At 61.7% G+C, this 54,070-nt stretch carries 54 protein-coding genes; 24 read left to right on the top strand and 30 right to left on the bottom strand.

Going from position 1 to position 54,070, the window contains the following annotated elements:
* Positions 1-161: 161 nt before the first annotated feature.
* Entirely contained in the window at positions 162-743 is a 582-nt protein-coding gene (locus AAGW23_RS20290) for a cyclodeaminase/cyclohydrolase family protein (RefSeq protein ID WP_342408077.1), read from the bottom strand.
* 10 nt (positions 744-753) lie between these two features.
* Positions 754-1,770, bottom strand: coding sequence for a type I glyceraldehyde-3-phosphate dehydrogenase (gap, locus tag AAGW23_RS20285; RefSeq protein WP_342408076.1), 1,017 nt, complete (start codon positions 1,768-1,770; stop codon positions 754-756).
* Between the two features lie 176 nt (positions 1,771-1,946).
* Between gap and AAGW23_RS20280 the strand changes: the two genes are divergently transcribed.
* The gene (locus AAGW23_RS20280) at positions 1,947-3,482 is read left to right on the top strand and encodes an alpha-amylase family glycosyl hydrolase (protein WP_342408075.1); all 1,536 of its coding nucleotides are present in this window, start codon (positions 1,947-1,949) and stop codon (positions 3,480-3,482) included.
* A gap of 323 nt (positions 3,483-3,805) precedes the next feature.
* Positions 3,806-4,378 (top strand): xanthine phosphoribosyltransferase, encoded by a 573-nt coding sequence (locus AAGW23_RS20275; protein ID WP_045431064.1) that lies wholly within the window; start codon positions 3,806-3,808, stop codon positions 4,376-4,378.
* 28 nt (positions 4,379-4,406) lie between these two features.
* Here the strand turns inward: AAGW23_RS20275 and AAGW23_RS20270 are convergent, their stop codons facing one another.
* From AAGW23_RS20270 to dadA, 5 genes are all read right to left on the bottom strand, one after another.
* On the bottom strand, positions 4,407-4,925 hold the full coding sequence (locus AAGW23_RS20270) for a cupin domain-containing protein (RefSeq protein ID WP_342408074.1): 519 nt from the start codon (positions 4,923-4,925) through the stop codon (positions 4,407-4,409).
* Positions 4,926-5,068: 143 nt separating this feature from the next.
* Entirely contained in the window at positions 5,069-5,491 is a 423-nt protein-coding gene (locus AAGW23_RS20265) for a c-type cytochrome (protein ID WP_342408073.1), read from the bottom strand.
* 165 nt (positions 5,492-5,656) lie between these two features.
* Positions 5,657-6,205 (bottom strand): cupin domain-containing protein, encoded by a 549-nt coding sequence (locus AAGW23_RS20260; protein WP_342408072.1) that lies wholly within the window; start codon positions 6,203-6,205, stop codon positions 5,657-5,659.
* A 110-nt stretch (positions 6,206-6,315) separates the two neighbouring features.
* Positions 6,316-6,672 (bottom strand): RidA family protein, encoded by a 357-nt coding sequence (locus AAGW23_RS20255; protein WP_342408071.1) that lies wholly within the window; start codon positions 6,670-6,672, stop codon positions 6,316-6,318.
* Complete coding sequence (dadA, locus tag AAGW23_RS20250) at positions 6,647-7,945, bottom strand: D-amino acid dehydrogenase (RefSeq protein ID WP_342408070.1); 1,299 nt, start codon at positions 7,943-7,945, stop codon at positions 6,647-6,649. Before dadA ends, AAGW23_RS20255 begins: the two co-directional genes overlap by 26 nt.
* A gap of 147 nt (positions 7,946-8,092) precedes the next feature.
* On the opposite strand from dadA, the gene AAGW23_RS20245 reads away from it, so the two are divergent.
* The 4 genes from AAGW23_RS20245 (at position 8,093) to AAGW23_RS20230 (ending at position 12,513) form a co-directional block, all read left to right on the top strand.
* Positions 8,093-8,581 (top strand): Lrp/AsnC ligand binding domain-containing protein, encoded by a 489-nt coding sequence (locus tag AAGW23_RS20245; RefSeq protein WP_342408069.1) that lies wholly within the window; start codon positions 8,093-8,095, stop codon positions 8,579-8,581.
* A 77-nt stretch (positions 8,582-8,658) separates the two neighbouring features.
* On the top strand, positions 8,659-9,969 hold the full coding sequence (locus tag AAGW23_RS20240) for an FAD-binding oxidoreductase (RefSeq protein ID WP_342408068.1): 1,311 nt from the start codon (positions 8,659-8,661) through the stop codon (positions 9,967-9,969).
* 60 nt (positions 9,970-10,029) lie between these two features.
* Complete coding sequence (locus tag AAGW23_RS20235; RefSeq protein ID WP_342408067.1) at positions 10,030-11,577, top strand: phospholipase D family protein; 1,548 nt, start codon at positions 10,030-10,032, stop codon at positions 11,575-11,577.
* A 186-nt stretch (positions 11,578-11,763) separates the two neighbouring features.
* The gene (locus tag AAGW23_RS20230) at positions 11,764-12,513 is read left to right on the top strand and encodes a hypothetical protein (RefSeq protein WP_425540844.1); all 750 of its coding nucleotides are present in this window, start codon (positions 11,764-11,766) and stop codon (positions 12,511-12,513) included.
* Between the two features lie 11 nt (positions 12,514-12,524).
* Here AAGW23_RS20230 and AAGW23_RS20225 read toward each other — a convergent pair whose 3' ends face one another.
* The 3 genes from AAGW23_RS20225 to AAGW23_RS20215 form a co-directional block, all read right to left on the bottom strand.
* Positions 12,525-13,049 carry a DUF962 domain-containing protein gene (locus tag AAGW23_RS20225; protein WP_342408066.1) on the bottom strand — a complete coding sequence of 175 codons (525 nt, stop codon included), beginning with the start codon at positions 13,047-13,049 and terminating at the stop codon, positions 12,525-12,527.
* A 119-nt stretch (positions 13,050-13,168) separates the two neighbouring features.
* The gene (locus AAGW23_RS20220; RefSeq protein ID WP_342408065.1) at positions 13,169-14,737 is read right to left on the bottom strand and encodes a methyl-accepting chemotaxis protein; all 1,569 of its coding nucleotides are present in this window, start codon (positions 14,735-14,737) and stop codon (positions 13,169-13,171) included.
* 212 nt (positions 14,738-14,949) lie between these two features.
* Complete coding sequence (locus AAGW23_RS20215; protein WP_342408064.1) at positions 14,950-16,467, bottom strand: 3-hydroxyacyl-CoA dehydrogenase; 1,518 nt, start codon at positions 16,465-16,467, stop codon at positions 14,950-14,952.
* A gap of 143 nt (positions 16,468-16,610) precedes the next feature.
* On the opposite strand from AAGW23_RS20215, the gene AAGW23_RS20210 reads away from it, so the two are divergent.
* A complete protein-coding gene (locus AAGW23_RS20210) occupies positions 16,611-17,057 on the top strand; it encodes a PaaI family thioesterase (protein WP_342408063.1) in 447 nt (148 codons plus the stop codon).
* Positions 17,058-18,401, top strand: a complete 1,344-nt coding sequence (locus AAGW23_RS20205) for a hypothetical protein (protein ID WP_342408062.1) — start codon at positions 17,058-17,060, stop codon at positions 18,399-18,401. It abuts the gene before it with no gap.
* A 12-nt stretch (positions 18,402-18,413) separates the two neighbouring features.
* Here the strand turns inward: AAGW23_RS20205 and radC are convergent, their stop codons facing one another.
* Positions 18,414-19,088, bottom strand: coding sequence for a RadC family protein (gene radC, locus AAGW23_RS20200; RefSeq protein ID WP_342408061.1), 675 nt, complete (start codon positions 19,086-19,088; stop codon positions 18,414-18,416).
* A gap of 121 nt (positions 19,089-19,209) precedes the next feature.
* Between radC and coaBC the strand changes: the two genes are divergently transcribed.
* From coaBC to argB, 4 genes are all read left to right on the top strand, one after another.
* Positions 19,210-20,418 carry a bifunctional phosphopantothenoylcysteine decarboxylase/phosphopantothenate--cysteine ligase CoaBC gene (gene coaBC / locus AAGW23_RS20195; RefSeq protein ID WP_342408060.1) on the top strand — a complete coding sequence of 403 codons (1,209 nt, stop codon included), beginning with the start codon at positions 19,210-19,212 and terminating at the stop codon, positions 20,416-20,418.
* Between the two features lie 2 nt (positions 20,419-20,420).
* Complete coding sequence (dut, locus tag AAGW23_RS20190) at positions 20,421-20,876, top strand: dUTP diphosphatase (protein WP_102837737.1); 456 nt, start codon at positions 20,421-20,423, stop codon at positions 20,874-20,876.
* A gap of 1,234 nt (positions 20,877-22,110) precedes the next feature.
* A complete protein-coding gene (gene algC, locus AAGW23_RS20185) occupies positions 22,111-23,502 on the top strand; it encodes a phosphomannomutase/phosphoglucomutase (protein WP_342408078.1) in 1,392 nt (463 codons plus the stop codon).
* A gap of 15 nt (positions 23,503-23,517) precedes the next feature.
* Entirely contained in the window at positions 23,518-24,432 is a 915-nt protein-coding gene (gene argB / locus AAGW23_RS20180) for an acetylglutamate kinase (protein WP_342408059.1), read from the top strand.
* A gap of 69 nt (positions 24,433-24,501) precedes the next feature.
* On the opposite strand, the gene AAGW23_RS20175 is transcribed toward argB, so the two are convergent.
* A complete protein-coding gene (locus AAGW23_RS20175; protein ID WP_342408058.1) occupies positions 24,502-25,086 on the bottom strand; it encodes a DUF4124 domain-containing protein in 585 nt (194 codons plus the stop codon).
* Between the two features lie 380 nt (positions 25,087-25,466).
* A complete protein-coding gene (pyrE, locus tag AAGW23_RS20170; protein ID WP_342408057.1) occupies positions 25,467-26,108 on the bottom strand; it encodes an orotate phosphoribosyltransferase in 642 nt (213 codons plus the stop codon).
* 84 nt (positions 26,109-26,192) lie between these two features.
* Here pyrE and AAGW23_RS20165 point away from each other — a divergent pair, with 84 nt between their 5' ends.
* Entirely contained in the window at positions 26,193-26,972 is a 780-nt protein-coding gene (locus AAGW23_RS20165) for an exodeoxyribonuclease III (protein ID WP_102837741.1), read from the top strand.
* Between the two features lie 60 nt (positions 26,973-27,032).
* Here AAGW23_RS20165 and AAGW23_RS20160 read toward each other — a convergent pair whose 3' ends face one another.
* The gene (locus AAGW23_RS20160) at positions 27,033-27,401 is read right to left on the bottom strand and encodes a DUF4870 domain-containing protein (protein ID WP_342408056.1); all 369 of its coding nucleotides are present in this window, start codon (positions 27,399-27,401) and stop codon (positions 27,033-27,035) included.
* Between the two features lie 16 nt (positions 27,402-27,417).
* A complete protein-coding gene (gene rph / locus AAGW23_RS20155) occupies positions 27,418-28,140 on the bottom strand; it encodes a ribonuclease PH (protein WP_102837743.1) in 723 nt (240 codons plus the stop codon).
* 214 nt (positions 28,141-28,354) lie between these two features.
* Between rph and AAGW23_RS20150 the strand changes: the two genes are divergently transcribed.
* The 6 genes from AAGW23_RS20150 (at position 28,355) to AAGW23_RS20125 (ending at position 35,153) form a co-directional block, all read left to right on the top strand.
* Complete coding sequence (locus tag AAGW23_RS20150) at positions 28,355-29,218, top strand: YicC/YloC family endoribonuclease (protein ID WP_342408055.1); 864 nt, start codon at positions 28,355-28,357, stop codon at positions 29,216-29,218.
* Between the two features lie 70 nt (positions 29,219-29,288).
* Entirely contained in the window at positions 29,289-29,909 is a 621-nt protein-coding gene (gene gmk / locus AAGW23_RS20145) for a guanylate kinase (RefSeq protein WP_342408054.1), read from the top strand.
* 196 nt (positions 29,910-30,105) lie between these two features.
* Entirely contained in the window at positions 30,106-30,369 is a 264-nt protein-coding gene (rpoZ, locus tag AAGW23_RS20140) for a DNA-directed RNA polymerase subunit omega (protein WP_021207191.1), read from the top strand.
* A gap of 60 nt (positions 30,370-30,429) precedes the next feature.
* The gene (gene spoT / locus AAGW23_RS20135; RefSeq protein WP_342408053.1) at positions 30,430-32,538 is read left to right on the top strand and encodes a bifunctional GTP diphosphokinase/guanosine-3',5'-bis pyrophosphate 3'-pyrophosphohydrolase; all 2,109 of its coding nucleotides are present in this window, start codon (positions 30,430-30,432) and stop codon (positions 32,536-32,538) included.
* Between the two features lie 92 nt (positions 32,539-32,630).
* Complete coding sequence (locus tag AAGW23_RS20130; RefSeq protein WP_342408052.1) at positions 32,631-33,011, top strand: RidA family protein; 381 nt, start codon at positions 32,631-32,633, stop codon at positions 33,009-33,011.
* A gap of 39 nt (positions 33,012-33,050) precedes the next feature.
* Positions 33,051-35,153, top strand: coding sequence for an adenylate/guanylate cyclase domain-containing protein (locus AAGW23_RS20125; RefSeq protein ID WP_342408051.1), 2,103 nt, complete (start codon positions 33,051-33,053; stop codon positions 35,151-35,153).
* Positions 35,154-35,158: 5 nt separating this feature from the next.
* Here AAGW23_RS20125 and AAGW23_RS20120 read toward each other — a convergent pair whose 3' ends face one another.
* Together AAGW23_RS20120 and AAGW23_RS20115 are read right to left on the bottom strand one after the other, a co-directional pair.
* Positions 35,159-35,752: an OmpA family protein gene (locus tag AAGW23_RS20120; protein ID WP_342408050.1), complete on the bottom strand. Its 594-nt coding sequence runs from the start codon at positions 35,750-35,752 to the stop codon at positions 35,159-35,161.
* Between the two features lie 5 nt (positions 35,753-35,757).
* Complete coding sequence (locus AAGW23_RS20115; protein WP_342408049.1) at positions 35,758-36,231, bottom strand: FecR family protein; 474 nt, start codon at positions 36,229-36,231, stop codon at positions 35,758-35,760.
* A 116-nt stretch (positions 36,232-36,347) separates the two neighbouring features.
* On the opposite strand from AAGW23_RS20115, the gene AAGW23_RS20110 reads away from it, so the two are divergent.
* Both AAGW23_RS20110 and AAGW23_RS20105 read left to right on the top strand, forming a co-directional pair.
* Entirely contained in the window at positions 36,348-37,880 is a 1,533-nt protein-coding gene (locus tag AAGW23_RS20110) for a GAF domain-containing protein (protein ID WP_342408048.1), read from the top strand.
* Positions 37,780-38,442 carry an HD-GYP domain-containing protein gene (locus AAGW23_RS20105; RefSeq protein ID WP_342408047.1) on the top strand — a complete coding sequence of 221 codons (663 nt, stop codon included), beginning with the start codon at positions 37,780-37,782 and terminating at the stop codon, positions 38,440-38,442. Before AAGW23_RS20110 ends, AAGW23_RS20105 begins: the two co-directional genes overlap by 101 nt.
* Positions 38,443-38,459: 17 nt before the next feature.
* Here the strand turns inward: AAGW23_RS20105 and AAGW23_RS20100 are convergent, their stop codons facing one another.
* Positions 38,460-38,657: a hypothetical protein gene (locus AAGW23_RS20100; protein WP_102837752.1), complete on the bottom strand. Its 198-nt coding sequence runs from the start codon at positions 38,655-38,657 to the stop codon at positions 38,460-38,462.
* Between the two features lie 399 nt (positions 38,658-39,056).
* Positions 39,057-39,191, bottom strand: coding sequence for a hypothetical protein (locus AAGW23_RS20095; RefSeq protein ID WP_267908305.1), 135 nt, complete (start codon positions 39,189-39,191; stop codon positions 39,057-39,059).
* 24 nt (positions 39,192-39,215) lie between these two features.
* Between AAGW23_RS20095 and AAGW23_RS20090 the strand changes: the two genes are divergently transcribed.
* Positions 39,216-41,183, top strand: a complete 1,968-nt coding sequence (locus AAGW23_RS20090; protein ID WP_342408046.1) for an AAA family ATPase — start codon at positions 39,216-39,218, stop codon at positions 41,181-41,183.
* A gap of 70 nt (positions 41,184-41,253) precedes the next feature.
* On the opposite strand, the gene AAGW23_RS20085 is transcribed toward AAGW23_RS20090, so the two are convergent.
* Positions 41,254-42,297 (bottom strand): GlxA family transcriptional regulator, encoded by a 1,044-nt coding sequence (locus AAGW23_RS20085; protein ID WP_256061656.1) that lies wholly within the window; start codon positions 42,295-42,297, stop codon positions 41,254-41,256.
* A 148-nt stretch (positions 42,298-42,445) separates the two neighbouring features.
* Here AAGW23_RS20085 and AAGW23_RS20080 point away from each other — a divergent pair, with 148 nt between their 5' ends.
* Positions 42,446-43,723, top strand: coding sequence for a tetratricopeptide repeat protein (locus tag AAGW23_RS20080; protein ID WP_342408045.1), 1,278 nt, complete (start codon positions 42,446-42,448; stop codon positions 43,721-43,723).
* Between the two features lie 37 nt (positions 43,724-43,760).
* Here the strand turns inward: AAGW23_RS20080 and AAGW23_RS20075 are convergent, their stop codons facing one another.
* The 5 genes from AAGW23_RS20075 to AAGW23_RS20055 form a co-directional block, all read right to left on the bottom strand.
* On the bottom strand, positions 43,761-44,378 hold the full coding sequence (locus AAGW23_RS20075; protein WP_342408044.1) for a TPM domain-containing protein: 618 nt from the start codon (positions 44,376-44,378) through the stop codon (positions 43,761-43,763).
* Between the two features lie 86 nt (positions 44,379-44,464).
* Positions 44,465-45,223, bottom strand: a complete 759-nt coding sequence (locus AAGW23_RS20070; protein ID WP_342408043.1) for a TPM domain-containing protein — start codon at positions 45,221-45,223, stop codon at positions 44,465-44,467.
* The gene (locus tag AAGW23_RS20065) at positions 45,220-45,828 is read right to left on the bottom strand and encodes a LemA family protein (protein ID WP_342408042.1); all 609 of its coding nucleotides are present in this window, start codon (positions 45,826-45,828) and stop codon (positions 45,220-45,222) included. Before AAGW23_RS20065 ends, AAGW23_RS20070 begins: the two co-directional genes overlap by 4 nt.
* A gap of 78 nt (positions 45,829-45,906) precedes the next feature.
* Entirely contained in the window at positions 45,907-47,130 is a 1,224-nt protein-coding gene (locus AAGW23_RS20060) for a CaiB/BaiF CoA-transferase family protein (RefSeq protein WP_342408041.1), read from the bottom strand.
* Between the two features lie 158 nt (positions 47,131-47,288).
* Entirely contained in the window at positions 47,289-48,470 is a 1,182-nt protein-coding gene (locus tag AAGW23_RS20055; protein WP_102837758.1) for an acyl-CoA dehydrogenase, read from the bottom strand.
* 183 nt (positions 48,471-48,653) lie between these two features.
* Between AAGW23_RS20055 and AAGW23_RS20050 the strand changes: the two genes are divergently transcribed.
* Positions 48,654-49,559, top strand: a complete 906-nt coding sequence (locus AAGW23_RS20050; protein ID WP_342408040.1) for a LysR substrate-binding domain-containing protein — start codon at positions 48,654-48,656, stop codon at positions 49,557-49,559.
* Positions 49,560-49,645: 86 nt separating this feature from the next.
* Here AAGW23_RS20050 and AAGW23_RS20045 read toward each other — a convergent pair whose 3' ends face one another.
* The 5 genes from AAGW23_RS20045 to AAGW23_RS20025 form a co-directional block, all read right to left on the bottom strand.
* Positions 49,646-50,032 (bottom strand): helicase, encoded by a 387-nt coding sequence (locus AAGW23_RS20045; RefSeq protein WP_342408039.1) that lies wholly within the window; start codon positions 50,030-50,032, stop codon positions 49,646-49,648.
* A gap of 137 nt (positions 50,033-50,169) precedes the next feature.
* Entirely contained in the window at positions 50,170-50,442 is a 273-nt protein-coding gene (locus tag AAGW23_RS20040; RefSeq protein ID WP_045431184.1) for an HU family DNA-binding protein, read from the bottom strand.
* A gap of 152 nt (positions 50,443-50,594) precedes the next feature.
* A complete protein-coding gene (locus AAGW23_RS20035; RefSeq protein ID WP_342408038.1) occupies positions 50,595-51,797 on the bottom strand; it encodes an NAD(P)/FAD-dependent oxidoreductase in 1,203 nt (400 codons plus the stop codon).
* Between the two features lies 1 nt (position 51,798).
* A complete protein-coding gene (locus tag AAGW23_RS20030; RefSeq protein ID WP_102837762.1) occupies positions 51,799-51,966 on the bottom strand; it encodes a rubredoxin in 168 nt (55 codons plus the stop codon).
* 156 nt (positions 51,967-52,122) lie between these two features.
* Positions 52,123-53,832 carry an L-lactate permease gene (locus AAGW23_RS20025; RefSeq protein WP_200636225.1) on the bottom strand — a complete coding sequence of 570 codons (1,710 nt, stop codon included), beginning with the start codon at positions 53,830-53,832 and terminating at the stop codon, positions 52,123-52,125.
* Between the last annotated feature and the right edge of the window lie 238 nt (positions 53,833-54,070).

Below are 54,070 nucleotides of genomic sequence, written 5' to 3'. Positions count from 1 at the left end.
TCCCCCGATGATCAGTCGGGGACTATTGCCCACAATGAGGCAGCAGTCGAGATACAAGGAGCGAGCTTGCTCGCGAACATCAGGCAAACTCCAAACTCCGAGCGCGACGGACGAGCACAAGCCGCTGAGCGTCAAAGACAGCTTGCCAAAACCGCTACCTGTCAGGTTCGACCAAGCCGCAGCAGGGCGTCGCCTTCGCGCTGCAAGCGCCAGCGTGTCTGCCCGGCCTGTTCACGTGTCGCTTCTTCGTCAAGACTCGACATATCAGCGTCGACATTGATCAGCGCCGCACTGAGCCCTGCATGAATGAGCACAGCACCTGCCTGAACATCGCTTTGCACGTTTGGGTCGGTAAGCGGCCAGGCATCGACGGCGAGTTCGAGCGCTTCCAGACAGCAATGCGCCAGGGCCAGCGGCACTGCACAGGCCTGACGCGCCGCCGCCTGCTTGTCCTCGACCTCGCCATCACGGGCAGCGCTCAGGTAGTCACTGAAGGCCTGCATGTCGTCGTCGGCAAAGGCCCCAGGTCGGCCCAGCAGTGCCTCAGCGGTCCGCAGCAATTTCAGGCGCGCCGGGTTGGCACCATGCGCCTCACTGATGCGCAGCCCCTTCACCACCAGCGCCAGACCGATGTCGGCGGTGACGGCGGCGGCCGCACCGCAACCGGGCGTCGGCTTGTCAGCCGCCGCTGCGGCGCGAAAGTCTGCCAACGGTTGCGCCCAGATGCCCTCGCCTTCGCTCATGCGTTTACCTTCAGCTGGCCTGCGCCTTGCCGTCGCCCCAGTGCAGCAGCACATCGAGCATGCGGTTGGAGAACGCCCACTCGTTGTCGTACCAGGCCAGCACCTTGACCAGATCACCCTGTACACGGGTATGGCTGAGATCGGCCACGCACGACGTCGGATGGCCAAAGAAGTCGCGGGAGACCAGCGGCAGGTCGTTACACTCCATCACCCCGAGCGGCATCTTCTGCGCACCGTCGCGCAGGATCTGGTTGATCGCCTCAACGCTGCCCGGCGCACGTTCGGCCGTGAAGGTCAGGTCGACCAGCGACACATTGGGCGTTGGCACCCGCACCGCCAGACCATCCAGTCGTCCGGCCAGTTCGGGCAGCACCAGGCCAATGGCCTTCGCCGCGCCGGTGGTCGAGGGGATCATCGACTCCGCAGCCGCACGGGCGCGGTAGAGATCCTTGTGCGCCTTGTCCAGCAGGCTCTGGTCGTTGGTGTAGGAATGCACGGTGTTGAGCAGGCCCTGGCGGATGCCTACCGCGTCATTCAGCACTTTGGCCAGCGGCGCCAGGCAGTTGGTGGTGCAGGACGCATTGGAAATCACCTTTTGATCGCCCAGCAGCTCGTGATTGACGCCGTAGACCACCGTGAGGTCTGCGCCATCGAGCGGGTGCGAGGCAAACACCCGCTGTGCACCCGCCTGCAAATGCTGGTCGATCAGGTCGCGCTTCTTGAACTTGCCGGTGCATTCCAGCACAACGTCGACGCCCAGCTGCTTCCAGGGTAGCTGCGTAGGGTCACGCTCCTGCAGCAGGCGGATCGACTGGCCGCGGATCTGCATCACGTCATCACGCAGATCAACCTGGCCGTGGAACCGGCCAAAGGTGGTATCGAAGCGCGTCAGGTGGGCCATCGCCGACCGCTCGCTGAGGTCATTGATCGCTTCGATGTGGATCTGATTTTCCAGATTTCGCTCGAACAGGGCTCGCAGTACAGCTCGGCCGATACGGCCATAACCGTTGATAGCAATACGCAACATGGCGGTCTCCTGGTGTCGTTGAGGCTGGTGAAGGTTAGTCGGAGTATCCCGGGTCGCGTTCAGTACCGTCCGACGGAGATCAACGAATCGGGGAAACCGGAGCACCGCTCGTCAGTCGTAGCTCTCACAGGTCCGTTGCGCCGGGCTTGCCGCACTCCGGAAAAGGGTTACGAGCAATGAGCGAGTCATCCCAGACACCCTGGTGGAAAGGCGCCACTATCTACCAGATCTACCCGCGTTCCTTCGCCGACAGCAACGGCGACGGCATCGGTGACCTCAACGGCGTGCTGAGCCATCTCGATCACCTGCAACAGCTGGGTGTCGACGCTCTGTGGCTGTCACCGATCTTTCGCTCGCCAATGGCTGATGCCGGTTACGACATCAGTGACTACTGCGATATCGACCCGCTGTTCGGCTCGCTGGCTGATATCGACCGGTTGATCGCCGAAGCGCATGCCCGCGACATCCGCGTGCTGCTGGACTTCGTGCCCAATCACACCTCCGACGAGCACCCCTGGTTTGTCGAGTCACGCCGCTCGCGGGACAACCCCAAGCGCGATTGGTACATCTGGCGCGATCAGCCTAACAACTGGCGTGCCGCGCTGGGTGCCGGCAGCGCCTGGAGCTGGGACGAGCACACCCAGCAGTACTACCTGCACCTGTTTCTGGCCAAGCAACCGGACCTCAACTGGCGCAACCCCGAAGTGGTCGAAGCGATGCACGACGTGCTGCGCTTCTGGCTCGAGCGCGGCGTCGACGGCTTTCGCATCGATGTCATTCACTGCACGGGCAAGGATCCGAGCTTCGCCGACGATCCCCGCTGTCAGGCCGGTCAGCCTCTGTCGGATTTCAATGACCAGCCCTACAGTCATGAAGTCCTGCGTGGCCTGCGAAGACTGGTCGACAGCTATCCCGGCGATCGCATGCTGGTGGGCGAGGTGAATATTCGCTCCACCGAGCGCGTGCTGCAGTATTACGGCGCCGGCGACGAGCTGCATCTGGCCTTCAACTTCAACCCGCTCGACGCGCCCTGGGACCCGGTGCTGTTTCGCACCTGCATCCGCGATGTTCAGCACTGGCTGCAACCGTCCGGGGCCTGGCCGACCTGGGTACTGTCCAACCACGACAACGTACGCCAGCGCAGCCGCTACAAGGGTTCCGAGCAGGCCGCCCGCGCCGCGGCGGTGCTGTTGTTGACCCTGCGCGGCACACCATTCATCTATCAGGGCGAGGAACTGGGGCTGGAGGATGCGCTGATCACCGCCGATACCCGTGTCGATCCGGGCGGCCGGGATGGCTGCCGTGCGCCCATCCCCTGGCAAGCGGAGCCACCGCACGACTGGAGCGGCGCCGAGCCATGGCTACCGTTCCCACCCGAAGCCGACGAGCTCGCTGCAGAACGTCAGACCGGTGCTGCCAATTCGGTGTTCGCGCTCTACCAACGCCTGCTGGCGGCACGCAAGGCGAGCCCGGCGCTGCATCACGGCAGTTTCGAGGAGCTGCCGTCACATCCCGAAGTGCTGGTCTATCGCAGACAGCTCGGCAATGACTGTCGGCTGGTCTGCATCAATTTCGCCGAACACTCCCACGCTTACCCGCACGCCGGTGACTGGCAAGTAGAAGTTGCCAGCGATGGGGTCGGCGAAGGCGAGCCCTATAGCGGAACCTTGAACCCACTGCAGGCGGTCATCCTGCGCCCAACGGAGGGTTGAGCATGCGCCGCTCAGGTTTCCCGATGACGGCGGGTGCTTTGCAGGCGATCAACGCCATGCCAAGCCATCGCCGGCGCGCGGCCACGGCAAAAAAGCGGGCTTTCGCCACTTGTCGATCAAGAAAGCAGACTGAACGGTCCACTTGGACCCGCGCACCGAAATGAGCGAGAATGCGCGGCTTTCCAGGCTGCGGTAAGCCGTGATGAACGGACGCTGGATCGAAACGAGCTGGGCGCTCGCCTCCATGGCGCAGCGCCCAACTGGTTTTCGGCGCCCCCATTCATCAGGCAAACCCGGCCGCTCACGCTTGAGGTAGCGCGTTCGTGGAACAGCTGAAACAGAAGATCCGCAATGAAGGCATCGTACTTTCCGACCGCGTACTCAAGGTCGATGCTTTCCTGAACCATCAGATCGACCCCGTGCTGATGCAGCAGATCGGCCAGGAATTTGCGCGCCGGTTCCGCGATGAGAAGATCACCAAGATCGTCACGATCGAAGCTTCGGGCATCGCGCCGGCGATCATGGCAGGCCTGGAGCTGGGCGTACCGGTCATCTTTGCCCGCAAACATCAGTCCCTGACTCTGACCGATCACCTGCTGACCGCCTCGGTGTACTCCTTCACCAAGCAGGTCGAGAGCACCATCGCGATTTCCACCAATCACCTGTCGCCCAACGACCGGGTGCTGGTCATCGACGACTTTCTCGCCAACGGCAAAGCGGCCAAGGGTTTGATTTCGATCATTCAGCAGGCGGGCGCGAGTATCGCCGGGCTTGGCATCGTCATCGAGAAGTCGTTCCAAGCGGGCCGTCAGGAACTGGAAGAAGCGGGCTTCCGCGTTGAGTCCCTGGCCCGCGTGGCCGCCCTCAGTGACGGTCAGGTGGTATTCGTCGAGTAAGCGCCCCGCGCGCGCCGCTCCCTGCGGCTTACTCCTTACGCCACAGATGAACCAGCGCGCCCTGCGTGCCAGCCACCGGATCGCTTACCGGTACGCTGACCCGCTGAGCGCGCACTTGCGCCTCGTCATGACTGCCTTCATCCGGCCGCAGCAGATCGTATTGCTGCTCCAGCGGGTAGCCGCCGACCACTTCGAAGTCATCACTGGCACTGAGCTGGCAATGGCCGGTCCCGGCTGGCAGCACCAGCGCATCGCCAGCACGCACTTCGACTTCCTGCCCCTGTTCGCCGCCTAGCATCAACCGCGCCGAACCACACGAAACGCCAAGCACCTCGTGCGCGGTGGAATGGTAGTGGTGGTAGTCATACACCCCGGCACGCCATTGCGCCGGCCACAGATGGCTGTTGAACAGATTTTCGAACGCGCCGGCGTAGTCGTTTCCGGCCAGCGGCAACTGCCGGTACACCAGCACCGGATGCGAGCTGTTCGGCGTACGACCGTCGCTGGAAAAGTGCAGCTGCTCGGGTTGCGGGGCGGAGCTGGGCATGGGCACCTCATCTGCTTGCCTGGACCAGCAATCGCCTTGGCCCAGGGAACGGGTTTCAAGTTTCGACCCGCTGCGGCGCAGCTTTTCTCCCTCCCAGACACGACAAAGCCGCCCGGAGGCGGCTCGATCTGACCGGCTGAAGCTTAGAGGCCGGACATCTGCTTGATTGCGGCCATCAGCTCGTCATCCGAGCAGCTGGCGCAAGTGCCTTTCGGCGGCATGGCGTTGATGCCAGTGATGGCATGCTGCAGCAGAACGTCAAGTCCGCCCTTCTCATCAGCACGCGCTTGCCAGGCAGCCGTATCGCCGACCTTTGGCGAGTTCAGCAGACCGGTGCCGTGGCAGGCATTGCAGAACTTGCCGACCACTTCTTCACCACTAAGCGCGCCGCCGCCAGCGGCAGCAGCAGCCGGACCGGCCGCAGCGCACTCTTCACCTTGAATACAAACCTCGCCCACCGGCTTCAGGCGCTCGGCGATGTCGTCGTTGGTCGCAGCCTGAGCGCTCACTGCCCAAAGGGCCACTACGGCAGCCTGCGCTACCAGGATCTTCTTAATCAGGTTCACCTTATACCCTCATGTGGCTAGACACGCCCGCGGCCACGGTATCGCGAGCGGCGGTCAGTATAACGGCAAGCCATGCCCGCCGAAACAATACGAAAGGCCCTGTCATCCCCAGCGACGCTTTGTCGCACAGGGCATCCAATTTCCGATCTGGGTCAGTCTCTACAGCTAAAAGTTAGCCGGCGTGGTCGCACTGATCAGCTTTGCCGGTGCGTCAAACGGGTTATGGAAGCGATGCGGCTTGCTGCTCTCGAAGTAATAGCTATCGCCTGTTTCCAATAGATAGGTCTGGCCGCTCACCGTCAGCTCCAGGCGACCCTCGACCAATATGCCGGCCTCCTCGCCTTGGTGCGCCAACATGTCCGTGCCAGTATCGGCGCCAGGCGGGTAGGTTTCGGCAAGAAAGGCGATCGCACGCCCCGGATGTGCCTTGCCCACAAGCCTCATGCTGATAGCGCCGTCAGATATATCGATCAGCTCGCCAGCTTTGTAGACCACCTGGGTATCGCTGTCCTGCTCGAAATCAGGGGAGAAAAACTCGACCAGCGACATCGGGATGCCGCTCAGCACCTTCTTCAGCGAACTGATGGACGGGCTGACACTGTTTTTCTCGATCATGGAAATCGTGCTGTTGGTAACACCCGCGCGTTTGGCGAGTTCACGCTGGGACAAACCCTTGAGCTTGCGGATGGTTTGCAGTCGAACACCGACGTCCAATACGGGAGCCCCCAATAAGAGCGATTGCTGAGGGCGCTATGATGGCGAGGGCGTTCAGTATTTTCAACACAACGGGACGAAATGACAGCTCGTCCCGCGTGACGATCAGCTCATGCTGGCAGTGCAGCAACAACCGACAACTCAACCAGTATCTCCGGCTCGCACAGCTTGGCTTCGACCGTGGCCCTGGCCGGGGCGACACCCTCTGGCAACCACTGATCCCAGACGGCGTTCATGCCGACAAAATCGGCATCGATGTCTTTCAGGTAAATGGTCACCGAAAGGATGTGCTGCTTATCAGTACCCGCCTGCCGCAAAAGGCGTTCGATGTTGTCGAGCGTCTCGCGGGTCTGCTGCTCGATTCCCGCGCTCATGTCCTCACCCACTTGACCGGCCAGATAGACCGTGTTGCCGTGAATGACGATCTGACTCATGCGAGCGTTAGTGTGCAGGCGCTGTATGGGCATGCTTGCGCGATTCCTTGTGGTTGCCGTAGCGAGAAATATCGAGGCCGTCGGTACTGATCTGTGTGCGCTTGCTCGCCAGCATGTCGGCCAGCAAGCGGCCAGAACCACAGGCCATGGTCCAGCCAAGAGTACCGTGTCCGGTGTTCAGATACAGGTTGCGGTAGCGTGTACCACCGATGATTGGCGTGCCGTCCGGGGTGGCCGGGCGCAGGCCGGTCCAGAGTTCGGCCCTACTCGGATCACCACCCTGCGGAAACAGGTCGCCGACGACCATTTCCAGGGTCTCGCGACGCCGCGGGTTAAGTGAAAGATCATGGCCAGCAATTTCGGCCATGCCGCCGACCCGGATGCGCTGATCGAAGCGGGTGATGGCGACTTTGTAGGTCTCGTCGAGCACGGTGGAAACCGGCGCCATCGCAGGGTCGCTGATCGGCACGGTCAACGAGTAACCCTTGAGCGGATACACCGGCGCACGAATGCCGAGCGGCTTGAGCATCTGCGGGCTGTAGCTGCCTAGCGCCAACACGTAGCGATCAGCCGTTTCCAGCTTGCCATCGATCCAGACACCTTCGAGTCGGTCACCTGCGAACTGCAGGCGCTGGATGTCCTGATTGAAGCGGAACTCGACGCCCATCTCACGCGCCATATCGGCGAGTTTGGTGGTAAACATCTGGCAATCGCCGGTCTGATCGTTAGGCAGGCGAAGCGCGCCACTGAGCTTGTCCGAAACCCTGGCCAGCGCCGGTTCGGCCCGCGCAATGCCGGCGCGATCAAGCAGTTCATAGGGCACGCCGGACGCTTTCAGCACGGCGATGTCCTTGGCGGCGTTGTCCAGCTGGGCCTGGGTACGGAACAGCTGGGTCGTGCCGCATTGCCGGCCTTCGTAATCGATACCGGTTTCTGCACGCAGCTCGTCGAGGCAATCGCGGCTGTATTCGGACAGTCGCACCATGCGCTCCTTGTTCACCGCATAACGCGCCGCCGTGCAATTGCGCAGCATCTGCGCCATCCACAGATATTGCTGGATGTCGCCGGTGAGCTTGATGGCGAGCGGCGCATGGCGCTGCATCAGCCACTTCATGGCTTTCAGGGGTACACCGGGCGCGGCCCAGGGTGATGCGTAGCCAGGGGAGACCTGGCCGGCATTGGCGAAGCTCGTTTCCATCGCCACGGCTGGCTGACGATCAACCACCACGACGTCGAAGCCGGCCCGGGCCAGATAGTAGGCACTGGTCGTACCGATCACGCCGCTACCCATCACCAGAACACGCATCGCCGCCTCCCACCCGTGCTACCGGGTTTTCTCTAATCACTGTTAATGCGGAGTATAGAAAGCAGACTGCAGTGGATTTCGCTATATAAATAGCTATATTTGCGATTTATTCACGCCTTAAACGGCAACAACAGAGGCGATAAGCCTATGCGCACCAAGCACCAGATCCGCCGTGAACTGGACAAGATCGACCGACAAATACTTCGACTGCTGCAGGCCGAAGGACGCATGCCATTCACCGAACTGGGTGAGCGCATCGGTTTGTCTACCACGCCATGCACGGAGCGCGTCAGGCGCCTGGAGCGTGAAGGCATCATCATGGGCTACACCGCGAGGCTGAACCCTCAGCATCTGAAGGGGGGGTTGCTGGTATTCGTGGAGATCAGCCTGGCCTACAAGTCAGGCGACATCTTCGAGGAGTTCCGCCGTGCCGTGCTGAAACTGCCGCATGTGCTGGAGTGCCACCTGGTGTCAGGCGATTTCGACTACCTGATCAAGGCCCGTATCTCGGAAATGGCGTCGTATCGCAAACTGCTCGGTGACATCCTGCTCAAACTGCCGCATGTGCGTGAATCCAAGAGTTACATCGTCATGGAGGAGGTGAAGGAGTCCCTGGAACTGCCCGTTCCGGATTGACCCGAAGCGCTGCGCTTTTGCCCAGCGGCACCAGTCCGGTCTACCCTTCGGCCTGGCAAACCGTTCAAGGCTCATCCATGACTAACCGCCACCCGGCCTCCAATTCCCACGATCACGCCGCGTCCTACTACGCCGCCACTGCCAATCAGCCGCTTGAGTTCGCGCCCTTACTAGGCGAACAGCGGGCCGACGTCTGTATCGTCGGCGGTGGTTTCAGCGGCCTCAACACGGCCATCGAACTGGCAGAACGCGGGTTTTCCGTGGTGTTACTGGAAGCCCATCGCATCGGCTGGGGCGCCAGCGGCCGCAACGGCGGGCAGCTGATTCGGGGCGTAGGGCACGACGTTGAGCAGTTTCAGTCGGTCCTTGGTGACAGAGGCGTGGACGACCTCAAGCGCATGGGTTTTGAAGCGGTAGACATCGTGCGCGAGCGCATCGAGCGTTACGCCATTCAATGCGATCTGACCTGGGGCTACTGCGATCTTGCAACGAAACAGCGTCACCTTGACGGCTTCGAAGCGGACTACGCCGATCTTCAGCGCCTGGGCTACCCACATCCGTTGAGACGGGTCCCGAAAGAGGCCATGCGCGACGTCATCGGCTCCGATCGCTATGTGGGCGGCCTGATCGATATGGGCTCGGGCCATCTTCACCCACTCAACCTGGCGCTGGGCGAAGCGGCTACGGCACAGGCGCTTGGGGTCCGGCTCTACGAGCGATCCGCGGTTGAACGGATCGACTATGGCACCGAGGTCCGAGTGCACACAGCGCAGGGCAGCGTGCGCGCCGATCAGCTCGTGCTGGCGGGCAATGCGTACCTGGGTTCGCTGAACAAATCGCTGGCCGGCAAGGTGCTACCCGCCGGCAGTTACATCATCGCCACCGAGCCGCTGCCTGAGGCGGTCAGGCAGGAATTGCTGCCACAGAACATGGCTGTCTGCGATCAACGCGTGGCGCTGGACTACTTCCGGCTGTCTGCCGACGGTCGACTGCTATTTGGCGGCGCCTGCCACTACTCCGGACGCGACCCGAAGGACATCGCCGCCTACATGCAGCCAAAGATGCTTGAGGTGTTCCCCAACCTGCGTAATACCCGCATCGACTTCCAGTGGGGCGGCATGATCGGGATCGGCGCCAACCGCCTTCCTCAGATCGGACGACTGCCCGAACAACCAAACGTGTACTACGCCCAGGCCTATGCCGGGCATGGCCTGAACGCCACGCATCTGGCCGGGCGCCTGCTGGCCGAAGCCATCAGCGGACAACTCGAGGGGCGCTTCGACCTGTTCTCCCGCGTGCCACACCCGACCTTCCCTGGTGGTCAGCGGCTGCGCTCGCCGCTCCTGGCCCTGGGCATGCTCTGGCACAGGCTTAAAGACGAGTTCTGAATTTCGCCGTTGCGCTGGCGTCCAATCTGTCGGGAAACATAACAATCGACAGGAGTGAACTTGCGCATGCGCCTGCTACTTGTGGCGGTGCTGTTACTGGCTGGTTGCGCCGGCCAGATTCCGCCCGCCCCTATGTCTTATGCGCTGCCCGCTCAGGATTCCGCACTGACCCAGCGAGTCGAGGCGCTGGCGGCAGCGCAGCCTGCGGGCACCTCCGGATTTCGCCTGCTGTCCGACAGCGCCGAAGCTTTTGCAGCGCGCATGCAGATGATTCGTCAGGCCAAAACGAGCCTCGATGTGCAGTATTACATCGTCCACGATGGGCTCAGCACACGCGCGCTTATAGAAGAAGTCCTGCGCGCCGCCGACCGGGGCGTCAGGGTACGCCTGCTGCTCGATGACACCACAAGCGACGGCAGCGATTACCAGATCGCCACTCTGGCAGCACACCCGAATATCCTGATTCGCGTGTTCAATCCGCTGCATATCGGCCGCAGCACCTTGATTACCCGCTCGCTGGGTCGGCTGCTCCACCTCTCCCAGCAACATCGACGCATGCACAACAAGCTGATGCTTGCTGATGGCAGCCTGGCCATTGTCGGCGGTCGCAACCTGGGCGACGAATACTTCGATGCCGACCAGAGTTTCAACTTCACCGATATCGACCTGCTCGCCGCCGGCCCGGTCGCCGAGCAGCTGGTGGTCAGCTTCGACCAGTACTGGAACCATTCGCTGAGCGTGCCGATCCAGCAGTTTTTGCGCCATCCCCCCAGCAAAGAGGACCTTGAGCTGGCCCGCGGCGATATCACGGATTATCTGCAGGCTGAACGACGTAAGAACGAGCGCCGCTATCAGCACCTGATGAGCGATCTGCACCCACCTCCGAGCCACTGGCTGAGCGATCTCATCTGGGCGCCAGGCGAAGCGCTATGGGATCACCCTGACAAGATCGAAGCGCCCGGCATCCCTGATGAAAGTCTGCTGCTGACCACTCAGCTTCAGCCCAGCATGGATGGGGTGCGACGATCCCTGACGTTGATCTCGGCTTACTTCGTCCCCACCAAGCAAGGCGCTGACTACCTGGCAGAACACGCCAGCAACGGCGTTGCGGTACGGATTCTGACAAATTCCCTCGAAGCCACCGACGTGCCCGCCGTGCATGGTGGTTATGCGCCCTACCGCGCCGAGCTGCTGAAAGCGGGGGTAAGGCTGTACGAACTGCGCCGGCAACCGGACCAGGAGACCCGCTTCAGCATCACTGGCGATTCCGAATCGAGCCTGCACAGCAAAGCTGCTGTGTTCGATAAGGAGAAGGTCTTCCTCGGCTCGCTGAACTTTGATCCCCGCTCAGTCCTGTGGAACACCGAGGTGGGTATCCTTATCGACAGCACCGAACTGGCCAGCGAGGTGCACAAGCTCACCCAGGAGGGTACTTCGCCCGCCGTCAGCTATGAAGTGCGACTGATCGAGCGCAACGGCGAGGCGCAGTTGATCTGGATCGCTGAGGATGACGGGCAACGCAAGGTGTTGCTGCACGAACCGGGCGGCGCGTGGCGACGGTTCAATGCCTGGTTCAGCCGAGTGATCGGACTGGAGCGGATGCTCTGATACTGCAATAAGCGCAACGGGTTTCGTGTCACTTCCGCCAATCTTGCCGCGCAAATGGCCGTCCCGGCAGAATTAATTCCTTTGTGTGATACCAGAGCGCCACCCCTTAGCTAGGCTACCGAGCCTATGCCGTACTGGTTCTACAACCCGGCACCTGCTTCTATAAAAATAAAAAGGGAGCGCAACATGACTCATCGCAAGTGGCTATGGATGGTGGTATTGCTGGCATGCTGGTTTCCAGCGCTGCTCAATCCTGCTCACGCTCAGACCTTCACCGCGCTGGAAAGCATGCAGATCCACGCCAACCGCGCCACCAGCAGCCTGTTGCTCTATCGAGGCGAAGGCTTTCAGAAAGCGCACCTGGCCCGAATGGAGAACGATCTCAAGTCGCTAGCTGACACCGTCGACAGTTTTCCCGGCGCCCGCAATGACCTGCACCAGTTGCACCAGATCCTACAAACAACGCTGCGTGAGGGCGCAAGCTTCGGCCGTGAAGAGGACGACATGCCCTGGGGCTGGCCGCTGCAGATGAGCAAGGCGCTACGCGATTTCCTCACGGCGGTGCGCAGCCAGCAAGGCGCCGACGTGCGTGCCGAGCTTCCGGCCAAGGTTGAATATCTTACCGTTCAGTACCTGAGCCGCGCCTATGTCGGCTCATTCGAAACCGCGCGCGAACAGCCTGACACTTACCTCGGCCAGGACGAGCGCCGCCTCGTACCATCGATCGACGAGCAACTGGCGGCGCTGGACGGCAAATCGAATGCGGCCATCGCCAAGTTGAAGACGCGTTGGGAATTTCTCAAGGTCGCGCTCGAAGACATGAACAGCGGTAACAACAGCTTCAACACCGCATCAGGCCGCGCCTTCGCCCCGATCATGGTTGATCGCCACGCTCGCAGCCTCAGCAATCAATGGATGGCGCTCGCGCCCGACTGAGCGCTCGCCGTTCATGCATCCGCCGGCTGCTGTCGCAGCTGAACAGGGCCAACCCGCGCCTCGATAGCGTGGCGCAGGGGCTCGCGCAGACCCAACATGAAGCCCAGTTCAGCCGCAACGAACAGCGGCCCGATGATCAGCCCGGTCAGGTCGTCGACAAATGCGGGCTTGCGCCCTTCGAAGTAGTGACCGATGAACTGAATGATCCAGCCGACCACGAACAAACCGGCCCCGGCGGTCAGCCACAGCGTTGTCGACTGCTGGGCAAGCGCTGCGCCGACCCAGACGCAGAGGAGCAGCACCGCCCCCATCAGCACGCCGAAACGCAGGTCCAACCGCAGATAGAACAGTGTCGAGATGAATGCGACCAGCGCCACCGGGCTTAGCCACAGTCCAAACGCCTCCAGACCTGGCCGCGATAGCAGCACGGCGACAGCCAGTACGATCATCGGAATGCCTATGAAATGGCTGAGCAGGTTGCGCGGGTCCCGGTGATAGGCCGCGTACTGGGCAAGATGGTCAGTGAGCGTTTTCATGGGCGGACTCCAGATAGGCTGACTGGCAAGCTTAGTCAGCCTGGCGGGAAGCCGCGCGGCATCCTCCGGTCATTGAGTGCCAAAGGCCACGGCGCTTGCGCCAAACGCGCCGCGTTCCGCTAGGGCTCCGGACGGTAGCCCAATCGCAGACCGCCCCAATGGCGCCCGCCAACCATGATCGGCACCGAGAGGTCATGCATCAGCTCACCGGTATCACGGCTGTAGGTCTGCAACAGCACCTTGCGCTCGTGACTGCCGCAGCGCGCACCGGTGCGGTCATTGAACAGGCGCTTGCTGCGGCTCTTGACCTTGTCGATCTCAGGATCGCCCACTGGCGGCTGGCTGAACGCGCGGTTGTGGGTCGGAACGTAGCCGTCCGGCGTGGTCGCGATGGCGTAAACCAACGCCTCGCTGCGCGCGAGCAGGGGTTCCTGAATCGCCGGCAGCACCTCGTCGGCATAACGATCGAAGCGAGTGTTGTAACGAATCGGGTTGGTTCCCGGCTGTGCCCGGTAATTGCGGTCGAACAGGTCATCGAGACTCAAGCGCCCGGCTTGCAGGTCCGCCTCGAAGCGCGCCCCGATGGCCGTAGCGCCTTCGCGCGCCAGGTCGAAAACGTCCTGATGGTAGGCATCCAGCTGGACCTCGGCGAGCTGCTCGCTGACGGTTTCCGCCTGATCGACCAGCTTCTCTGCCGCCTGTTCGAGCTGGCGCGTCTGACCCTCGCTCTCCAGTGCGTCGCCACGCAGCTGCTCTAGCGCGACGAACAACTGCGCCAGCCGTTCATGATTGCTTGCCGTGCCGGCGGCGATCTCCGCCACCTGGGTTTCGACATTGCCAGCCAGGTCAGCGATTCCACTCAACTGGGTACCCGTGCCTGCGATCTGTGCGGCGGCCTCGTCCAATTCACTGGCCTGCTTCTGAATATGGCTGACTACCGCGCCACTTTGCTCACGGATATCGCTGACCATCCGACCGACCTCTTCGGTGGCACTACTGGTGCGTCCGGCCAGGTTGCGCACCTCATCAGCGACCACCGCAAAGCCACGCCCGGCTTCACCGGCGCGCGCGGCTTCGATCGCGGCATTGAGCGCAAGCAGATTGGTCTGGCTGGCGATGGATTGAATCACCTCGGTGATCTGACGGATCTCTTCGGTACGGGCCGAGAGCCCATCAAGCAGTTCGCGGCTGGCCTCGGTCTGTGCGCTGAGCTGCTGCATGCGTTCTATGGCGTGTTGGAGCTCGACACGCCCACTATCACTGCTACGCCGCACGGCTTCGGCCGCTTCCAACGCCTGCCGCGCTCGGGCAGCGCTGTCCTGTTCCGTCGCTGTCATTGCCTCGGCGCCATTGGCAATCTCGCTGACCGCGACCAGCTGCGACTGTAGCCGTGCCGCCAGTTGCTCTGCACTGAAGGACACCTGGGCAGCCGACAACGCGTTATGGCAGGTGTGCCGGGAGAGACTCTTGCTCAGCGCAGCGGAGCTCAGCTCGCTGGCGTCCTCAGCGACCGGGGCTTTTGCCGCTGTGCGCCACGGACCCAGCCACGGCCAAAGGGCCAGTAGCAGAACTGAAATCGCAGTGAGATAGAACGGCAGTTCCATCCAGCCATGAAACAGCAGCAATGCCAACAAGGCCGCCGCGTGCAACAGGCAGGCCTTGGGATGTAGGCGGAAGGTTGGGCGCATCGGTGGCCTCTTGTTTTCATCCGGTAAAAAGGCGTTTTACCACCTCTGCCAACAAAGAACATTGTCCCTTGGTGGCACATGGCCTTGCCGAGCCCGGTACGACTGCGTAATCGCGGCAAATCGTTCGGCGCGGCAGACTTACCGGTTTTAGCGGCTGGATACGGCCAACCTTAAGCGGCGTTCAAGCCTGAACTTGCGCGCACGCGTCCGACTTAGCGGGCTTGTTCCGGCGCTGTCAGCGGCAGGCCGAGCTGCACCCGGCGGCGTAGCCACGGGCTTGGGCGATAGCGTGGTTCGTGGCCGTAACAGCGCTGCATGCCCTCGAGAATGGTCAGGATTCGGGCCGGGTTATAGTGCGCGGCAAACGCCAGCGGTCCCTTTGGGTAGCCGAGGGCCACCGTTACAGCGCGGTCGAGCGTTTCCGGTGAAGCAATGCCTTTCTGGGCGATCTCGCACCCCAGATTGACGATACTGGCCACGATGCGCTGACTGACGAAGCCCGGCGAGTCGTTGATGACCTCTACCGGCACGCCGTCGCCCCCCAACGCCTGACGAGCCTGCGCCTCCAGCGCCGGGTCTAGCGCAGGCTGACGCATCAGCACGCGGCGTTTGTCGAGGTCGCTGAACGAATCCACCGCTATGGTACGCACCGCAGGCAGCGCCAGCCTCTCGATGCAACTGCTGGCATCCTCACCCAGCGGCGTGATCAGGCAGATCGCTTGGTCCGAAGGCTCGGCACCGTCCTCCAGGACCGCGCCGGCCTGCTGCAGGACTGAGCCGATCTGGCTGCGCAGCTCGGGCTCGATGCTGTCGAGCCAGAACGGTCGATCAATGTTCACCGGCTCGTAGCGGGGTTCCGGCGTGCGAATCTGCTGCCCTTCTTCGTAGCGATAAAAGCCCTGCCCGGTCTTGCGTCCGAGCAACCCGGCCGCCACCCGCTGGGCAGCGAGATAGGACGGGGTGTAGCGCGGGTCGTAGTAAAACTGGTCATGCACCGATTCCATCACCGCATGGGAGATGTCCAAGCCGGTCAGATCGAACAGCTCGAACGGCCCCATTCGAAACCCTGGGCCGTCACGCAGGATGCGGTCGATCTGCTCCGGCGTGGCGATACCCTCGCTGAGAATCCGCTGGGCCTCGGTGCCATAAGCGCGACCGGCGTGATTGACCAGAAAACCGGGAGTGTCCGGGGTGATCGCGGGAAAGTGCCCGGCGTGCTCGGCCAGTTGCACCAGCCGCTCGATCACGGACGGATCGGTCCGCTCGCCGCGAACCACCTCGACCAGCTTCATCAGCGTCACCGGATTGAAGAAGTGGTAGCCCGCCACCCGCTCCGGCCGCTCGCAGGCACTGGCAATGCGCGTCACCGACAATGAGGAGGTATTGGTCGCCAGGACGGCATCGGCGGCGATCAAGCCTTCCAGCTCGACAAACAGACGCTGCTTGGCTTCAAGGTTTTCTACGATGGCTTCGATCAGGAGGTCGCAGCCAGAGAGTTCGGCCAGCTGATGCGCCGGCTGCATGCGCTCAAGGACTGCTTTCAGCTCATCAGCACTCATGCGCCCCTTGGCTACACTGCGCTCGAGCAGCTCGCGATTGAACTGCAAGGCCTGTTCGATGGTTTCGGGGCGACTGTCGTAGAGCCAGACCTGCTGGCCAGCACTGGCGAACAGCTGCGCAATGCCGCGCCCCATGGCGCCGGCGCCGATAATGCCGATACGGGAAAACATGGAAACCTCCTGATAGAGATGGCGTTGCTAGCGATCATTTACGTTGGAATCTTCATTCCGCACTGCGAAACTTCATTCCATATAATTGACCACGAGCCTAAAGACTGCCAGTCTCCTTAGCAAGCCATCCATGATCGATCGCCATGTCCGCAACCGACTACTCATCCGAACAATTGCTGCAGGTCCACGCCTCCGTTACCGGCTTCTTCCAGGACATCGGCTGCGAGCTGCTGGCTTATGGCCCTGAGCACGCCACCCTCGCCCTGGATCTGCTGCCACGCCATCTGAACAATGCCAGCAACATGCACGGCGGTGTCATGGCGACCTTGATGGATGTCGCCATGGGCTTATGTGGTACCTGGGAAACCGACCCGGTCGACCGCCGAGTGGCGCTGACGCTATCGATGAACATCAATTTCAGTAGAGCGGCCGCTGCGGGCAGTCGCATCAGAGCCCAAGCCAAATGTCGTTCGTCCGGGCACAAGGTGTTCATGGCCAGCTGTGACTTGCTGGATGAACAGGATCGGCTGATCGCGTTCGGCGAAGGCGTGTTCAAGCGTGGTGCTCTTCGCCGGGAGCTGCCCACCTAGATGACCGCACTATTGCCACTGGCTCTATTGTTCGAGCTATTGGCGCTGATAACCCGAATCCAGTCGCTGAGCGTGATCAGCGGCGCCCTGCTGGGCCTGTTCTTTGTCTGGCACTGGCGCTCGCTGATGCCCTATCCGCGGCGCCTAGGAATAGTCACCGCGGCGCTACTCGGATACTGGCTGCTTTCAGGGGAAGCAAGCTGGCAGCAGGGCGCGCGCATCTTGTCGTCAGCCGCCTACTACGCAGCCTTTATCGGCGCCCTGGGCCTGATGCATTGTCTGGTCAAGCGTCTACACCAACTCAGCGAGTTGCATCGCCTGCTGCTGGCAGGCCCGCGAGCTTGGCTCTACCCAGGCTATCTGCTGAGCACATTCGCGATCAGCTCGGTGCTCAGTTTCGGCATGCTTAACCTGATATGCGGCTCGCTGGAAAATCACCTTGAGCGCCGCCCGTACAATGACGCCCAACGACGCGAAGGTCGCCGTGGGGTAATGGTTACCGCCCTGCGCGGATTCGCGCTGGTGCCCTTGCTCGCGCCGACCAGCGTTGCGGTAGCGATCCTGACCCGCGAACTCCCAGGCCTCAGCTGGAGCACGCTGCTTCCCTTTGGGCTGCTGGGCGGCCTGCTCCTGCTGCTGTTCGGATGGCCGGCCGAAAACCGACGTTTGCAACAGCTGGCCGAGGCCCCCGACGCCAACCTCGGCGCACAAACACAGCAGCCCGGCGGTCGCCTGGGTGGATTGCTGATCGGCAGCCTGATCGGTATCAGCCTGATCGCCCTGCTGGCAGCGCTGACTTGGCTGTCCGCCACCCAGGCAGCCATGTTGCTGGTCCCAAGCGCCGTCATCCTTATCCTCCTCTGGCAGCGGATCGCGCCGCGCCAGGTGTTGCGCGAGGTAAGCGAAACACTCATCGGCATGCGCAACGAGACGTTCATTTTTGCCAGCTCGGCATTGCTCGCCGGCCTTGTAGCCGCCGTGCTACCGGTGCATCACTTGGCAGATCAACTCGGCAGCACGGCGCTGGTTTTATTCGGGCTGGGTGCGGCCGGTGCACTGGCAGTCATGGCGCTGGCGTTGCTCGGCGTCGCACCACTGATATCGCTAAACGTGTGCGCAGCCTTGTTGGCACAGCTGGCGAGTCAGGGCTTGGCGGTAACGCAGCCGGCCGTGGCGCTGCTGTTCGGGTTTTCGCTGGCGATGCTGCTTTCGCCCTACGGCCCTTCTGCGGTTTTACTGGCGCGCCACGCGCAGCTCTCACCCTGGCGCATCGCCGTCGGATGGAACGGCCGCTTTGTTCTAAGTGTTTTGATTCCGCTGCTGCTGATACCGCTGCTGGCCTGAACAAAGGCGGGCTCACATCCAGCCATGTTCGGCCATCGACAGCGGCTCGCCATCACCAACGATAAAATGATCGAGTACCCGCACATCGATCAGCCCCAGCGCGTCGCTGAGCCTGCGCGTCAGTTGCCGATCAGCCTGGCTCGGTTCGGCAACACCCGACGGATGATTATGGGTCAGTATTACCGCCGCGGCGTTTTGCGCCAACGCGCGCTTAACCACCTGACGGGGATATACGCTCGCCCCATCGATGGTGCCGTGAAAAAGCACCTCGAAAGCTAGCACCCTGTGCTTGGAATCAAGAAACAGGCAGGCAAAGAGTTCGTGCGGCTCATGCCGCAGGCGTGCCTTGAGGTAATCGCGTACGGCTTGCGGGCTTTCCAATGCCGAGTCCCGACGGATTCGCTCCGCCAGGTGCCGTCGGGCCATTTCTAGCACGGCCTGCAGTTGGGCAAATTTGGCCGGGCCCAGGCCCAGGTGCTCGCTGAAGTGTTCCAGATCACTTTCAAGCAGCGCCCGCAGACTGCCGAACTCATTGAGCAGGTGCCGGGCCAGATCCACCGCGCTTTTCCCGGCCACGCCAGTACGCAAAAAAATCGCCAACAGCTCCGCATCGGACAGTGCCGATGCGCCCTGCTCCAACAGCTTTTCCCGCGGCCGCTCGGCCGCCGGCCAGTCACGAATGCTCATGTCACCTCCATGTCGAGCGTGCCCCTCGTCCTCTGAGGGCGCTGTGCTATCTTAGCGGCCTTTTATCCAAGGCAACCGGCCTTCGCCGGAACCAGTTCTCACCCCGTTAAAAGGCAGGCCTATGCAGCGGCTTTATCGTAAACGCATCGTCCTGGGCGTCGGCGGCGGCATCGCCGCTTACAAGAGCGCGGAGCTGGTGCGCAGGTTACGCGACCAGGGCGCCGAAGTTCGCGTGGTGATGACCAGCGGCGGACGTGAGTTCATTACGCCGCTAACCCTCCAGGCCTTGTCCGGCCATCCTGTACATATGGATCTGCTCGACCCGGCTGCCGAAGCGGCCATGGGGCATATCGAACTGGCGCGCTGGGCCGATCTGGTGTTGGTTGCACCCGCTACCGCTGACTTGATGGCACGCCTGGCCCAGGGCGTCGCCAACGACCTGTTGACGACCCTTGTGCTTGCAACCAACGCACCGGTTGCCCTGGCGCCCGCCATGAACCAGGCGATGTGGGCAGATCCCGCTACCCAAGCCAACCGTGCGCTGCTGCAGCAGCGGGGTATCCGCCTGTTTGGCCCGGCATCCGGCAGCCAGGCCTGCGGCGATGTTGGTCTCGGCCGCATGCTCGAAGCGGATGACCTGGCTCAGGCCGCTGCTGATTGTTTCGAGCGCAGCCTACTGACAGGAAAACACCTTCTGATCACCGCCGGCCCGACCCAGGAAAACATCGACCCGGTGCGTTACATCACCAATCACAGCTCCGGGAAGATGGGTTTCGCCCTGGCCGAAGCCGCGGCTGAGGCCGGCGCGCGCGTGACCCTCGTAGCCGGACCGGTGTTCCTGCCGACGCCCGACCGCGTTCATCGCATCGACGTGGTAAGCGCGCGCGACATGCTCGCCGCATGCGAAGCGGCGATGCCATGCGATCTGTTCATAGCGGCCGCAGCGGTTGCTGACTATCGGCCCGAGGTGGTCGCGCCGCACAAATTGAAAAAAGACCCAACCAAGGGCGACGGCTTGCTTCTGCAGATGGTCCGCAACCCCGACATCCTTGCCACGCTGGCCGGGCGGACAGATCGACCGTTCAGCGTCGGCTTCGCGGCCGAGACAGAGAACTTGCTGGAGTACGCCACGCGCAAACTGCGTGACAAGAACCTCGACCTCATCGTGGCCAACGACGTCGCCAACCCGAGCATTGGCTTCAACAGCGAAGAAAACGCCGTCACGGTGATTGACCGCCAGCAACACGAAACCCGCTTCAGCCAAGCCAGCAAGGGACATATCGCTCGCCAGCTGATCGCTTTTATCGCCGACCGTTACCATCAGGCCTGACCATGCACAAACTTCAAGCGAAGATTCTCGACCCCCGTCTTGGCAAGGATTTCCCGCTGCCTGAGTACGCCACCAGCGGCTCTGCCGGACTTGATCTGCGCGCCATGCTGCAAGCCGATACAACACTGGAGCCTGGGCAGACCTTGCTGATCCCTACCGGCCTGTCCATTCATATTGCCGACCCAAACCTCGCCGCGCTGGTCCTGCCGCGCTCTGGCCTTGGCCACAAGCATGGCATCGTGCTGGGCAATCTCGTCGGCCTGATCGACTCCGACTACCAGGGCGAGCTGATGGTCTCCTGCTGGAACCGCGGCCAGACCAGTTTCAACATCGCCATAGGAGAACGCATCGCCCAACTGATGCTGGTCCCGGTGATCCAAGCGCAGTTCGAGCTGGTAAATGAGTTCGACAACAGTGAGCGTGGCGCCGGCGGCTTCGGCCACTCGGGCAGCCACTGAGATAGTTCTCGCCTTTTTTCAGGACGAACCGAGGGGCTCCATGAAACTCTTCAAGCGCACCGCCAAGGACGACACCGTTCTCAATCCTGCCGATGCCGCCGCACCCCGCCCGCGCCGAAGCGTCGGCCTTAAGACCCTCGCACCGGGCCTGATCCCAGGACTGCTGGGCCTTGTGGTGGCGGGTGCGTTGCTTTGGACTGCCCAACAGAGCAGTCAACAGCAGCAAGCCAGCACGCTTGCCGAGGCATGGGGCCAAAGTCAGGCTTCGGCGATCAATCAGGCCCTGCGCCAACTGGCCGAAGACACGCGCGCCGCCGCCAGCGATCCGCAACTGCTCGAGGCGCTGCGCAGCGAACAGCCGCAGCAGATACGCGCCGTCGAACGTGAATTGAACTACCGGGACGGCGTCATCGATGCCCACCTCAGCCTTCGTGGCCAGGCGCGAACGGATGCCGGCCGGCCCGGCCCCCTGAATTTTGCCGCGCTGGATATGCTGCAGCGCGCTGAAAATGGGCAAACGCCCGCTACCGAAGCGTTCAAGGTTGGGTCACGCTGGCTGCTCTACAGCGCCGCCGCTTTGCGCCCGAGCCCTGAGCAGCCGGTTCAGGGCACACTGCTGCTGGTCACCAGCCTGGAACGCTTCCTGGCGACCCTGCCGCAGCTGCCCAGCGAAGCTGGACAGTTGCGGCTGGTTCAACAATTCAGCGGCGCCCCTACACAGTTGCTGGTGCAGCGCGGCGGAGCCGGACTGGATGGGGCCGCGATAGACCTGCCAAGCAACAACCCGAACTGGAAGATCAGTTTCCTGCCGGCATCCGCGCTTGGCGCAGAGGGGCTTTCGCCAATACTCGTCCTAGCGGCGGCACTGGCGGCATTGTTCGGCTTGCTGCTCGGCCTGCAGGCCGTGCTTAGCGCACAGCAACGGAGGCTTCGCGAAGATGTCTTGCATCTGGGCCAGATGGTTCAGGAACTCTCCAACGGCAAGACCATCAAAACACCGACTTTGAGCCTGCCGGCGCTTGATGCACTGGCGAAAAGCCTGGTCCGATTGCCCCTCCGCACCGCCGGGATGGCATCGACCCAAGCCCCGGCCACAGAGCAGGCCGCGGTCAGGCAACCCCAATCTACCGAATATGTCGATCCCCTATTCCAGGACACCGACATTCTCGATATCGACATTCTCGACGAGGACCAGGACTGGCTTGGCCTCGATACCAAGGAGCGAGAAACCGCAATGAGCGCCGCTAAAGCCCCGCAATTGCCCGCAAGCATCTTCCGTGCCTACGACATCCGCGGCGTGGTCGGCGACAGCCTGACCACCGAAACCGCTTATTGGATAGGCCGGGCAGTAGGCTCCGAGAGCCTGGCCCAGGGCGAGCCGAATGTCTCAGTCGGCCGCGACGGACGCCTGTCCGGACCTGAACTGGTCCAACACCTGATCCAAGGGCTGGTGGACAGCGGCTGCAGCGTCAGCGACGTTGGCATGGTCCCGACCCCAGTGCTCTACTACGCAGCCAATGTGCTGGCCGGAAAATCCGGCGTGATGCTCACCGGCAGCCACAACCCGCCTGACTACAATGGCTTCAAGATTGTCATCGCGGGCGACACCCTCGCCAACGAGCAGATCCAGGCGCTGCGCCAGCGCATCGAAACCGGCAACCTCAGCGAAGGTGTCGGCCAAGCCGAACAGGTCGACGTGCTGGAGAGCTACTTCAAACGAATCCGCGATGACATCGCTTTGGCCAAGCCGATGAAGGTGGTGGTGGACTGCGGCAATGGCGTCGCGGGCGTCATTGCTCCACAACTCATTGAAGCTCTGGGCTGCAAGGTCATTCCGCTGTTCTGCGAGGTCGATGGTAATTTCCCCAACCATCACCCGGACCCGGGCAAACTGGAGAACCTCGAAGACCTGATCGCCAAGGTGAAATCAGAGGATGCAGACCTCGGCCTAGCCTTCGACGGCGACGGTGATCGCGTGGGCGTGGTGACCAATGCGGGCAGCGTAGTATTCCCCGACCGCCTGCTGATGCTGTTCGCCAAGGATGTCGTGTCACGCAATCCCGGTGCCGACATCATCTTCGACGTCAAATGCACGCGTCGTCTGACACCGCTGATCAGCGGCTACGGCGGTCGTCCGGTCATGTGGAAGACCGGACATTCACTGATCAAAAAGAAAATGAAGGAAACCGGTGCGCTGCTCGCTGGCGAGATGAGCGGACACATCTTCTTCAAGGAGCGCTGGTACGGCTTTGATGACGGCATCTACAGTGCCGTGCGCCTGCTGGAGATTCTCAGCCAGGACAAACGCAACGCAGAGCAAGTCTTCTCGGCTTTCCCGAACGATATCTCGACACCCGAAATCAATATTCAGGTCACCGAAGAAAGCAAGTTCACCATCATCGAGTCGCTGCATCGCGACGCCCATTGGGGCGACGCCAACATCACCACCCTCGACGGTGTGCGGGTCGACTACCCGAAAGGCTGGGGCTTGGTGCGCGCCTCGAACACTACACCGGTGCTGGTGCTGCGTTTCGAAGCCGAAACCGAGGAAGAACTCAAGCGCATACAGGACGTCTTCCGCGCCCAGCTCTATACTGTCGCGCCTGATCTAACCCTGCCGTTCTGACTTGCGGAGCCCTGCATGACCCTCAGCCGTGAAGCCGCCACCCAATTCGCCCAGGTCCTTTCCGAAGCGCTGCCCTACATCCGCCGATTCGTCGGCAAGACGCTGGTCATCAAGTACGGCGGCAATGCGATGGAAAGCGAGGAGCTGAAAACCGGCTTTGCGCGCGACATCGTGTTGATGAAAGCGGTGGGCATCAACCCGGTGGTAGTGCACGGCGGCGGTCCGCAAATCGGCGACCTGCTCAAGCGCCTGAACATCGAAAGCCACTTCATCGACGGCATGCGGGTCACCGACAGCCAGACCATGGACGTGGTGGAGATGGTGCTCGGCGGCCAGGTCAACAAAAGCATCGTGAGCCTGATCAACCAGCACGGTGGCGCAGCCATCGGACTGACGGGCAAAGACGCCAAGCTGATCCGTGCGAAGAAGCTAAAGGCCACGCGGCAGACGCCTGAAATGACCTCACCCGAAATCATCGACATTGGCCAGGTGGGCGAAGTCACGGGGGTCAATACCGAGCTGCTGGAAATGCTCGTTCGCGGCAACTTCATTCCGGTCATTGCGCCCATCGGCGTTGGCCCGGACGGCGAGTCCTACAACATCAATGCCGACCTGGTGGCAGGCAAGGTCGCCGAGGCGTTGCAGTCTGAAAAGCTGATGTTACTGACCAACATCGCCGGCCTGATGGACAAGCAGGGCCAGGTCCTGACCGGGCTGACCACCGCGCAAGTCGACGACCTGATCGCTGACGGCACCATCTACGGCGGTATGCTGCCAAAGATTCGCTGTGCGCTGGAGGCAGTACAAGGCGGCGTGCACAGTGCGCACATTATCGATGGCCGCGTTCCCAATGCGGTCTTGCTGGAAATCTTCACCGACATCGGTGTCGGCACGCTGATCACCAATCGAAAGGCTTCAGCTCCTCACTGAAAAACCCATGAAAAAGCCCGGCTTCTCGGATGAAAAGCCGGGCTTTTTTTCGTCCGGGTTTAGGTCCTGCTACTCCGACTGACCGAGCAGCTCTGCCACTCGCTCACGCTCTCGGCCGTAGCTCACATCGGCCTGTTTGCGGGTTTGCCTGTAGCGTTCAACATCCCGTTTCAGGCTGGCCTGCTCTTTGGCGAGGTTTTCGATTTGTTCGAGAAGCTGCTCAGGCACTTTCCGACCAGCACGCTCATGACTGGCCGCTTGACTCTGCAAGTTCGCCTGCTGCGTCCGCAGCGACTGCAGGTTGCCGCGCGTGATGCCGATAATGCTGTCGAGCTCTGACAGCCTGCGCGCCTTGGCACGTTCCACATCAGCGACACTGGCATACAGTCGCAACAACTGTGCGTCGGTTTCAGCTCGGGCCTTTGCTTCCAGCAGCCGCTTGCGTTCCTGCGCTGTCGGGGCTGGCGGAACTACCTGTGTCACGCGCCCCTGGTCGTTGAGCACCTCATAACCGCGACCAATGAACTGCGGCGGCACACCATGTCGATCAAGGACTACGACGCCCTTGTCATCGACATACCGATATAGTTCAGCCTGCGCTGCCGTGGAGGCCAGTAAACCCAACAGCAACAGTGCGCTGCTCCCTATTCGCATACTTCAGCCTCTTCCGTATTCGGTGCGTGCGGCACTGCGACTCCAAATGCCAGTTTCTTCTCGGTGCCCGATGGGTCTCAGCTTATACAAACCCCGTCACAATTGTTCAGCAATAAGCGCACCAAGTGCACGGGATTGCCCCTTGGTGTGCATGATGCAATCCAAAGGGTGAGTCGCAAGGTGCTTGGCTAAGGCCCGCCAGACCGAAGCGGTCCGGTCAATTACACTCCGGACACAGGGCGACTACGATAGCACCACGCTGACGACCGCTTCCGGATTCTGGGGCCGCCACAGTTGGTCAGTAACTGACAAAAAAGCAGAACAGCTGAAATAGCGTTGATCAGTCATTTATCAGGCCTGTCCGGCCGCGCAGGCCGCTCTCAAATGCCATATTGTTCGCGGTATGCTTCGACCGCTGGCAAGTGCCGTTTGAGCTGCTCATCCTGGCCCAGGAATTCCAGCACCTGTTCGAGAGAAACAATGCTAACCACGGGCATGCCATAGTCTTGCTCTACTTCTTGAATGGCAGACAGCTGACCCTGGCCCCGCTCCTGCCGATTCAGCGCAATCAGCACACCAGCGGCTTGCGCGCCTTGGGCCTGAATGATCTGCATGACTTCGCGAATAGCAGTCCCTGCGGTGATCACATCATCGACGATCAGAACGCGGCCATTAAGAGGCGCGCCGACCAACGTACCTCCTTCGCCATGGTCCTTGGCTTCCTTGCGGTTAAAGCACCAAGGCAGGTCACGCTGGTGATGCTCAGCGAGCGAGATGGCTGTCGCCGCCGCCAGAGGAATACCTTTGTAGGCTGGTCCGAAGATCACATCGAAATCGATGCCGCTGTCAGCAACAGCTGCGGCGTAGAAGCGGCCTAACTGTGCCAGCGCCGCGCCACTGTCGAACAATCCGGCATTGAAGAAGTAGGGGCTGGTACGCCCGGACTTCAGGGTGAACTCACCGAAGCGCAGAACCCCGCGCTCGATGGCGAAGCGAATGAACTCGCGCTGGTACGCCTGCATGAAGAATATTCCCGGAAGACACTGATTTAGCTAATTGCAAAGAGCTTGGGTTATCATACACGCACGTGTTTTTAGGGGCCATTTATGCGGATCATCAGCGTCAACGTGAATGGCATTCAAGCGGCGGCGCAGCGGGGTTTGCTCAGCTGGTTGCAAGCGCAGAATGCCGATGTCATCTGCCTGCAGGATACCCGCGCCTCCGTAGTAGAACTCGACGATCCGGCCTACCAGCTCGACGGCTATTTCCTCTACACCGTAGATGCTGAAATCCCAGAACAGGGCGGTGTCGCGCTGTACTCCAGGCTGCAGCCAAAGGCCGTGATCATGGGCCTTGGATTCGAGACGGCCGATCGTTACGGCCGTTATCTGCAGGCTGACTTCGACAAGGTCAGTATCGCCACGCTGCTCTTGCCAACCGGCCGTGGCGGGGATGAAGACCTGAATCAGAAATTCAAATTCATGGACGACTTCGCCCATTACCTTGACAAGCAGCGCCGCAAGCGTCGCGAGTATATCTACTGCGGCTCACTGTACGTCGCGCACCAGAAGCTGGATGTGAAGAACTGGCGCGACTGCCAGCAGGCGACCGGCTTTCTGGCACCCGAGCGCGCTTGGCTGGATGAGATTTTTGGCAATATGGGTTATATCGATGCGCTGCGCGAAGTCACTCGTGAGGGCGATCTGTACAGCTGGTGGCCAGATACTGAACAGGCCCAGATGCTTAATCTGGGCTGGCGATTCGACTATCAGATCCTGACATCCGGCATGCGCCGTTTCGTCCGTAATGCCCGCCTGCCGCGCCAGCCGCGCTTCTCTCAGCATGCCCCGCTGGTCGTGGATTACGACTGGACGCTGAGCCTCTGAAACTTAGCAGGCACACGCCCGACATTGGCGCGCGCTTGCTGGGTCAAGCTGAGCTAGACCCTATTTAACGATCCGCCAACAGAACGGATAACGATAGGGTTTGCCCTCGTTGGCACGGATGCCAGCAATCACAACCAGCACCAGCGCCACCACGCTGATCAGCGCCATTAGCGGAAAACCGATCAGTATCCAGGCCAACACGCCACAGATCATCAGCAGAATGCTGAAGGTGATCTGGAAGTTCAGCGCCTCTTTTCCCTGCTCATCGATGAAAGGATCCATATCTTTCTTCAGCTGCCAGACGATCAACGGCCCCAGTACGTTGCCGATCATTGGCACCAGAAACCAGAAGAACGCCGAGTAATGACAGAACATGGCCCATTGCCGCGCTTGCGCAGACGGCACCGGAATCAATTCTTGGTCAGACATGGCGTTCTCCTTCTGATTAGTCGGCCAGCGCGGCCTGCTGCAGAGCGAACAGCTCCTGCATACCGGCTTGAGCCAAGCCAAGCATGGCATTGAGCTCATCCGGCTGGAACGGCGCGCCCTCTGCGGTGCCCTGCACCTCGATAAAACCGCCGCCGCTGGTCATCACCACGTTCAGATCCGTCTCGGCGGCCGAATCCTCTAGGTAATCAAGGTCCAGGACCGGCTCTCCCTGATACATCCCTACCGACACAGCCGCGACCATCTGCTTGAGAGGATCGCCGCCTTTCAAACCGCCGCGCTTCTTCAGCAACTTCAGCGCATCGACCAGCGCCACCATCGCTCCGGTAATTGATGCAGTACGTGTACCGCCGTCCGCCTGTATCACGTCGCAGTCGATATAGATGGTGTTTTCGCCCAGCTTGCTCATGTCCAGCGATGCCCGCAGTGAACGGCCGATCAATCGCTGGATTTCTAGGGTGCGCCCGCCCTGCTTTCCGCGACTGGCCTCACGCTGGTTACGCTCGCCAGTCGCTCGCGGCAACATGCCGTACTCCGCAGTTAGCCAGCCCTGCCCCTGCCCCTTGAGGAAGCGCGGCACGCCATTCTCGATACTGGCGGTACAAATCACCTTGGTGTCGCCGAACTCCACCAGAACCGAACCCTCGGCGTGCTTGGTGTAGTTGCGAGTAATGCGGATCGATCGCAGCTGATCGGCAGCGCGGCCACTGGGACGCTTCATGAGGCTTTCCTGATTCTGAGTGAATTGACCTGCATTATAGAGGCCTGACCTACGGTAAGGGCCACCGTCGAGCCACTCGACTCACGAGCCAGCGACTGAATCGAGCACCCTATACGCCGAACGGCCTTGACGGCAGTTAACGATGCACCGGCGTCACTGACCGCGTTTTCCTTTACAATCCTCCGCCTTTCGCCACCGCATCGAGAGGTTCCCCATGATCTACAGCATGACCGCTTTCGCCCGTGCCGAGCAGGCCGGCGAGTACGGCACCCTGAGCTGGGAGATCCGCTCGGTCAATCACCGCTACCTGGAACCGCACCTGCGCCTGCCCGAGTCCTTCCGCGACCTCGAAGGCGCCATTCGCGAAGCACTGCGCAAGGGGCTATCCCGCGGCAAGGTCGAATGCACCCTGCGCTTTGCCGAAGATGCGGCAGGTCGCTCCATGCAGGTCGATCACCAACGGGCAGGCCAGCTGATCGCTGCCGCGGAAAGCGTTGCGGCAATGATCAAACAGCCCGCGCCGCTGAACCCGCTGGAGATTCTCTCCTGGCCAGGCGTGCTGGTCGGCGACGCTGCGGACCCGCAAGCACTCAACAACACCGCTCTGCAGTTGTTTCATCAGGCGTTGGAGCAGATGAAAGCCGGTCGCCTGCGCGAAGGCGAACAACTTGCCCGCCTGATCAACGACCGCCTTGATGCCATCGGTACGGAGACCGCCACACTCCGCAGCCAAGTCCCGCAGATGCTCGCGGCGCAGCGCCAGAAACTGATGGACCGCTGCGTGGAAATGCGCGCCGAGCTGGATCCTCAGCGCCTCGAACAAGAGCTTGTGATGCTGGCGCAGAAAAGCGACGTGGCCGAAGAGCTTGATCGTCTTGGCACCCACGTCACAGAAGTACGCCGGGTTTTGCAGTCCGGCGGAGCGGCCGGTCGCCGCCTGGACTTCCTCATGCAGGAGCTCAACCGCGAAGCCAACACCCTGGGCTCCAAGGCATTCGACACGCGCAGCACCCAGGCAGCGGTCAATCTCAAGGTACTGATCGAGCAGATGCGCGAGCAGGTCCAGAACATCGAATAGCGACTAAGCTTGGCCTACTTGACGGGCCAAGACCGCCAGATCCTAGTCAGCAAACTGCAAAGAGAATCACATGGCAGCCTCCACCGGTACGCTCTACATCGTTTCCGCGCCTTCCGGGGCCGGCAAAACCAGCCTGGTCAAGGCCCTGCTCGATGCGCAACCGCAGGTTCGGGTTTCGGTTTCACATACGACCCGGCCAATGCGTCCCGGCGAAGTGGATGGCGTCAACTACCACTTCGTAAGCCGTGAGGAGTTTCTGGAACGCCTGGAGCACGACGAGTTTCTCGAACACGCCGAAGTATTCGGGAATCTATACGGCACCTCGCAGCGCTGGCTTGAGCAGACATTGAGCGAAGGTTTCGATCTGATCCTTGAGATCGACTGGCAGGGCGCGCAGCAGGTTCGTCGTCTGATGCCCCAGACCAAGTCCATCTTCATTCTTCCGCCCACCCAGGAGGCCTTGCGCCAGCGCCTGACCAACCGCGGCCAGGACAGCGACGACGTGATCGAAAAACGCATGCGCGAAGCCGTAAGCGAGATGACCCACTATGTGGAGTACGATTATCTGGTGATCAACGACGACTTCGCCCATGCGCTGATCGATCTGCAGGCAATCTTCCGCGCCAACCAGCTTCTACAGACCGCACAGCAACAGCGCTTCGAAGCAATGCTCGGACAACTGCTAGCCTGAAAGCGGCGAGTGAAAAAATTGTAAAATGGGCCGGCAGCTGGCTTCCGAGCAGCAGGAGAAGCCTCTCGCTTCTGCGAGGGGCTTCTGCCCCGAGCAGCTTTGCGCTTTTACCGCTTCCCTATTGGCTGGTGATTTTTTAGACTATCCCGTCCGCTCGCCCATTCGGGCACGCTTTACGTTATTGATGAGGAACACCATGGCCCGCGTTACCGTTGAAGATTGCCTGGACAACGTAGATAACCGCTTCGAGCTGGTCATGCTCGCCACCAAGCGCTCGCGCCAACTGGCCACCGGTGGCAAAGAGCCCAAGGTAGCCTGGGAAAATGATAAGCCGACCGTCGTGGCCCTGCGCGAAATCGCTTCTGGTCTGGTGGATTATGACGTCATCGCTCAGGACGACATCGTCGACGACGAGCCGCTGTTCGTTCAGTATGAGGAAGAGCCCAACGAGGCCCTCTGATTAAATGCCAGGTCGAAGTCGAACCGCAGTCACAGTGCAGCGCCGGCGAGGAGCAATTCCTTGCCAGCCATAGACGCTCTTGCTGATCGCCTGTCGACCTATCTCGGCGACGACCAAGTCAACCTGGTCCGCCGTGCCTATTTCTACGCCGAGCAGGCCCACGATGGCCAGCGTCGGCGCAGCGGTGAAGCCTACGTCACTCATCCCCTTGCAGTAGCCAACATCCTTGCTGACATGCACATGGACCATCAGAGCCTGATGGCCGCGATGCTGCATGACGTCATCGAAGACACCGGCATTGCGAAGGAAGCGCTCACCGCGCAATTTGGCGAAACCGTCGCCGAACTGGTGGATGGGGTCAGCAAGCTCACCCAGATGAAGTTCGAAACCAAGGCCGAAGCTCAGGCCGAGAACTTCCAGAAGATGGCCATGGCCATGGCACGCGACATTCGCGTGATCCTGGTCAAGCTAGCCGACCGCCTGCACAACATGCGCACCCTGGAGGTGCTGGCAGGCGAGAAACGTCGACGCATTGCCAAGGAAACCCTGGAAATCTACGCGCCCATCGCCAATCGTCTGGGTATGCACGCTATGCGCGTGGAATTCGAGGATCTGGGCTTCAAGGCCATGCACCCGATGCGCTCGGAGCGGATCCGCGCCGCGGTGCGTCGCGCGCGCGGCAATCGCAACGAAATCGTCGAGAAGATCGAGCAGTCGTTGATTCACTGCCTAGAGCGCGACGGCCTGGAAGGCGAAGTTGTCGGCCGTGAGAAGCACCTCTACAGCATCTACAAGAAGATGCGCGGCAAGCGAAAGGCGTTCAACGAGATCATGGACGTCTACGCCTTCCGCATCGTGGTCGACAAGGTCGATACCTGTTATCGGGTACTCGGCGCGGTACACAGTCTCTACAAGCCCCTCCCGGGCCGCTTCAAGGATTACATCGCGATCCCCAAGGCCAACGGCTACCAGTCTCTGCACACCACGCTGTTCGGTATGCACGGGGTGCCCATCGAAATCCAGATCCGCACTCGTGAGATGGAAGAGATGGCCAACAATGGCATCGCCGCACACTGGCTGTACAAATCCAACGGGGAAGAGGCACCCAAGGGCACACACGCGCGCGCACGCCAATGGCTCAAAGGCGTGCTGGAGTTGCAGGAGCGCGCCGGCAATTCACTGGAGTTCATCGAGAGCGTCAAGATCGACCTGTTCCCCGACGAGGTCTACGTTTTCACCCCCAAGGGCAGCATCATGGAGCTGCCGAAAGGATCCACCGCGGTGGACTTTGCCTATGCGGTGCACACCGACGTCGGCAACACCTGCATCGCCTGCCGCGTCAATCGACGCCTCGCACCGCTATCGCAGGCCCTTGAAAGCGGTTGCACCGTCGAGGTCGTGACCGCTCCGGGCGCTCGCCCCAACCCGGCCTGGCTGAATTTTGTCGTCACCGGCAAGGCGCGTACGCATATCCGCCATGCACTGAAGCTGCAACGCCGCTCGGAATCGATCAATCTCGGCGAGCGCCTGCTCAACAAGGCACTGACCGGTTTCGAAACCAACCTTGAAAGCATTTCCCAGGAACGCATCCGCACCGTACTCAACGAGTACCACATGGAAGTCATAGAGGACCTGCTCGAAGATATCGGGCTGGGCAATCGCATGGCCTACGTGATTGCCCGGCGTCTGCTCGCCAGTGACGGCGAACAGGCACCGAGCGATGAGGGCCCGCTGGCTATCCGTGGCACTGAGGGCCTGGTGCTGAACTATGCCAAGTGCTGCACGCCGATTCCTGGTGACCCCATCGTCGGTCATCTGTCGGCCGGCAAAGGCATGGTGGTGCACCTCGACACCTGCCGGAACATTGCCGATGTACGGCACAACCCGGACAAGTGCATCCAGCTGTCCTGGTCGAAGGACGTCACCGGCGAGTTCAATGTCGAGCTGAGGGTCGAGCTGGAGCACCAGCGCGGCCTGATCGCCTTGCTGGCGGGAAGCGTCAATGCCGCCGACGGCAACATCGAGAAGATCGGCATGGACGAGCGCGACGGTCGCATCAGCGTGGTCCAGCTGGTGGTCAGCGTTCACGACCGGGTTCACCTCGCCCGCGTCATCAAGAAGCTTCGCGCCATCAAGGGTGTCATGCGTATCACCCGGATGAAGGCCTAGCGACACCGCCAGTTCTGCGCTCGTCACGGGGCTTTTGCCCGCACGCTTCAGCCCGTATCCTCTGGGGCCGCACTCTTCTATCGGAGCACCCTATGAGCAAGACCGTGATCCACAGCGATAACGCACCCGCCGCCATTGGCACCTACTCCCAGGCGATCAAAGCCGGCAATACCGTTTACATGTCCGGTCAGATTCCACTGGATCCCAAGTCGATGGAGCTGGTGGAGGGCTTCGAAGCCCAGACCGTGCAGGTCTTCGAGAATCTCAAGGCCGTCGCCGAGGCCGCTGGCGGATCGCTGAAAGATATCGTCAAGCTGAACATCTTCCTCACCGACCTCGGCAACTTTGCCACCGTCAACGAGGTCATGAGCCGTTACTTCCAGCAGCCCTACCCTGCCCGCGCTGCCATCGGCATCGCTGCACTGCCCAAGGGCGCGCAAGTCGAAATGGACGCCGTTCTGGTACTCGAGTAATAGGGCCAGTCTGTCGGCCGGTTGCAGGGAGCGCGACTGATGAACCTACCCGGCCGCTTGGCACCACGCCTGCTGCTTGCCAGCGTTGGCTTGCTGGCAGCATGCGTGCTCTACCTCTCCGAACCGAGGCTGCTGCAAACCCTTCGCAACAGCCTGTTCGACCAGTATCAGCGCTGGCAGCCTCGGTCGGCGCCGGCACAAACCAACGTGCTGGTCCTGGACATCGACGAAGACAGCCTCGCGCGTCTCGGTCAGTGGCCCTGGCCCAGGGATCAGATGGCACAACTGCTGGATCGGCTGCGTGAGGCTGGCGCTGCCGTCGTGGTATTCGACGTGCTGTTCGCCGAACCGGACCGCAGCTCCCCGACGCAACTCCACGAACGACTCGCTCCCGATCTCGCTGCGCAACTGAAGCAACTGCCGGATCATGACCAGTTGTTCGCCGACGCACTTGAGCGCCAGCCCAGTGTTATCGGCTTCGCAGCAACGCGCGCGCCGACCCGATCCACACCCATCAACCGCTTCGCCGTGCGGCTGCAGGCTGATGGCCGTAGTCCCGACTTTCCGATCTACGCCGGCACGGCCACGGCATTGCCGGAACTGGAATCGGCAGCGACAGGAAGCGGTGCCATGACATTCCAAGCGGACGGGGACGGCGTGGTAAGGCGCGTGCCGCTGATGATCAAGGTTGGCGAGCATCTGCTGCCGTCACTTTCGGCCGAAGCGATACGCGTTTTTCTAAAGCAGAACCTCTACCGGGTCGACGCCGATTCACGCGGTGACGTCGCCCAGATCAGCATCGGCCGGATCGCTTTGCCGACCAATCGCCGCGGCGAACTCTGGGTGCACTATCGCGCCGACATGAGCGCACAGAACTTGCCGGCATGGCAGCTGTTCGAAGGACGTCCCGACCCCAGACTGCAAGCCGCCGTCGTGCTGGTAGGCAGCTCGGCGCAAGGGCTGCAGGACCTGCGCTTCAGCCCGCTTGGCGGCATGCTTCCCGGCGTACAGGTTCATGCTCAGGCGGTCGAGCAGGCACTGTTCGGCACGCCACTGCAACGTCCCTACTGGGCCAACCCGATCGAGGCGCTGACTCTCCTTCTCGCCGCGCTTGTTCTCTGCGGCATTACGTTGACCACCGGAGCACTGACCGGTGCCCTGGTATCAGCTGGGCTGCTGGTGGCGCTGAATGTCGTTGCCTGGTGGGCCTACTCACGCCATGGTTTGCTGTTCGATGCGCTCAATCCAAGCCTGGGGCTGGCCATCACCTACGTTGGCGCCAGCATTGCTCGCCATCGTGCCAGCGAACAACAGCAGCGCTGGGTGCGCGCAGCCTTCTCCCGCTATATCTCACCGAACCTCGTCGAGCATCTGGTACGTCACCCGGAACAGTTGCGCCTGGGTGGCGAGCGGCGCTGCTGCAGCTTCGTTTTCACTGACCTGACAGATTCGACCCGGCTGATGGAGGGGAAACCGCCGGAGCGAGTGGTAAGCATGCTCAATGAATATCTGGAGGGCATCATCCAGATCGCCTTCCGCCATCACGGAACGCTGGAACGCATCATGGGCGATGGTATGGCCATTCTTTTCTCCGCACCGCTGGCGCAGCCCGACCATCAGCAACGCGCCCTCGCCTGCGCTCTGGAGATTCGCCGGTTCACTCAAGAGCATGCCGCCGCCCAGCACGCCGCAGGAATTGCGCTTGGCCCCACCCGCATTGGCGTGCACAGCGGCGACGTAGTCGTAGGCAATTTCGGTGGCTCGACGCTGTTCGACTACCGTGCCCTCGGCGACGCGGTCAATGTCGCCGCGCGAATCGAAGGTGTGAACCGTTATTTCGGCACCGAGCTGTGTGTGTCACAGACGATCCGCGATGCCAACCCCGACACACCGATGCGACCGATCGGCAACGTATTGCTCAAGGGCAAGGAGCACCCGCTCCGTCTTTACGAGCCTTGCGAAACGCAGCCGGACGCTCTGTACGAGGCAGCACACAAACTACTGTCAGAGGACGAGGAAGGCGCCCTCAAAGCATTCGAACGGCTGGATATTCAGCGGCAGAATGATGCGCTGGTGCACTATCAGCTCGAGCGGTTGCGCAGCGGGCAACGCGCAGAACTCATCGTGATGACAGATAAGTAGATCTCTTAACGGACGCTGACTTCCACGCGACGATTGCGCGGTTCGGACACGCCATCACGGGTTTTGATCAACAGGTTGCGCTCACCATGCGACGAAACCCTTAGATCGATCACATCGATATGACGCTTACGTAACATCTCGGCGACTGCCTGGGCCCGGCTAAGCCCCAGTTGCTCGTTCCAGCGTGGGCCGCTCAGGGTGTCGGTATGACCTATCACCGAGACCGCTGAAGGACCGCGCTGACGGATCGTCTCGAATACCTGGTCGATGGCCTGCTCAGACTCTTCGGTGAGTTCAACACTACCGATCTTGAAGTACAGCTGGAAACGCTGAGGCAACGCTGGCTGTGCAGCCAGCGCAGCGGAAAAATCGCGAGCGATGCGCATGTCGCCAACCTCGAAAGGCCCAGAGCCGAAGCCCCGTGAGCCGATCACGGCCCCCTGATGCTTGCGATCAAGACGCGTCTGACCCTGTGCATCTTCGATGACCACGGCACCGGTGGTGCCATCGGGACTCTCCAGCAACACCACATAGTCGCCCGTCGCGCAGCCTGTCATCAGCAACGCTAGGCACAACAGCGCAAAGGTTTTCTGCAGCATTCGCCTCACTCGTTAACCTTCACCAGAAAATGCGTACCCCGTACTCCGATGGTCCCGGTCGGTGTTTTCAGCTCGACTGCTTCGGGTTTTAGCTTGGCGATCACACCGGAGATGAAGTTCAGTGTGCCTCGGCTGATCTGCGCGCTCAGCTTCAGCTCCTCGTGGGCTGGCTCAAACTGGTACTCATCCAACGTGAACTCGCTGTTGGGGCCGAACGACATCACCGTGTTGTCGTTCAACGTGACGCCCATCGAACCCTGTGCACCGGTGCGCAGTGTCGCCCCGATGATAACCGCCTGCCCCACCCGCGCCTCGATGGTCTGCCCACGGCTGGTCATGGTCGCCTCGCCCTGGACTTTCATGATGTAACCAACGGGTTCGCTGATTTCGTCCGCCACTGCCAGCCCAGAGGCCGCCAAAAAGCCAAGGACAAGCACAGTTCGGGCAATTTTTACCAACGGGGCGCTTCTTGTGATCATGATCAATGTAACCTCCGTGGCCGGCCAATGGCCTGCGAATCGGTGCACCGCACTTCTGACTGCACTGACCGATGTTTTCCTGGCATTTCCGTCAAGTAATCGCCGCAGGATGCAGTATGACCTCTAGCAAATACAAGTTCAGCTACGAGACCTGGGCCTCAGCGCTGTTGACGATGTTCGTTCTCGTACCCACCGTGCCGGTGCTTCTACTAGCCGGCTTCGAGTGGCTCGACTTGCGCGGCGTACTGCTTGTCGAGCTGCTGTTGATGTTTCTCAGTCTGCCGTTGCTGTTGGTGTGCCTGGCGAGCATCCGCCGGTCGCTGGGCGCACTGGCAGAAGACACACGGCGCATCCGCGAGCTCGATTTCAGCCCGCACAGCAGTCCTCACTCACCGATCCGCGAGCTCGACGACCTGCACCGCCAGCACGACAGCATGCGGCGCTCGATTTACACACAGAACCAGGCGCTGGAAGAGGCTCAAGAGAAACTGGGGAGCCTGGTCGAAAACGGCATGCTGATGTCTTCCGAGCGCGACAAACACCGCTTGCTCCAGCACATCCTGATGCAAGGCAAGCGGATCTGTAACGCCGATGCCGCCACGCTCTACCTGATGACCGATCACGACAGCTTGCGCTTTACCCTGCGCTCCAAGGCCGACCAATTACCTGCATTCGAACTGCCATTGCATGATCCGGACAACGGCGCGCCCAACGAGCGGCACGTGTCGACCTATGTGGCCCTGCGCAGGGAAACCGTGATCATCGACGACGTCTACAGCGAGACGCGCTTCGATCTATCCGGCACCCGCCGCTTCGATATGGAATCGGGCTACCGTACGGTTTCGATGCTCTGCGTACCATTGGTTGCGCACGGCGGCGAAGTGCTCGGTGTTCTGCAATTCATGAACGCGACCGATCCCAACAGTGGCGACGTCACCCGCTTCAGCAGGCAGAACCTTCGATTCGTCGAAGCACTGGCCTCCCAGTCGGCCGTCGCACTGGAGAACCACAACCTCATCGACTCTCAAACTGCGCTGATCGACTCGATGATCGAGATCCTCGCAGGCGCAATCGACGCCAAAAGCGCCTACACCGGCGGGCATTGCGCCCGCGTACCTGAGCTCGCGCTGATGCTGGCGGAACAGGCCAGCGCGACGGCGGAAGGTCCGCTGGCGGACTTCCGCTTCGAAACCGATGAGCAATGGCGGGAGTTTCGCATCGGCGCCTGGCTCCACGACTGCGGCAAGGTCACTACACCTGAGCACATCGTCGACAAGGCAACCAAGCTGGAAACGGTCTACAACCGCATCCATGAGATCCGCATGCGCTTCGAAGTCCTGCTACGCGACGCCATGATCGAACGTCTCGCCGCCTTGGCGGCCGGCGAACCACCAGAAGCCGTGGAGACCCGCCACGCCACCGAGGTGGCGCGGTTGCAGGAGGAGTTCACCTTCGTGGCCGAGTGCAACATCGGCGGCGAGCTGATGGCGCCGGAGCGGATCGAGCGCTTGCAGCGCATCGCCGAACAGCGCTGGACACGTCACTTCGATGACCGGCTGGGCCTTTCCCATGAGCAGGAGACACGCCTGGAAGGCTTTCCGGCCAAGCCGCTTCCGGCATCCGAAAAGACTATTGTCGGACAAGCCTGAACACCTGATACCCCGCGCGGATACCAAGGCACTTGACCCCAAATACGGCTTCAAGATGAGTGTGCCCGAACATCAGTTCAACTTTGGCGAGCTCTACAATCTGAGTGTCAGCCGCGGCACCCTGACCGCCGAAGAGCGGTTCAAGGTCAACGAGCACATCGTGCAGACCATCGTCATGCTGGAGAATTTGCCGTTTCCCAAGAACCTCCAGCGCGTGCCGGAATACGCCGGCACCCATCATGAAACCTTGCTTGGTACCGGCTATCCGCGGCAACTGGGACCTGATCAGCTGTCGATACCCGCACGAATCATGGCCATCGCTGACATCTTCGAGGCGCTGACCGCCTGCGATCGCCCCTACAAGAAGGCCAAACCGCTGAGCGAGTCGATCCGCATCCTGGCGCGACTGCGTGACCGAGGCCATATCGATGCCGACCTCTTTGCCCTGCTCCTCTCATCGGGACTGCACCTCAGCTACGGCCATCGCCATCTCAAGCCAGAGCAACTCGATCAGGTCGATATCAGAGAGTTTCTGCAGCGTCCCACTGCAGCCGCCAGCTGACGGCCACTTATCTCTGATCAGCTGGCGACGCGACCATCCCATAACTCCTTATCGTCGAGTTGGCAGGTGTCAACGTAGCGCGGCATGCCGCCGATCTCCTCCAACTCCGTCATGCCGGCGAGCTGGCTGACGATGCGGTAACGCTTGCCTGCGGTCTTGTCTTGCAATGGATAGAGCGCGGCAATCTGCTGCGCCAACTCGGTCAGGGTGGACATGGTGCGGGTAGTGCTCTGGGTGCGAAAAACCAGGCTATTTACTACGAATCCTCCTTGATTGCGCGGGGTAGCCGACGTCCAGCAGGCCACTCATCGGAACGGCTTGTTTTTACACCTAAATCTCGCTCTTCAGAGCTGCGTGGGCGCTTTTTAACTACAGCGTGCCCGCGGCCGGGCCAGCCGAATGGACAAGCGGAGATCATGCGCGAGTGACTACACCTCACGGCGTCGTTCAAGAGTACGGCGCCTGAGCTGGTCGGGTAACGGGCTACGGCCTGCGTCCCCGCGCCAGCTGTTTCGTTCCACGAGCAAGCGGTCATTCGTCGAAAACTGGCCTGCCATTCGTCGCGCAGCCGCTCGTATGGTGGCACTTGCCGTATTCTCGCCGGCTATCGGCGCTCAGCAACCCGATTCGCAGTCCGGCATATAAATCGCATCCAACAAGCCCGAACTGTGCTGCGCCACCCAATTGGCGCCGCGGGACTTTCCCGTGAACAACTGTGGTCCGCCCTCCGGCGGTTGTTTGTCGAACATCGGGCCCTCCCGATTGGATGTGAAATGAAAACACCACGTTTGCTACAAGGTCGCCGCGGCCCTGTGCTCTCCGTTTTCCTGTTACTGCTGATCGCCGCGTGCGTGGCCTTTTGGCAGTTGCGGCCAGCTGCTCCCTCGACCCCTGCGACTGGCGCTGCGGCCAGCATGCTCGAGGCTCTGCAGCAGTCCACCGATCCCTGGGAAGCCAATCGCCGCGATCTTTCGGTGTTGATGGCCGACCTGCGTGGCGCCAGCATCAGCAGCGCCGCGCTGGGCAAGGACGCAGTCTTTATCAGCCTTCACGATGGGCAGCGCTATTGGGTACCGGACCAGTCTGGGCGTGTCGCTCAGTTGTTACTCGACCAATACGCCAGCAGCAAAGGCGAGCTGTTCCCGCTGTCCATGTTTGATACCGACGGCGAAGCGCCCTGGTACAAGCCGGTCATGCCCTACGCACCCTTTATCCTGTTGCTAATCGGCACCCTCACCTACCTTGCGATCAAGAGCCAGGCCTTCCCGGTCCAACGCAAAGGCAGCGGCATCAGCTTTACCGATGTGATTGGCGCCAGCGAAGCCAAGCAGGCGCTCAGCGATGTAACCGCCTATCTGCGTGACCCGGCTGCCTACACTGCCTTGGGCGCGCGCCCGCCGAAAGGCGTGCTGCTTACTGGAGAGCCGGGCACAGGCAAGACTCAGCTGGCCAAGGCACTGGCCACCGAATCCAACGCCAGTTTCATTCAGGTGACCGGCAGCGATTTCTCCTCGATGTATTTCGGCGTTGGCATCCAGAAGGTCAAGGCGCTGTTCCGCACCGCGCGCAAGCAGGCGCCGTGCATCATCTTCATTGACGAGATCGACGGCATCGGCAAGCGCGCTGAACAGCAGCGCTCCAGCGATGCCGAGAGCAACCGCATCATCAACCAGTTCCTTGCCGAAATGGACGGTTTCGACGGCGCCAACGGTGTGCTGGTGCTGGGTGCGACCAACTTTCCAAACTCGCTGGACCCGGCGCTGGTGCGCGAAGGCCGCTTCGACCGCTCCATTGCCGTGGGCCTGCCAGGGCTGAACGACCGCGAGGCACTGTTCCGCCTCTACGCCGCCAAGATCCGCGCCGAACAGGATCTGGACTACGCACAATTGGCGCGCAACACCGTGGGCCTGACCCCTGCCGCCATCGCCTACATCGCCAACCATGCGGCCCTGCTCGCCGCACGAGGCGCCGCAAAGTCGGTCAGCATGGCGCATTTCGTCGACGCGGTGGAAACCTGCCGCATCGGTGAACAGCCTTCTGGCGTGACGCCGATGTCGCCTACCGACCGCAAACGCATCGCGGTGCACGAAGCCGGTCATGCGCTGGTCGCTGCCGCGCTGAAAACCGGTCGTGTGGAAAAGGTCACCATTCTGCCGCGCGGTCAGGCGCTGGGCGTGACGCTGGTAACGCCGGTCGAGGACAAGCGTCTGCACATGGAATCCGAACTGCGCAACCGCATCCAGATGTTGCTGGCTGGCCGTGGGGCCGAGCAGCTGTATTTCCACGAGGTGTCCTCGGGCGCCGGTCAGGATCTGCAAGAAGCGTCCAAGATCGCCCTGTCGATGGTCGGTGCGCTGGGCATGGGCCCGAACGGTTCGCTACTCAGTCTGCAGGCGGTACGCGACGCCCATATCGAATTCGATTCCGGCGAATCCATCCGCGCGGCCGACAACCTGCTTAAGCAACTCGACCGTGAATGCATGGCCCTGCTGCAGCAGCTCAAACCAGCGCTGGACGAGATCGCTGACAAACTCTTGGCCGAGGAAACCGTGCCGGGTGAAGAAGTCCTCGCCGCCATCGCGCGCTTGCCCGAGCATCATCACCAGGCCCGCGTCAGCTCGATCATCGGCCATGCCATGAGCAGCATCGACCGGGTGGCCGCCAGCGCCATGGAGAACGGTGGTTTTATGGATCTGGCGCCGGTTGAGCAGCCCGAGGACGACGGCCCCGGCATGCTCTGAACCAGCCACCCGCGATCACACACGCGGGCGTCTTGAGCCGACCTTCACCGCGCGCCGTAGACCAAGCGCCTCAGTGCGGTTCTGCCGCTGCGGCCTGCATCGTCGCCACCCCAGCTAGGCGCCGCGCCAGCACACCGAAACGTCGACGGTACTGCGCCGGCGTCATGCCCACCTTGCGCCGGAACAGCCGGCCGAAAAAGCCGGCATCCTGATAGCCGACCTCCCAGGCGACCGCTTCAACCGGGAGGTCTCCGCTTTCAAGTAGTTGCTTGGCTTCCTCCAGTCGCAGCGTATGCACATAGTCCAGCGGCGACAGCCCGGTCGCCTGGGCGAAACGGCGCTGGAACGTCCGCTCCGGCAGTCCACTGATCCGCACCATCTCCGCCACCGGCGCGTCGGCCTCGTAATGTTGAGCAGCCCATTCCTGACAATGGGCAATGACCGGATCGGCCAGTTGACTGGTGCGCATCATCGCGGCGTAGGCCAGCGGACTGGTCGCATCCCAGTCGAGCAGATTCATCCGCGCGACCTCCATGGCTTCCGTGGCGCCAACGAAGCGGGCAATGAGGAACAATCCCAGCGCATGCCAGCTGCTGCCGCTGCCCGACATCACCAGCCGCTGGCCGACGCCAGCGGTAACCAACGCCTTGTCCGGCTGCCAGTGAACCTCAGGGTATTCCCGCCGCAGGCAATCGTAATAACCCCAGTGCGAGGCACCTTCGCAGCCTTTCAGCAGGCCGGTACGCGCCAGCAGCAGGGCTCCGGAGCAGGCCGAAGCCAGCGTCGCACCGGCCTCGTAACGCTCGCGCATCCATTGCGCTTCGCGGTCATAGCGATCATCCAGCGGCGCCCAGGGGCTGATGGCCAGATCACTGACAATCACCACATCGGCCGAGACCATGCTGTCCAGACTGGCGTGGGCGTGCACGAGGACATCGTTGTACACCCGCAACGGCTGCCCGTCGCGGCTGACGATCCGCGGCAACAAAGGCGCATCGACACTGGTCTGATTGATCAGATGCTGCCAGTCGCGGCGGGCACCCGACAGCAGATCGTAGAGACCGAACAGCGTCGAAGCCGTGCTATCCGGTGTCGCCAGGAGAGCGACAGTCAAGGGAGGCAGTCTTTCAGCATGATCTGAGCGTGTCATGGCGGAAATGGCCGTTTTGTTTCCAGGATGGCTTTAGTCCGACCGGCCCCATACCCCGACTATGGGCTCCGTTGGCACCTGCCAACGAACTGGACTCATGGAGCATAGAACAATGAAAGACGCACATGGCTACCAACTGACCGGCTGCAACGGCCAAGCGCAGGCGTTGCTTGACCAGGCGCTGGAGCAGTTCCGCTGCCTGCGCACCGCCTCGCTGGCGAGCACCGAAGCCGCACTCGAAGCTTCTCCTGAACTGGTGATGGGCCACGTTCTCAATGCCTGGCTCTATTTGCTAGGCACCGAAGCGGCTGGAATCCCCGTTGCCCAAGCCTCGCTGGACCAAGCCCGGGCTCTGCCGCAAAACGACCGGGAGGCGCGCCATATCCAGGCGCTGCAACTGTTGATCGACGGCCGCTGGCACGCGTCCGGGCGCACATTGGAAGACCTCAGCCTCGAGTATCCGCATGACCTGCTGGCATTGCAGGCCGGCCATCAGCTGGACTTCTTCACCGGGGATGCGCGCATGCTGCGCGACCGCATCGCGCGGGTATTGCCGGACTGGTCATCCTCGGTGCCGGGCTATCACGCCGTGCTTGGCATGTACGCCTTTGGGCTGGAAGAATCTGGCGATTACCTGCACGGCGAGCGCGTTGGCCGCGAAGCGGTGTCACTGCAAGCCGATGATGCCTGGGCGCAGCACGCCGTCGCACACGTGCTCGAGATGCAGGGCCGGCGTGAGGAAGGCATCGCCTGGATGCGAGGCAATCCGGCCTGGCAGCAGGACAGCATGCTCGCGGTGCACAACTGGTGGCACCTCGCCCTGCACTATCTTGAGCACGAGGATTTTGAAACGGTGCTGGCGCTCTACGACGGCCCGATCGATGGCCATCAGGGCAGCCTCGCAATGGAATTGATCGACGCCAGTTCGCTGCTCTGGCGCCTGCAATTGCGCGGCGTGGATGTCGGCAATCGCTGGACGGGCGTTGCCGAACGCTGGGCCGCGATGGCCAATGACGGTCGTTACGCCTTCAATGATTTTCACGCGGCGATGGCGTTTGCCTGCAGCGGTCGTACCGACCTGCTCGACGAACTAAGTGAGGCGCAGCGGCGAGCCTGCCAGCAAGACGATGACAACGCACGCTTCACAGGGGTGATCGGTGCTCCAGGGGTCGAAGCCGTGACGGCGTTTGTCGATGGGCAATATGCGCGTTGCGTGGATTTACTAAGGCCAGTCCGCAGTCAGGCTCATGTATTTGGCGGCAGCCACGCCCAGCGCGACCTGATCGACCAGACCTTGCTCACCGCCGCACGCCGCAGCGATCAGCACAGTCTGGCGAGAGGCCTGCAGCGTGAACGCGACCTGCTTGCTCGTCAACGCAGCGCGGCTTGAGGCGGGAGGGATGTCGGCAGTGCCGGCATCCCCGGCTTCAGGGCAGCACCACCAGGTGGTTCGGCAACTCGTTGCGCTCGTGCGTTGCCGGTACGTGCTGCTGAAGCAGCGTGCCGCAGGCGTCAATGCAGCCGATGAAACCCTCCAGCACTCGTCCGCTACGCACATGGGCGGTAAAGGTCTCGACGATCGACTCCCAGGCGCTGTTGTCGATGCGGGTGGAAATGCCTCGATCCACCAGAATCTCCACATAGCGCTCGGCTTCGGAGACGAAGATCAGCATCCCGGTGCCATCGTCGGTGTGATGCAGGTTCAGTTCGATGAACTGCCGCCGCGCCAGGTTGCAGGCACGCCAGTGCCTTACCGAGCGAGGAATCAATCGACTGGTCACCCTGGGTATACGAAACAGTACCGCCAGCACCAGGAAGGTCAGCCATTGCACCAGCAACAACTGCCAGCCGGCCAGCCAACCGGTGAAGAACAGCAGCGCACCGGGCAGCACCAGCGCGATCACGCTTGCCCAGAGTAGCGGTATATAGCGATAGTCATCGGACTGGCCGGCCAGTACGGTCACCAGCTCGGCATCCGTGGTGCGCTCCACTCGGGCGATGGCTTCGGCCACCTGCTGCAGTTCGCTTTCGCTCAAAAGGGTCATTGCATGTCCATCATTGATGAGGCTCTTGTCGTTCTGATCTGAAGGGGCGAGCCAGCATGGCAGGCCCCATCGAGTTCACGTGCCGGCTACCAGCCACCGGAAGCACCGCCGCCGCCAAAGCCGCCGCCACCGCCGCCGAATCCGCCGCCACCGCCAAAGCCGCCACCGCCACCACGCCCCATGCCGCCGAGCAGGGCACCGAGTAATACCGCGCGACCCACACCTCGTCCGCCTCCGCGACCACCACGTCCGCCACCGATGACGAAGATCGCCACCAGCATCAGAAAGAAGCCGAGGATGCCGAGCCCGCCCGGCTGCTGCGCCCCCGTCGGCGTGGCCGGCGGCAGCGCGGCGGTCCGCAGCGGATCACCGCCCAGCACCTGAATGATCGCCGCGGCGCCTTCGGTAATCCCACGGGCGAAGTCGCCTTCGCGAAAGGCGGGTGTGATGATGCGATTGATGATCACCGACGACTGCGCATCGGTCAGCCGGCCTTCCAGGCCATACCCGACCTCAATACGGACTCGGCGATCATCACGCGCAACGATCAGCAGCGCACCGGTGTCCTGGTCTTTCTGCCCGATACCCCACTCACGCCCCAGCTCGACACCGAACTCTTCGATACTGCGACCTTGAAGATTAGGCACGGTGACGACGACTACCTGCTCGCCGCTGGCCTGCTCATGCGCAGCGAGCATGCTGGTCAGCCGTGCCTCAGCCTGCGTATCGAGCAGTTCGGCCTGATCGACCACCCTGCCGGTCAGCGCAGGCAGCTCGACACCCTGGGCGGCGATGCCGCTCGCCCAGAACAACAGCCCGAGGATCAGGGGAAGCGCACGCATCATTGGAATTGCACTTGCGGCGCCTGTTCAGCGTTTTCGGTTGTAGCCTCGAAGCTCTCGCGGATGGGCATGTCGCCGTACATCAGGGTATGCCAGATGCGACCGGGAAAAGTGCGGATCTCGGTGTTGTAACGCTGGACGGCGGCGATGAAATCTCGACGTGCGACCGCAATACGGTTCTCGGTCCCCTCAAGCTGCGACTGCAGCGCCAGGAAATTCTGGTTGGATTTCAGATCCGGGTAGCGCTCGGACACCGCCATCAACCTGCTAAGCGCACCGGTCAGCTGGCTCTGGGCCTGCTGAAACTGCTGCATCTTCTGCGGATCATCGAGGTCATCAGCGCTGATCTGGATCGAGGTTGCCTTGGCGCGCGCCTCGGTCACTGCCGTGAGCGTGTCCTGTTCCTGTCGGGCATAGCCCTTGACCGTCTCGACAAGGTTGGGAATCAGGTCTGCCCGGCGCTGGTACTGGTTCTCGACCTGCGCCCAGGCCGACTTCACCTGCTCGTCATACTGCGGGATGTTATTGATGCCACAGCCGGCCAGCAGCCAGGACATGAACAGGACAACCGTCAGTTGCCAGGTGAATCGATAACGCTGCATCTGCATGATCCGCTCGTCCTTCCAAAAATCCAGGGTACAGGATAAGGATAGCCGAGCGGTCCGAGAGTTCAGGTTATAACGGCCTCAGATCACGCCAGCACGACGCAGCGTGTCGATCTGCTCGGGCGCACAGCCCAGCAGCCGCTGCAGCAAAGCTTCGCTGTGTTCACCGAGCAGCGGCGGGGCCTTGCGATATTCCACCGGCGACTCGGACAGTCGAATCGGGCTGGCTACCTGGGGCACGCTGCCTGCCAAGGGATGTGGCATCTCGACACGCAGTCCGCGTGCCTGCACCTGCGGATCAGCAAATACCTGAGCCAGGTCGTTGATCGGCCCGCAGGGCACGCCAGCCTGCTCAAGTACGGCGACCCATTCGGCCGTTGAGCGGAACACCGTGACCTGGCGGATCATCGGCACCAGCTCCTTGCGATGCGCCACGCGCGCCTTGTTAGTGGCGAAGCGAGGATCATCGGCCCATTCGAGGTGCCCGGCCACTTCGGCGAACTTGCGGAACTGACGGTCATTGCCCACGGTGAGAATGATGTCGCCATCGGCCGTCGGGAAATCCTGATAAGGCACGATGTTGGGATGGGCATTGCCCATGCGCTTGGGCGGCACGCCGGTGGTCAGGTAGTTCATCGCCTGGTTGGCCAGGCAGGCCACCTGCACGTCCAGCAGCGCCAATTCGACATGTTGGCCAACGCCATGCTGTTCGCGATGATTGAGCGCCGCCAGCACGCCAACAGTGGCGTAGAGCCCGGTGAGGATGTCAGTCAGTGCCACACCGACCTTGACCGGCCCGGCGCCCTCTTCGTCTTCGGCGCGCCCGGTCAGGCTCATCAGGCCGCCCAGGCCTTGAATCATGAAGTCGTAACCCGCGCGCTGGGCGTAAGGTCCATCACTGCCAAAGCCGGTGATCGAGCAATAGACCAGCTTGGGGTTGATGGCTTTGAGGCTCTCGTAATCCAGCCCGTAGGCCGCCAGCCCGCCGACCTTGAAGTTCTCCAGCAGCACGTCGCACTGGGCCACCAGCTCACGGATGATCCGCTGGCCCTCGGGCTGGGTGAAATCCAGCGTCAATGACTGCTTGTTGCGGTTGGCCGACAGGTAATAAGCGGCTTCCGACGTGTTTTCGCCCTGCTGGTCTTTCAGATATGGAGGCCCCCAGTGACGGGTGTCGTCGCCTGTGTGCGGGCGCTCGACCTTGATCACCTCGGCGCCGAGATCACCGAGGATCTGCCCACACCAGGGACCTGCGAGCACACGTGACAGGTCGAGGACGCGGATATGAGAAAGGGCGCCGGGCATGAATGAAGCCTCAAGGTGTTGTCGCCGCGCCGCAGACATCAACCTGCAGCCGGTCGAGGAAAAACATAGGGTGGATGACGTTTTTTTCATCCACCGTTGGCTCCGCCAGGTGGATGGGTGAAGCGGTAGCTAAGCGCCCCGCCCCACCCGACGAACTATCAGAAGAACGCCTGGATGCCGGTCTGCGCACGGCCGAGAATCAAGGCATGCACGTCATGGGTGCCCTCGTAGGTGTTGACCACCTCAAGGTTGACCAGATGCCGCGCCACGCCGAACTCGTCGCTGATGCCATTGCCGCCCAGCATATCGCGGGCCAGGCGTGCCACGTCCAGCGCCTTGCCGCAACTGTTGCGCTTCATGATCGAGGTGATTTCCACCGCCGCGGTGCCCTCGTCCTTCATACGACCGAGGCGCAGGCAGCCTTGCAAGGCCAGGGTGATTTCGGTCTGCATGTCGGCCAGCTTCTTCTGGATCAGCTGGTTGGCCGCCAGCGGGCGACCGAACTGCTGGCGATCCAGGGTGTACTGGCGCGCGGTGTGCCAGCAGAATTCGGCGGCGCCCAGGGCACCCCAGCTGATGCCGTAACGGGCCGAGTCCAGGCAGGTGAACGGACCACGCAGACCACGCACGTCGGGGAAGGCGTTCTCTTCCGGGCAGAACACGTTGTCCATGACGATCTCGCCGGTGATCGAAGCACGCAGGCCGACCTTGCCGTGAATCGCCGGAGCAGACAGCCCTTCCCAGCCCTTCTCCAGCACGAAGCCGCGAATCGCACCCTCATCATCTTTGGCCCATACGACGAAGACGTCTGCGATCGGGCTGTTGGTGATCCACATCTTGGCGCCGGACAGCCGATAGCCGCCGTCAACCTTCTTGGCCCGCGTGACCATCGAGCCCGGGTCGGAACCGTGGTTCGGTTCGGTCAGGCCGAAGCAGCCGATGAACTCGCCGCTGGCCAGCTTGGGCAGGTATTTCTGCTTGGTTTCTTCGTTACCGAACTCGTTGATCGGCACCATCACCAGCGAGGACTGCACGCTCATCATTGAGCGATAACCCGAATCGATGCGCTCGACTTCGCGAGCGATCAGGCCGTAGCACACATAGTTCAGGCCACTGCCACCGTAGGCTTCAGGGATCGTCGCGCCCAGCAGACCGGTATCGCCCATCTCCCGGAAGATCGCCGCATCGGTGCGCTCATGGCGGAAGGCTTCGAGTACCCGAGGCGCCAGCTTGTCGGCGGCGAACTGCTGGGCGCTGTCACGCACCATGCGCTCTTCATCGGTGAGCTGCTGATCGAGCAGCAGCGGGTCGATCCAGTTGAAGCTTGCTTTGCCGGCCATGGGTGGTCCTCTTGTCGTAGACGATGAACCGGGCACAGGGCCCGGTGCAGCATTGGATGGATTGATACTAGAAGCTGCCGGCGCACCCAGCAAACGAGTAATTCGCAATCACCTGTGCGGTTTACTCACTCCAGCGTATGCTGAGTGGCCTGATTGTCGGGTTATTAGTGAGGCAGCCGCATAATGCGCCGCAAGATTCCTAGCACCGCCGCGCTGGTCGCCTTTGAAGCGGCGGCGCGTCACCAGAGTTTCACCCGTGCCGCCGAGGAGCTGGCGCTGACTCAGAGCGCCATCTGCCGACAGATCGGCGGGCTGGAAGAATTTCTTGGGCTGGAGCTGTTTCGCCGCTCACGCCGTGGCGTAAAGCTGACCGAAGCAGGCCAGTCCTATGCGCGTCGCGTCGCTACTCAGCTCGACGCCGTGGAGCGCGACACCCTGTCGGTCATGGGGCAGCAGGGCGCTCAAAATATTGAGCTGGCGCTGGTGCCGACCTTCGGTACCCAGTGGCTGTTGCCGCGCCTACGTCAGTTCCAGGCGTTGCACCCGGAAATCACCGTCAACCTGACCAATCGCACCCGCCCCTTCCTCTTCGCCGATACCGAGTTCGATGCGGCCATCTACTTCGGCGACGGCGACTGGTCCGGCACCGTGGCTCATCGGCTGATGCCGGAACATTCACTGCCGGTATGCTGCCCCGCCTTGCTCGGCGATGCCGGCCAACTGACTGTCCAGACCATCACCGAGATGCCGCTGCTGCAGCAGACCACTCGACCCTATGCGTGGCGTCAGTGGTTCGATTCTTTGGGATTGAAAGTCGCAAGGGACATGACCGGCCCCCGTCTCGAACTGTTTTCGATGCTCGCCCAGGCGGCCGAGCATCAGATGGGCATCGCGCTGATTCCGCCGTTTCTGATCCAGCGCGAACTCGCCGAGGGGCGCCTGGTGATTGCACACCCCCACTCGTTTCGGCGAGAGGATCAGGCCTATCACCTGATGATCCCAGAACGGCGCGTGGAATCGGCCGCCCTGAATGCCTTCCGCGACTGGCTACTCGACGAAGTGCACGCCTGGATGGCGCAGCAGCAATAGCCACTGACGGGCTTGCCGACCGACAGGTGCGCTTCACCAATCAACCGGGAGCAATAGCCCCTCGCCGGACAGTTGCAGCCAGCGAATCAAGCCGCCTCGGGCTTTTTCTTCCGAGGCTTCAGATACTTGGTCAGACCCTGAAACCACATCACCAGCGCCGGGTTGCCCTGGATCTGGATGTCTTTGTTCTGGATGCCCTGCATAAAGGCGAGCTGCTTGTTCTTCGCGTTCATGGTGTCGAAACCGTAGGCGCTGTCCTTGAAACCAACGGCGAAGGCAGGTTCAGCGGCAGGTCCGCCGTGACTGGTGACGCGCTGCCCCTTGACCCGGTAGTGGCGAGCCACTTTGCCGTCGAGGGTATGTAATTGGAAGGTCAGGTCTTTGTCGCCGAGTTGTTTCTGAAAATCGGGGTTGCTGCGGCTGGCCTTGGCCATCAGGCGACCAAGCATCCAGAGAAGAAAGCGAAATTTCATGATGGACCGACCGTTGGCGGGAAAATCGGCATTGTAGCGGCTGATCGGAGCGGCGAAAGCAGGAGAACAGAGGGGTCTGGAGCGGACTTCCCAGTCAGCTTGACCCGGAGCCTGAGTGGCCCCGGGCGGCGCGACGTTTAGTTGATCGCGTCTTTGAGCATCTTTCCCGGCTTGAAAGCCACTGTGTTGCTGGCCTTGATGGTGACAGGTTCACCCGTCTGCGGGTTTTTGCCTGTACGGGCCCCGCGGTGTCGTTGTACGAAGGTGCCGAAGCCTACCAGGGTGACACTGTCCTTGCGGTTCAGTGCGCTGGTGATTTCATCCAGTACGGCGTTGAGTACACGGTTGGCCTGATCTTTGGTGAGATCGGCCTTATCAGCGATAGCGGCTGCGAGTTCCGGTTTGCGCATAGATAGCCTCTACATATTTATTGTTTTTTTTGTTTCGCTGCTCTCCGAACAGCGTTCCATACCGCCGCAGCAGCTCTAGGCTGCGCCAGCGGGTCAACGGAGCATGGCACGCTGCTAGCACTCGCGCCAGTCCTCGCCAGCGCTTTGCCGAATCATTGCGGAGACGTTAAGGACAGAATTTGGGGCAGTTCCGCCAACACCGGCGGCAGTTGCTTGTTGAGTGCCAAACGCTGCTGCACGGCCGCTCCGGTCAGGGCATAACCCAGCAGGTGGCCATCGCGATCCTGAAACAACGCCGTCAGATCATTGCCTTCACCCTCGACGCTCCAACGGCCTTCGCTTCCGGCTGCTGGCGGTGAGACGACCAAGGGGCAAACCGGCGTCTTCACCGTGATTGGCATGGGCCCGTATGTGACGGCCGTCGGCTGACCGGTGAGGGTTCTGGCCAGCGCACGAACGCCGCTCATTAGCGGCATCACGTAAAGCAGATTGAGCCCTTCGACCTCGGCACAATCACCCAGCGCATAGACGTGCTTCGCCGAGGTCTGCAGCAGCCGATCGACTTCGATGCCACGGTTGACCTGCAGTCCCGCGGCTTCGGCCAGCTCGGTGCGCGGCCGCAATCCCACGGCACTGACCACGAGATCGCATGGGATTTTCTGACCGTCCGACAGCTGTGCCACCAGCCCCTCATTCTCGCGACCCAGCCGCTCTAGCACCGGACCGAGATGGAAACGAGCGCCCAGAGATTCCAGCCCGCGCTGTACTGCGGCTGCCGGTTCGACCGGTAGCAGTGACGGCATGATCTGCTCGCAAGGCGCGACCAGCTCCACCTCATAGCCGCCGTGCAGCAGGTCATTGGCGAATTCGCAGCCGATCAGCCCGGCGCCAAGGATCAGCACGCGGCGCTTGCCTTGCGCGGCCTCGCGGAAACGGCCGTAGTCGAGCAGATCGTTGATGGGGAAGATGGCGTCCTGCGCATCGCCGGCAACCGGCACGTTGATGGTTTGCGCGCCCCATGCAATGACCAGATCACGGTAGGGCACGGGCTCGCTACCGATCCAGACGCGCCGGTTGGCCGGTTCAAGGCGCGTCACCTTGGTGTGGGTGCGAATCTCGGCGTTGAGCTGGATGGCCATCGGCCCGGCCACCGTCATGCCGAGCGCGTCGGCATCCTTGTTCATGGCGAAGCCGGTGGAGAGCATCGGCTTGGAATACGAGCGGCCGTCGTCAGCGGTAATCAGCAGCAGCGGCGTCTCGGTGTCGAGCTTGCGAAATTCGCGGGCAAGGTTGTAGCCCGCCAGCCCGGTGCCGATGATCACCAGAGGCAAGTCTTTATTGTTCGATTCGTTCATATCAACCGATTGCGATCATTTCGAAGTCAATCTTGCCAACACCGCAGTCGGGGCAGAGCCAGTCTTCCGGCACGTCTTCCCAGGCGGTGCCTGGAGCGATACCTTCGTCCGGCCAACCTTCGGCCTCGTCGTAGATGAAGCCGCACACCACGCATTGCCACTTTTTCATCGTTCACCTCGATCAGTCTCGGTTGCGCTGCACGCTATACCAGAACACCGCGTACCGCCAAACACTGGCCGCCTGGTGATAGACCGCGAACCTGTAAAGATTTTCCGGACAAACAAAAACGGGCGGTCTGAGCCGCCCGTCCGGGTTCACGCCGCGTTAACGAGCGGTCGCGATACCTACCAGCGGATCACTGATACCCATCACATAAAAGCCGATCAGACCGATGCTACCGGCCATCACAAGGTAGTACAGCGTCGGTAGCATGGTCTTGCGCAAGGTGATGCCTTCGCGACCCAGCAGGCCAACCGTGGCCGAAGCCGCCACCACGTTGTGAATGGCGATCATGTTGCCCGCCGCTGCACCCACTGATTGCAGGGCCACCATCAACGCGCCGGAGAGCCCCAACAGGCTGGCGGTGTTGTACTGGAACTGCGAGAGCATCAGGTTGGACACGGTGTTGGAACCCGCAATGAAGGCTCCCAGCGCGCCGACCGCAGGCGAGAAGAACGGATAGACACCGCCCACGCTGTTGGCTACCAGCTGCGCCATGGCCACCGGCATGGACACCAGATCCGAGCCATTCACGCCCGAGTTGATCAGGATCCGCACCATGGGAATGGTGAAGATCAGCACGAAGCCAGCACCGAGCAGTGTCTTGCTCGACTCGGCGATGGCGGCGCCCAGCTGAGCGGCCTTCATCCGATGCAGGAAGAAGGTCACCAGCACCACCATGCAGAGAATCCCGCCTGGCAGATACAGCGGCTCGAGGGTACCGGACACGCCAGTCTCGCCAAGGATGTCCTTCCAGCCGAAGCTGACCGACATCAGCGCGGCTTTGAGCTCCGGAAAGATACGCGACATTACCAGGAAGATCGCCAGCAGCAGGTACGGCGCCCAGGCCATCGGTACGGAGATCGGTGTACGTCCAGCGACGTCGTCGATCTTCATCTCGATCTTGCCCATCCACTCCACCGGCCACTCGCTGGCCGGGGCGAAGTCCCAGCTGGTCTTGGGCAGCAGGAAACCCGCCTTGGCGGCCGGAACCACGATGGCCAGACCGACCAGGGCGCCGATCATCGACGGGAATTCCGGACCGAGGAATACACCCGCGGCAGCGTAAGGGATGACGAATGCCAGACCGGTGAAGATGGCAAACGGCGCCATCGCCAGCCCTTCGCCCCAGGAGCGGTTGCGACCGAAGAAGCGCGTCATGATGCAGATCATGATCAGCGGCATGAGGATGCCGCACAGCGCATGAATGATCGCCACACGCGAGTAGATCAGCTGGAAGAACACGTCCCAGCTGCTACCCAGGGTTGTCATCTGCCCGCCAAGGGTGGCCTGATCCAGGCCGCCGGCGACACCCACCAGAATCGGCGTGCCCACCGCACCAAAGGACACCGGCGTCGATTGCACCATCATCCCGAGTACAACGGCCGTCAGCGCCGGGAAGCCCAGAGCAACCAACAGCGGCGCAGCCACCGCAGCCGGCGTACCAAAGCCCGAAGCACCCTCGATGAAGCAGCCGAACAGCCAGGCCACGATCAGCACTTGGACACGCTTGTCCGGGCTCACGTTGGCGAAGCCGCGACGAATCGAAGCGATGCCCCCAGAGTGCTTGAGCGTATTGAGAAGAAGGATGGCGCCAAAGATGATCCAGAGGATCGCGGCGGTCAGAATCAGGCCTTGCAGCGTGGAAGCCAGGACCCGGTTGAAGGTCATGTCCCAGGCCAGTAGGCCGATCAACGCAGTGAGGACGAAAACCAGCGGCATTGCGTACTTGGCCGGCCAGCGAAAGCCGATCAGCAGTACCCCCGCCAGCACCAGCGGCACGAAGGCCAGTATGGACAGCAGTGTCTGACTCATTGTTGGGTTCCTTGTTTTTTGTTGTGAACCGCTTCTATCCGGGAACATCCCGGTCCCACGCATGGCTGAAATGAACAACTCACTCCAGCCCGAGCGACTGACCAACAGATCACATTGGCCGATCCCTCATGCTCGAAAGCCCCGGGCACTTAAAGCGCCCGGGGCTCGTCAACCTGAGTTGGGGGGGGGGGGGGGGGGGGGGGGCGGGGGGGCGGGGGGGGGGGGGGGGGGGGGGGGG

It is taken from the genome of Stutzerimonas chloritidismutans (assembly GCF_038562055.1).
Classification (GTDB): Bacteria; Pseudomonadota; Gammaproteobacteria; order Pseudomonadales; family Pseudomonadaceae; genus Stutzerimonas; species Stutzerimonas chloritidismutans_A.
Note: the sequence above shows the minus strand (reverse complement) of the source record. Positions and strands in the feature narration are given on the sequence as shown.

Excerpts from the sequence above, each read along its gene's own strand:
- AAGW23_RS20215 (WP_342408064.1), bottom strand. The coding sequence starts at position 16,467 with ATGTTTTCCCGTATCGGCATTATCGGCGCCGGCGCCATGGGGCGCGGC.
- AAGW23_RS20280 (WP_342408075.1), top strand. The coding sequence starts at position 1,947 with ATGAGCGAGTCATCCCAGACACCCTGGTGGAAAGGCGCCACTATCTAC.
- AAGW23_RS20290 (WP_342408077.1), bottom strand. The coding sequence starts at position 743 with ATGAGCGAAGGCGAGGGCATCTGGGCGCAACCGTTGGCAGACTTTCGC.
- AAGW23_RS20070 (WP_342408043.1), bottom strand. The coding sequence starts at position 45,223 with ATGATGCGTGCGCTTCCCCTGATCCTCGGGCTGTTGTTCTGGGCGAGC.
- AAGW23_RS20230 (WP_425540844.1), top strand. The coding sequence starts at position 11,764 with ATGACTCATCGCAAGTGGCTATGGATGGTGGTATTGCTGGCATGCTGG.
- AAGW23_RS20245 (WP_342408069.1), top strand. The coding sequence starts at position 8,093 with ATGCGCACCAAGCACCAGATCCGCCGTGAACTGGACAAGATCGACCGA.
- rph (WP_102837743.1), bottom strand. The coding sequence starts at position 28,140 with ATGAAGCGTCCCAGTGGCCGCGCTGCCGATCAGCTGCGATCGATCCGC.
- AAGW23_RS20055 (WP_102837758.1), bottom strand. The coding sequence starts at position 48,470 with ATGGCCGGCAAAGCAAGCTTCAACTGGATCGACCCGCTGCTGCTCGAT.
- rpoZ (WP_021207191.1), top strand. The coding sequence starts at position 30,106 with ATGGCCCGCGTTACCGTTGAAGATTGCCTGGACAACGTAGATAACCGC.
- AAGW23_RS20090 (WP_342408046.1), top strand. The coding sequence starts at position 39,216 with ATGAAAACACCACGTTTGCTACAAGGTCGCCGCGGCCCTGTGCTCTCC.
- pyrE (WP_342408057.1), bottom strand. The coding sequence starts at position 26,108 with ATGCAGGCGTACCAGCGCGAGTTCATTCGCTTCGCCATCGAGCGCGGG.
- AAGW23_RS20030 (WP_102837762.1), bottom strand. The coding sequence starts at position 51,966 with ATGAAAAAGTGGCAATGCGTGGTGTGCGGCTTCATCTACGACGAGGCC.
- AAGW23_RS20165 (WP_102837741.1), top strand. The coding sequence starts at position 26,193 with ATGCGGATCATCAGCGTCAACGTGAATGGCATTCAAGCGGCGGCGCAG.
- AAGW23_RS20035 (WP_342408038.1), bottom strand. The coding sequence starts at position 51,797 with ATGAACGAATCGAACAATAAAGACTTGCCTCTGGTGATCATCGGCACC.
- AAGW23_RS20065 (WP_342408042.1), bottom strand. The coding sequence starts at position 45,828 with ATGCAGATGCAGCGTTATCGATTCACCTGGCAACTGACGGTTGTCCTG.
- radC (WP_342408061.1), bottom strand. The coding sequence starts at position 19,088 with ATGAGCATTCGTGACTGGCCGGCGGCCGAGCGGCCGCGGGAAAAGCTG.
- AAGW23_RS20045 (WP_342408039.1), bottom strand. The coding sequence starts at position 50,032 with ATGAAATTTCGCTTTCTTCTCTGGATGCTTGGTCGCCTGATGGCCAAG.
- gmk (WP_342408054.1), top strand. The coding sequence starts at position 29,289 with ATGGCAGCCTCCACCGGTACGCTCTACATCGTTTCCGCGCCTTCCGGG.
- AAGW23_RS20160 (WP_342408056.1), bottom strand. The coding sequence starts at position 27,401 with ATGTCTGACCAAGAATTGATTCCGGTGCCGTCTGCGCAAGCGCGGCAA.
- AAGW23_RS20255 (WP_342408071.1), bottom strand. The coding sequence starts at position 6,672 with ATGCCCATACAGCGCCTGCACACTAACGCTCGCATGAGTCAGATCGTC.
- AAGW23_RS20175 (WP_342408058.1), bottom strand. The coding sequence starts at position 25,086 with ATGCGAATAGGGAGCAGCGCACTGTTGCTGTTGGGTTTACTGGCCTCC.
- AAGW23_RS20130 (WP_342408052.1), top strand. The coding sequence starts at position 32,631 with ATGAGCAAGACCGTGATCCACAGCGATAACGCACCCGCCGCCATTGGC.
- AAGW23_RS20225 (WP_342408066.1), bottom strand. The coding sequence starts at position 13,049 with ATGAAAACGCTCACTGACCATCTTGCCCAGTACGCGGCCTATCACCGG.
- AAGW23_RS20210 (WP_342408063.1), top strand. The coding sequence starts at position 16,611 with ATGTCCGCAACCGACTACTCATCCGAACAATTGCTGCAGGTCCACGCC.
- argB (WP_342408059.1), top strand. The coding sequence starts at position 23,518 with ATGACCCTCAGCCGTGAAGCCGCCACCCAATTCGCCCAGGTCCTTTCC.
- AAGW23_RS20075 (WP_342408044.1), bottom strand. The coding sequence starts at position 44,378 with ATGACCCTTTTGAGCGAAAGCGAACTGCAGCAGGTGGCCGAAGCCATC.
- AAGW23_RS20105 (WP_342408047.1), top strand. The coding sequence starts at position 37,780 with ATGACCGGCTGGGCCTTTCCCATGAGCAGGAGACACGCCTGGAAGGCT.
- AAGW23_RS20125 (WP_342408051.1), top strand. The coding sequence starts at position 33,051 with ATGAACCTACCCGGCCGCTTGGCACCACGCCTGCTGCTTGCCAGCGTT.
- AAGW23_RS20050 (WP_342408040.1), top strand. The coding sequence starts at position 48,654 with ATGCGCCGCAAGATTCCTAGCACCGCCGCGCTGGTCGCCTTTGAAGCG.
- dut (WP_102837737.1), top strand. The coding sequence starts at position 20,421 with ATGCACAAACTTCAAGCGAAGATTCTCGACCCCCGTCTTGGCAAGGAT.
- AAGW23_RS20110 (WP_342408048.1), top strand. The coding sequence starts at position 36,348 with ATGACCTCTAGCAAATACAAGTTCAGCTACGAGACCTGGGCCTCAGCG.
- gap (WP_342408076.1), bottom strand. The coding sequence starts at position 1,770 with ATGTTGCGTATTGCTATCAACGGTTATGGCCGTATCGGCCGAGCTGTA.
- AAGW23_RS20025 (WP_200636225.1), bottom strand. The coding sequence starts at position 53,832 with ATGAGTCAGACACTGCTGTCCATACTGGCCTTCGTGCCGCTGGTGCTG.
- AAGW23_RS20060 (WP_342408041.1), bottom strand. The coding sequence starts at position 47,130 with ATGCCCGGCGCCCTTTCTCATATCCGCGTCCTCGACCTGTCACGTGTG.
- AAGW23_RS20040 (WP_045431184.1), bottom strand. The coding sequence starts at position 50,442 with ATGCGCAAACCGGAACTCGCAGCCGCTATCGCTGATAAGGCCGATCTC.
- AAGW23_RS20080 (WP_342408045.1), top strand. The coding sequence starts at position 42,446 with ATGAAAGACGCACATGGCTACCAACTGACCGGCTGCAACGGCCAAGCG.
- AAGW23_RS20095 (WP_267908305.1), bottom strand. The coding sequence starts at position 39,191 with ATGTTCGACAAACAACCGCCGGAGGGCGGACCACAGTTGTTCACGGGA.
- AAGW23_RS20220 (WP_342408065.1), bottom strand. The coding sequence starts at position 14,737 with ATGCGCCCAACCTTCCGCCTACATCCCAAGGCCTGCCTGTTGCACGCG.
- AAGW23_RS20120 (WP_342408050.1), bottom strand. The coding sequence starts at position 35,752 with ATGCTGCAGAAAACCTTTGCGCTGTTGTGCCTAGCGTTGCTGATGACA.
- AAGW23_RS20150 (WP_342408055.1), top strand. The coding sequence starts at position 28,355 with ATGATCTACAGCATGACCGCTTTCGCCCGTGCCGAGCAGGCCGGCGAG.
- AAGW23_RS20205 (WP_342408062.1), top strand. The coding sequence starts at position 17,058 with ATGACCGCACTATTGCCACTGGCTCTATTGTTCGAGCTATTGGCGCTG.
- AAGW23_RS20115 (WP_342408049.1), bottom strand. The coding sequence starts at position 36,231 with ATGATCACAAGAAGCGCCCCGTTGGTAAAAATTGCCCGAACTGTGCTT.
- AAGW23_RS20240 (WP_342408068.1), top strand. The coding sequence starts at position 8,659 with ATGACTAACCGCCACCCGGCCTCCAATTCCCACGATCACGCCGCGTCC.
- coaBC (WP_342408060.1), top strand. The coding sequence starts at position 19,210 with ATGCAGCGGCTTTATCGTAAACGCATCGTCCTGGGCGTCGGCGGCGGC.
- AAGW23_RS20100 (WP_102837752.1), bottom strand. The coding sequence starts at position 38,657 with ATGTCCACCCTGACCGAGTTGGCGCAGCAGATTGCCGCGCTCTATCCA.
- dadA (WP_342408070.1), bottom strand. The coding sequence starts at position 7,945 with ATGCGTGTTCTGGTGATGGGTAGCGGCGTGATCGGTACGACCAGTGCC.
- algC (WP_342408078.1), top strand. The coding sequence starts at position 22,111 with ATGAGCGCCGCTAAAGCCCCGCAATTGCCCGCAAGCATCTTCCGTGCC.
- AAGW23_RS20270 (WP_342408074.1), bottom strand. The coding sequence starts at position 4,925 with ATGCCCAGCTCCGCCCCGCAACCCGAGCAGCTGCACTTTTCCAGCGAC.